We start from the raw sequence: 56938 nt of genomic DNA on the forward strand, positions 1-56938 counted from the left end.
AGACCGACACCCATCTTCAAACCGGCTGCCTTGGCTTCCTTCCGTAGGTAGGTCGGGAGATCGCTCCACGCAACACCAGTACACGAACGGATCACACCTTCATGTCCGGTGAGTGCCTGCTTGTGATCCATGGCACCAGCGACGATGTCTTCGGGGACAGCCACTGAGTAACACATGATCCGATACATGGACACATCGACAAAACCAAGTTCATCAGGCATAACCACCTTGGAATACTCCGGATCAGCCTCCTCAAAGGGACTGTAGAGGCCGAGGATGAACCCACGATCCTGGTCAGAGAATTCACGCTTTTTGTGCCCATGCCCTTGCGCATGGGCGACTCCACGCTGGTGGCGTCGATCAACTGGATCTTGCCGTTACGCTTGGGTTCTTTGTTCTTGTCCAGAATCCACACGCAGGTGGGATGCCGGTGTTCTAGAACATGTCCGTCGGTAGGGCGATGATCGCGTCTCGATGAGGTTTCCGTTGATCAGCCAGTTGCGGATCTGGTCGAGACCGGATTGTGGGGCGCCGGTAAATAGCGGTTAGCCGTTGGTGACCACACCGGCCCGGCCACCTTTGGCGGTGCCGTGTTCTTTTTCTTTGAGCTTGTGAACCACATGGCTCAGGAACAGCATCTGCCCATCAGACTCCGGGGGGAGGCCATGACTGAAACGAGAACCCTCGATCTTGGCTTCGCGTTCGAGGGCGTCCTCGGAGCATTTCCAGTCGGTACCGTAGGGTGGATTGGAAAGCACGTAGTCGTAGAGTTCACGCTCGTAGCGATCGTTGGCCAAGGTGTCACCGTCACGGATGGCGTCGGGAGATATACCCGAGACAATGAGATCGGATTTACCCAGCGCCAAGGATTCTGCCATCATCTCCTAACCGTAGACGGATACCTCGATGTTCGGGTTGAGTTCCTCCATCGCCCGCTTCGCCACCAGCAGCATACCGCCGGTGCCGCCTGCCGATCGCCCGAGCAGTCACGATGGATATAAGCCCCTGTAGATGCCAGTACCCTAGATCAGGGGTGAAAACCCCATTCTGGCGAGGAGTTTCCTAGCCTTCTTCGGGTGGAGTGACGAACGGCGGGGAGCAAGAGCCACCGGAATGAGCAGACCCTCCGTAGCGCCCGCCGAGCGGTGAACCAACGCGGTTTTCGCGCGCATCGTGGCTTTTCCCCGGATTACTCTGGCTGGGTGGGGCGTAACGTCGGCTGACTGAAGCCACTCAGAAGGGCCCGGCATTTAATCCTGATATCTGTCCGCTTTCCACCTACCTACGCAATGACTGGATAGCAAGCGAGTCCAAAGCACCGATCCGCTCAGGAGCGGAGAGCCAGTCATTGCGACGCGCTTGGATAGTCTCGATAACACTTCGATCGCTCGAAGACAAGTTGACTAAAACACCGTCTGTTCGATCGGAAGGCATGTCGCCAAGCGTCAAGAGAATGACCCGCCTCGTATTTCCCGTCGTCCGCTGCAAACTTTTGACCAGGAATGGGACATCATTCAACCGATCCGCCAAGTGAACGGCGAAGGATACGAGCCGGTGTTCCCCAGCGGCCAACCATTTTGTGAACCGTGACTCCATTTCGGTGGTCATGTGCGAAGGAAGTTGCGCTGCAGCATGAAGAGCCACAAGATCATTTTCAGATCCCACAAGATCCAAGAGGTGAGAAACCGGAATATCCCCTGCAGTACCAAGTCCCCATGCTGCGGCAGCTCGTACTTCATCGGAAGCAACCTCTACTGAATTAGCGATTTCGACAAGCGCCATCTGGGTTGCACTTGACCCGACCTCCGACAGTGCAAAGACTGCTTCCATTTGTTGGTCGGGTTTCGTCTTTGAAGATATGACCCAGCGTTTGAGGTGGTCTATAAACTTGGCGTCAAACCATGAAAGCGAGGCAAGAGCCTCAACCCGAACGCGCCAATCATTTGCGTTATCAAGGGCAACGGACAAGAGAGAGGCAGCAACTTGTTCATCGATGGTATGGAACCTGGACGCCTTGATCGCAGGAAAGCGAATGTCATCATGAGAATCGTTGATTTCACTCCGCCAGTCCCATGTTTCGCCGTTGCACTCCACTTCAGCCAAAGCAAAACTAGTAGCTACCGGGAATCCACTTTGGAATCTATCATCAACGTTGAGCGCGAAAAAGTCGACCCAATTCTTGCCGTGATTATAGGTCTGCGCCCGCCCAGAATTCGTCTTGATCCGGATCTTGCGGCCGATGCGCTCGGTCACCGTACCCCCCTCCTTTGGCACCCACATTGGCCAAGTCCGATCAAGCTCCATTCCTTGGGAGGCAGACTTTCGCTTCCCCTCCTTGGACGAAGAATAGGACGACTCTAAGGATTGCCTCGTAACGTAGACAGGTGACCCGACTGTCGGAGGGGCTGAGTTCAAGTCAACCTCAGCGAATGCGAAGACATCGTTCGGTCTCATCCCGCCGGCAAACCACTCGCGCCCGGGCACCGTGGAGTCTGAGAGCTTGACCTCGAGCTTCGTTTTTCCCTTTGACTCAAATCGTCGGCCGCAGCGAATGCAAAGAAGATCCGGAAGCCGCATTCGCTTGACCTTGACCTGCCAGATCTTGTTTGCCTTTGCGTAACGTTCGAGCTCTATGATGCAATGGCCACGCTGATCGAGATCGTGCGAAACATGGTCTGCCGCGTATACGCCCATGCTCAGAAATCGCGAGAAATCGGCGTCCTCTTTGAAGCCCATTAGACTATATCTCCTGTAACAGCGCACTTGGACTCAAACCTAGAGTCCCCGCAATTGCTGCGATATTCTTCAAGCTGACATTTCTGTGTCCTAGCTCAAGACTAGCGATGTAACTCCTGTTCAAACACGCAGCTTTCTCGAGCTCGTCCTGGGTAAAAGCCCCGTCTTGTGCGAGCCTGACGTACAGCGGGCCCAAAGCCTTCCAGGATCAGCGCATAGTCATCGTCGCTAGCTGTGTTAGACACAGGTACAGGCTATCAGCACATCTGGATGCTCGCATCTACTATGGGTAATATGGAGTGAATGGACGAAGAGCTCACTATCGGTCGCGGCGACGCTGTATACCTAGCGCATGCGTACCTCACGAAGGTCCCGGTCTCCGCCATCATCCCCTTCATCGAAAGGTACACTGAACAGGGCGACACTGTCCTTGACCCATTCGCCGGCTCCGGGATGACTGGGGTCGCTGCCATGACACTCAACAGGAATGCTGCGCTATCAGATGTTTCCGCACTTGGTCGGCATATTGGTTCCAACTATTGCTCGTTGGTTGATCCTAAAACGCTCTGCCAAGCACGAGAGCTCGTTATCGATCGAGCAAAGGCTCGGATCGGTGATATCTACGTGGTCGGCTCTGACATGGACCCTGTCATCGGGGGCACAGCGAAGTTGGTCAAGACTGTGTGGAGTTCGGTGTATCAATGTAGGCGTTGCGATAAACGCGTCAACTATTATCACGCCTTCAAAAATGCAAATTGGGTCAAGGCTGCAATGCAGTGCCCCTCTTGCGGTACTCAAATTAACGCACGCCTGGCTAAGATTGCGGAAGAGCCAGTCGTTGATTATCTTGAGAGTGCCCGGTGGAAGAGTCAACAAGAGTTCGCCCCAGTGGAGAAGCTGGACGTCTTAGACCCTCATGAATATGGACTTCAAGAGCCATCCCTAAGCATTCCTGAGGATCGCGAAATGGCAAAGGCGTCAGCACTGCGCCACAATGGCCGCCTGACCGTCAAATCGTTTTACAGCCCACGAAATTGGCTCGCGCTGTGCGCGCTGCATCATGAAATTTCGCAGATTGAAAACGATGCGGTGAGAAAGAAGCTCCTTTTCGCCTTCACCGCAATTTTGACCCGAGCGAGCAAGAGGTATCAATGGTCTCCTAAGCGACCACTGAATGCAGCCAACCAAAATTACTATGTGGCTCCAGTCTTCTATGAATGGAACGTCTTCGACCTATTTGTGCGAAAAGTGCAGGCGGCAATCAGATCGGATGCCTGGATTGTGGAGAACAATCGCGCCTACCTTGGCCTGCAGCAGATGGGCAAGGTGTCATACCAAAAGCAATCCGCAGTCAGCCTATCCATACCGGACAGCAGCGTGGACTACATCTTCACAGATCCTCCATTCGGGTCCAATTTGTTCTATTCGGACATGGCCTTGTTTCAAGAGGTTTGGCTCGATGAATTCACCGACGAAACTCAAGAGGCTGTTGTCGACCGTTCTTCTGGTGGAGCTCGAAGTGCAGAACGGTACGAACTGATGATCACCCAGGCTCTAACAGAATGCCGTCGTGTCTTGAAACGCAATGGTCGTATTTCTTTCGTATTTGGTAACTCTACTGGAACAATGTGGGCATTGATCCAACGTGCGATTAGTAATGCAGGGCTATCTATTGTTCCAAGCGAAATCGTTATACTCAATAAAGGGCAAAGATCCGTTAAGGGGCTCGCCTCGGGCTTCGAACATGTCGCAACATTGGATCTCATTCTCACTCTAGTTCCAGATGAGGACGACAGGCACGGGGTTATAGTCCCGTTTGCGGACGACATCGAGAACACGATCGATTCGATCTTGACAAATCTTTCTGGTCGGTCAGTCAATCACGTGTATCTGGAAGTGCTAAGAATAGGGATCCGCAACAGATGGGACCTGTCCAACATTGACCTGCGGTTCGTGGCAAAGAGGTTATCGGAGACTGGTTGGGGTGTCGACAGCGTGACAGGGGTACTGAAATCGCCCAGTGGTTTGTAGCATGACACCTACGTGGCAGTAGTCGGATGGGCTCCGCACGTACTCGTTCAAGCCTTATCGTCCCGATGATTGTTGTGAGCTACTCTTGCTTGAATTGCATCTTGGATATCGCAGTCCAATGCTTCGCAGATTCGCGCGAGCACTTGTGTCGTCACGCTCTGATCACGCCCATCTTGGCAATGATGGCACTAGAGAGGCCTGTTGCTTTGCATAAGTCTTGTTTTTGTCATGTCTTTATCGATGAGGGTCTTCCAAAGAGGCTTGCAACTGAGCACTGGTATCGCCATTCGGAATCTCCCTCTTCTGCAACGTCAATAATGTCTTTCAGATATCCGTAACGGCCCTTTCAGGGTCTTTGGTGAACTCAATGAGATTGCCCACGAGGTCACGGTCAACCCCGGGAACTTTGTCAGTGTTTTCCTGGATGATGATTTGCTGGTCCGCGGCTTTTCGCATCAGATAGGTGAAGAGTCCCTCGCGCATGGATCCTGCGGCTTCAACACCACCTTGGTCGATACCCTTCAGCGGGGAGTCAATGATCAGAACTCCCGGGTAGTGCGGTGAGCGCCGTTCTCGTAGATACCTGTGGAAAGCCAGCATGAGTACTGTGTTGAAGTAGGCGGAATAGCCCTTGCCTTGCTCATCTTTCTTTGGGTAACCGGCAACCTCGATGTCCACGGTGTCTTTATCGAAGAAGACTCTGTCCATTCCCATGAAGTGCGCCGTTTGCAGAATGTCGGTCATGATCTTGCGCATGCTGTAGAAGAAGTCCGGTTCGAACAGGTCGAGCGGTTTGAACCTCTCAGTGCCTCTACGGGAGCTTCGATCTCATCCAGGTCAGCTTCGAAGCGATCCCGCTGTTCCAACATCTGCGCGTGAAGAACTTGAGCCTCTTGGGCCGCATTCAAGTCTGAGAGCGTTTGCTCGAGCTGAAACCGAGCTGTCTCAATTTTGCCGCTTTAGCTGATCATGAAGAGACACGCTGTTGCTGCAAATCAGCGCGTCGACTTCGGAACTCACCAAGCGCCTGATGAAGCTGCTCTTGGTTTCCAAGCACACCTTGAGCCATCTGTGCGATGCGCTCGCGGGCTTGGCTGAGAGCCAGGGTGTCAACATCGTCATCAATATCGACGTCGTAGTGATTTCTATAGAAAGCGCAGGTGTGCTCCTCAGATTCTGCGATATACTGCTCTGCTGCCTGAATCTGGAACTCGAGTCGATCCAAGTCAGCTTGATGCTGAGTGACCAGTTTGCCACGCTGCGCGGCGAGAACTTTCAACTCGAGGAGTTGCTGATCTACCCCATTGAGATGCTGTGTGACCAAAGCATCCTCAGCCAGAATCCGTTCACGTGCTGACATGATCTCGTTGAACTCAGAGCGCAGTTTGGCTGCGAAGGCCTCGAGCGTATATCCCTGCTGTGCAGCCTGCTCAAGAATCGGTTGTGCTTGTTGAATACACACTTCAATATGATCGAGTTTGCTACAGATGAAGCGTTCGACTGCACGCCTACAGGCACTGCGTTGGGCGGAGGTTTCGTGATCCTCGAATTCGTCCAAATTCGTATCTTGGATAAGTACCAGCAAGGTGCTCAGCGCCGCCGCCTTTGTGAAATCGGAGAAACTCCGAGGCAGCAGCATCGATGGCTCCTCACGATAAATCTGGTGTTCGTTCACCAAGATGAGGTGGTCGAGTTAATTCCAGTTCAAAGGCTGTTTTTGGAATGCATTGTTCTTGATGAGTTGCCGTGACGGATCGATCCCGAGCAGCGTCATCATCACGTTGTTGATCGGGCGCTTTGAATCTCAGCTCAGATGGTAGGTGGCGCTCTCGATTCGAGGGTCGGTGGACTCAATCTCGATTTACATACCACGTTCAGAGTCCCGACGGAATGTGACTTCACCCTGCGGAGTCATGATCGTGACGTGAGCACGCGTGTACTTTGTCTTTCGAGTAAACGGAAGGCTCTCGTTGTCGCCGAACACCCATCTGATGGTTTTGAAGACCCTTATCTTGCCGGTATTGAAGGGCCCGAGGACAGTGTTCAACCCCGGCTGGAAATCGACGGTTAAGATTGTGCTGTCGTCTCGGGTGCCTGCGACTTGCTTGATCCAGAATTTGGGAGTCATTGCGCTGCCCCTTGTGTTGTGCGCTGGACAATCTCACTGGATAAGACGCTGCTCGATAAGCATCTTGACTGCGATCCGATACTCATCCGCAAACCCTCATCGAGCAGGGTTGGCTGATCGACTGCAGGCTTGGCGGCAGTGAACGATGTTGCCTTTTATTCGATAGTGCGTACCCCAACCGGACGATCTGTTTGAGTCCTGCTTCGACTCTTGCGCGGCGTGCTCCGTACTCAGCGAGTGTGAACTCGTTGTCGCCGTGAAGGTTCCGGTTCCTGTATCCAAAGAACTGCATGTACGTAGCAACCAGATCGGTCGCTGTGATCTCATCTAGGCTCGCTGGTAGGTTGATGATGGGAAGCGCCATGAGCAAACGTGCCGATGTCTCTGAGGAGCTGTTGAACAAGCGTGCGTTCATTCTTCCTCCACCCACATCATGCGGCCCTCGTTGATCAAGACGTGGCATATGCCCTTGCGATGCTTTTTGTATCAACGTCGGGAATTGGGTGATTACTGACGCCGTCAACTGTGTTCGGATAGATGCGGCGAGCGTGGCTCGCATGCGCTTAAAGCCATCCGGATGATCATCGCGGCAGGTGTCAATCACCCCGTCGTAAAGATCGTCCTTGAGGTGTTCGAAGACCTCCTGGTCTTCGAGAACGTCGCGAAGATTACGACTGAGTCCTTGCGTGTCCCAGAAGTAGCCGCACTGCTCTTGGTACTCGTGTTTATGACGCTCGGGAAGATCCACGACCTGTTAGAGACCGTGGAGTCCAGGGCACCTCCAAACTGCTCGAGTTGCTCAAGGACCCGCGTCTACGGTTCGGGACGGATGAATACGACCTCGTCACCGCCACGGCATCCTCGACAACGTCGGTAAACCAATCGTCAGTGAGGACGGCAACTTCCAACTGACCGAGGACACTGACCTCGCCGAATTCCTGCTACTGCGAGAACAGTTGCTGGACTCGGTCGCCGAGGTAGACGGCTCCACTTACGCCACCCACCTCACCGATATCGCACAGTTGCTGGCCGACTACGACGAACCACTAGCCGGTGAGCGGGCCGAGGCATACAACATGCTCTTCGACGCTGTTGAGGAAGCACAGCAGCAGACCACGCCAGAGGGCGTTGACACCCATGACTGAACCGCAGCCAGATGAGGAGGTGGTGATTCACCCGATCGAACCGGCCCAGGCAGACCTGGTGCCAATCACACCAGCCGACGACCTCCCAGACGACCTTGAGCTTGAGGAAGTCGGTCCCTCGAACGGCGGTCTGGGTCTGACTGATCCGATTCTGGAATTCCTCACCGACCCCAAACTGTAAACCAATCCATCTGGCTCACCCCGAAAGACCGTGCCCGACCAACTGGGTGCGGGCTTCGTCGTGTGCCCAACTCTTGGGAAAGGAGCAACCCTTATGTCAATCAAAACTATCTGGGCCACGATCCAAACCGGCCTCGGCCTGGCCGGACTCGAAGCCGCGATCGGCTGATTCCTGGGCGGACTCGACGGCCTGATCTACGCCCTGATCGCATTCGTCATCATCGACTACATCACCGGCGTCCTCGCCGCCATTGCTGAACACCGGGTGTCGTCGGCGAGCAGATTCAAAGGGATCAGCCGAAAGATCGTGATCCTCGCACTCATCGGCCTCACCCACCTGCTCGACATCCACGTCATCGGTCCCCGGCGTGCTACGCACGGCCACGGTCGTGTTCTACCTGTCCAACGAAGGCATCTCCCTACTGGAAAACGCCACCCGCCTCGGCCTTCCCGTAACCGCCCAGATCCGCCGGGCGCTGGATCTTATTACCCGTGACGTCGAGGGAAAACCCGACCTGGAACACCACCCCAACCACACCAGATGTAGAGAAGGAGAACCACTGATGGAGAACTGTAACACGCTTGAAGCCGACGAGAACCGGCTGATGAGCAAGCACTACGCCGCCCGGCTCGGCTCACGAAAGATCAATAAGGTCATCATCCACCACAACGCAGGCAACCTCACCATCAAGAGGATCTCTGGGAGATGCGGCAAACGAGGGCTGCTTCCGCCCACTACCAAGTCAATAGCAATGGCCGGATTGGTCAGCTCGTGTGAGACCGCGACGCTGCCTGGCATGCGGGCATCTGGGACGCCAAAACCACCTCCATTGGTATCGAGCAAGCAGATATTTCCTCCAAGCCCCGGTGCATCTCCGATAAGTGTCTGGAGGAAGGCGCGCACCTGGTCGCCACGATCTGCAAGTACTACAAGCACGGACGCCCGGTGTGGGGGAAGAACGTGTTCGGCCACAGTCACTTCTCGGCTACCGAATGCCCAGCCTCCCTGTCCGGCTCCCAACACGCCGTGTACACGGCCCGCGCCCAGTACTGGTACGACCAGATGACCGGCAGCAAGCCCGCACCGGCACCGAAGCCCGCGCCCAAGCCCGCCACACCCACCGGCAGCATTGACGCCCTGGCCAACGCGGTGATCCGTGACGAGTACGGCAACGGAGAGGAGCGCAAGCGCCGCCTAGATACTCAGTACGCCGCCATCCAAAAGCGCGTCAATGAGAAACTCGCAGGCAAAACCGCTGCAAAGCCTGCCGTGAACATCGACGCCCTCGCCGACGCCATCATCCGAGGCGACTACGGTACGGTGAAGAGCGTAAGCGCAGGCTCGGCTCCAACTACGCCGCAGTGCAGGCGCGCGTAAATCAGAAACTCGGCATCCGATAACCCAGGCGCATCTGGTGCTGACCCTTAGCCCCGCTGCTACCCAAGTTGTGGGTGGTGGCGAGCCCTTTTCTGCGTTTACGGGCCGGTTCACTATCACAGGTGTTCGAACAGGTCGATCACCGAGTGCACGCCACAGTTCGGGCAGATAAATGCCACGCGGATTCCTTAGGGATGCAGTCCGAGCCGCATTCTGAGCAGGTGCGATACGACTGGTCGCCAAGAAACCGTGGTACATTCGCGTCTTCGTTCGTCATGGTCACCTGCACCCGGATTGGCGGTTCAGAAAGCCGGTCTGGACTTTTCGCAAGGGAAGAGCGCAACAGCCATCCCATGACTCTTCACCGCATTGTGAATAGAGCATCAGAGTATCTGTCCCGACCGTTTCCTTGCATGATTTCTGGCCTCGGTTGCTGGGTGGAAGCGGGGAGACTTTGGCGTTTGTTGTCCGGTGACGGGCACTGTCAACGGCGTATGGGCGACCACGTTTCGCCCACTTGTGAGGAGCACCTTTGCGATGGCTCTGAACCAGACTGATCGCCGCCGTATCCAGACGATGCGCGCTGCCGGGGTTGCGTACTCCCTATCGCCGCGCACCTGGAGCTGAACGTCAACAGCGTCAAGACCTACTGTCTTCGACACAACATCACCGTCGATCCTGACGTTGAGCAGGTCAAGGCGCCCGTAGGGGTGTAGTGTTTGCACTGCTGCGGGCGGGATCGAAGTTTTGCTCAGCACCCTGTCGCCGGGCGTGGTGGTCCACCCACCGCACCGTTACCCAGGAGCTGGTGTGCGCGATCTGCCGCCAACAGGTCACGGTGGCTCGCACCGGCACAGCCAAGCGTAAGTACTGCTGCCATCCGTGCTTTATCCAGCACCGCTTCAAAACCCGTAGCGGCAAACGATGAGCCTGCCAGTCGAGCTGCAAGCCCATCACCAACTCGAGGATGCCAAAACCCTCCTCGAGCGCGGCATCCTCACCCCACGTGAAGCCATCACTGTGTGCGACCGTCTGGAACAGCCAGATGCGCCACTTGCCGGGCTGCAAAGAGCCTGTTTCGTTGACTATCTACAGGGTTTGAGTGATGTATGGACACAACCCGAAAACCCGTTCTGACTAGGAGAAACACCGTGAAGAGAATGGAGCAAATCACCCCACCACCGAACAGTACTTCTCAGGTTGTGAATATGGCAGCCTATGCCCGGATCAGTACAAAAACCGAGCGCACACCGCTGAGCCTGTCGGCCCAAGTCTCGCACTACCAGCAGCTCATCTGCGGCGCTCTCGGTTGGCGGTTCGCAGGGGTCTTCGCCGACTCCGGCATCTCTGGAACCACGACAAGCCGTCCCCAGTTCCAAGAACTCCTTGCACTGGTGCAGGCAGGCAAAATTGACCTGATCTTGACCAAGTCGATCTCCAGCTTCGCCCGCAACACCGTTGACCTGCTCGCAACCGTCCGCGAGCTCAAAGACCCCGGCGTGGAGGTGCGGTTCGAAAAGGAGAGGATCTCCTCAACCAGCGCCGACGGGGAACTGATGCGCGCATGCTGGGCCGAAGCCCGCCGCCTCGGGCTGGATAACCCGCGCCAGGCACCGACCCCACCCGAAGCGTTAGCCAAATACGGGGCCGTGGCCGCTGCCGAAGCCGAACGCCTGCGCGTGGAGCGAGGCGAACGCTAAATGCCCCGCACAGTCACCGTGATCCCCGCCACCCGTACTCTGCCACCGGCACCCCGCTCGGGCAAACCAGCGTACGCAGGGTTGCCGGGTATGCGCGCGTGTCCACCGACCACCACGACCAAGTAACCTCCCACGAAGCCCAGGTCGACTACTACACCCGCTACATCAGCGACCACGCGGGCTGGCAACTGGTCAAGGTCTACACCGACGAAGGCATCACCGGCATCTCAACCAAACACCGTGCAGGTTTCCAGCAGATGGTCGCTGACGTGCTCGACGGGCAGATCGACCTGATCATAATCAAGAGCGTCTCCCGGTTTGCACACAACACCGTCGACTCACTCACCACAGTGCAGGCACTCAAAGACAAAGGTGTGGAGGTCTACTTCGAAAAGGAAGGGATCTGGGCCTTCGACGCCAAAGGCGAACTGCTCATCACCATCATGAGTTCGCTGGCCCAGAAAGAAGCCCAATCCATCTCCGAGAACGTCACCTGGGGCCACCCTAAACGCTTCGCCGACGGCAAAGTCACCGTCCCGTACTCCCGGTTCCTTGGCTACGACAAAGGCGAGGACGGCAACCTCGTCATCAACTCTGAGCAAGCCAAGCTGGTGCGCCACATCTACAACATGTACTTAGGTGGCATGTCCATCGGCGCAATCCCCCACACCCTCACCAATGAACCGGACACGTTCACCGCCTCTAAGAACAAGACCTGGCACTACCAATCGGTGCGCTCGATCCTCACCAACGAGAAATGCAAAGGCGACGCTCTCCTGCAAAAGTCCTATGTTGCTGACTTCCTGACAAAGAAGCAGGCCATCAACCAAAGCGAGGTGTCCCAGTACTACGTCACCGCCAGCCACGAAGCAATCATCAGCCCCGCAGTGTGGGACATCGTTCAAGCAGAACTGGCCAAAGGTGCCGCGAATCAGCGAACCCAACACCGCACCAGACCCTTCTCATCCACCCTAATTTGTGGCCAGTGCGGGCACTTCTTCGGTTCAAAAACCGAGCATGCGGGCAGCAAATACGAAAAGGTCATCTAGCGGTGTGGTCACAAATACAGGGGCGAGACCAAGTGCGCCAACGGGCACATCGAAGACAAGCGACTCAAAAACATGTTCTTGGAGGCCATCCGTCTCCGCTTCCGCTCACTAGCCGATACCACCGTCAACCACGCCGTGCTCGACGCACTCGACATCAGCAATCTCGAAGTCGAAGTCGAAGCTATCGGACTGATCCCCCAGATCGACCAAGTAGCGAAGAAACTCGAATCACTGATCGACCGCAACGCACGCGTCGCCCAAGGCCAACAGGCATACGAGAAGACATTCATCGCCGCCCACCAACAGCATCCAACCCTCTTGGCTGAGCACGCTGCCGTGATCGCCGAGATCCAAAACAAACACAACAGGCTCGCCGTCTACCGCTACTACCAGCAGGAAACCGCCGAACTCGACGTCGACCAGATGATCTTCAGCCCCTACCTCTGCGTCACCCTGCTCGACAAAGGCACCGTCAGCACCGACGGCAAAGTGACCTTCCAATTCCGCAACGGGAGCACCCAAGCAATCACCATCAAGCCGTAGAGCACCCGGTAGGTTTGCGCAGTTCCCAAGCGCGCCATGATCCACACCGAGAGCGGGCAGTCAATTAGAGTTAGGGCATGAGCTTCATTGCGACAGCGTTACGCGTACTGGTTGCTTCACCATCTGACGTTCCTGATGTTCGTGACGCCGTTGAAAGTGCGATTCACTCGTGAAACAGCCGCCATGCCGCAACCAGGAATATCGTGTTGATCCCCTGGCGTTGGGAGAGTAACTCCGTACCTCTGCTCTGAAATCATCCACAGTCAATCATCAATGAATAAGGTGTAGACGGAGCCGATATCGTCGTCGCGCTATTCGGCAGTCGTCTCGGCTCGCCTACTCGCGAAGCAGTTTCAGGCACTGTTGAAGAGATCGAGCGAGCAGTAAACAGCGGAAAACCGGCGCATCTTTATTTCTCGACGGCGCCGCTACCGCACGATGTAGATGTCTGTCAACTTGAAGGACTTCGTCAATTTCGGCAGGAAATCAGCGAGCGAGGTCTGCTCGGGGAGTTTGATGATGCACGCCAGCTTGAAAGCCAAATCTGGGCTGCCATCGAGCTTGACCTAGCCAGCATGGATATTCCCACGGCGGCAAGGCAAGAAACTCCAGTTGATGTTAGGTTCCGAGTCGCCTCCAAAAGCGAGCGGCTGCAAACAGGCATCGACAAGTCCGGCAAGGTGAAGTATGAAACCAAGCGCTGGTACGAAGTCACCAATACTGGTGATCTCGCTGCTGAGTCGGTGACCTTCGAAGGCCAAGCCACATCGGACTTATGAGACTCCTTGTGGATGATCAGCCGATCACGCTTGAACCTGGGGTCATCTGGAAAGTGCCAGTCGTCTATTCTATGGGCACCGCAGGCACAAAGCTAACCGTTCACTGGGTCAAGGATAACGAGAATCAGTCGAAGACTTTCGACGTCCAATAATGCGTAGGGTTCTGCGAGTGCACCAGTCACGCCGCTAAAACGTGGTTCGCGCGCGTTTGTATCCGTCGGGACATGAAAGTTTCGTAGACCGTACGCGCAGGTGCCTGGCCGTAGAGGCCATCATCATCGCTCGCCAGCAGAACATCGACCATCATGCGGATGGCATCGCGTGGGGTATAGAATTCACCGGCGACCTGCCTGTTCTCGCTGAAGGAGCGGTACATGAGGTTCTCAAAGAGATTGCCCATGGCATTCTCGCCGAGCGCCTCATCGGAGAGATCAATGACCGCGAAGTGTTTGACCACACCCCATAGGACGTTGTTCTCCTCGGCTTAGTCAAGAACTCGGGGAACTTAAAGGTGGTCCAGACACTGCGGACATTATCTGAGAAGGAATCGAGGTAGGTGAGCATGCCTTGCTTGACATGATCATCACTACCGCCGATGACTGCCAGTGACAGCTCCGAGGTGTTGTAGAAGGACAGGCCATGGTCCGAGCGGATCAGAGCTGACCACATGCTTTCCGGAAATGTGGTGTGTTTGATCGTTCGGAGTACATCCGCTTTGGTTTGGGTCCAGCAGGCACTCGATCCGGCGCAGTACGGTGAAGGGGAGAATGTAATCACCGTAGTTCTGGCGGGGCACGACACCTCAGAGATAAGTGTCTGCCGTCTGCCAGACAGCCTGGTAGAGCGAGTTTGATGAAGCCATGATGATCCTGCTTCCTGTTCTTTTATCCTGGCGGAAATAGTTACTTGGATTAATCAAGCCGCATTCCCGGACAAAGTTGCGACGAACTCGAAAAAATGTGCGATGGCCGGAAACTCTGACGGCCTTCTTGGCACCACGCAGGTCGGATTCGCTCCGATGAAATCTCCATCACGGGGGACGAAGATTGGTGGCGTGCTGGCTTCGGACTAGCTCTCCCCGCACGCAGCCGGTGTTCTTAATTCTCTTGCAGTCATCGGCGTGCACTCTGGGTGTCCGATCACACACCAGAACCGGAACGATGCGCCGATTCCAAGTGACGTGGTGCGCGAGAAAACAAGCCGAGCTACGTACTTCGGCTTAATAGCTGTAGGGCCCGAGCAGTAACTCGGGCCCTACAGCAGTGAACCTCAATCCGACCTCGATTTAAAGGTGCGGTCCGCTCCCCTACCTACCTAATCGAGGCGGATAGGTAGCGCCGCCCGAGGCATCCGGGTTGCACCCGATGAGGGGAGGTCAGCACTCGTCCGGGAATACGGGAGCGATCAGAGCATCTTCCACTCTTCGAGGCCCTCGTACAGCGGGTAGGACTCGGCGAGCTTCGCGGTGCGGGCACGCAGCGCGTCGACATCGGCGTTCTTTCCGTTCGCCAGGGCGGTGCCGATGATGTCGGCAACCTCGGTGAACGCGGCGTCGTCGAAGCCACGGGTGGCGAGCGCGGGGGTGCCGATCCGCAGGCCGGAGGTGACCATCGGCGGGCGCGGGTCGAAGGGCACGGCGTTGCGGTTGACGGTGATGCCGACCTGGTGCAGCAGGTCCTCGGCTTCCTGGCCATTGAGTTCACTGTTGCGGAGGTCCGCGAGCACGAGGTGGACGTCGGTGCCGCCGGTGAGGACGTCGACGCCGGCCGCGGTGCAGTCGGAGCCGGTGAGGCGCTCAGCGAGGATACGGGCACCATCGAGGGTGCGCTGCTGGCGGGCTGCGAACTCCTCGGAGCCGGCGATCTTCATGGCGACGGCCTTCGCGGCGACAACGTGCATGAGCGGTCCGCCCTGCTGTCCGGGGAACACGGAGGAGTTGAGCTTCTTGGCCCACTCCTGCTTCGCCAGGATCATGCCGGAACGGGGGCCGCCCAGGGTCTTGTGGACGGTGGTGGACACGACATCGGCGTGCGGGACCGGGGAGGGGTGCACGCCACCGGCGACGAGACCGGCGAAGTGGGCCATGTCGACCCAGAGTTTCGCGCCGACCTCATCCGCGATGGACCGGAACGCGGCGAAGTCCTGGTGCCGCGGGTAGGCGGACCAGCCGGCGATGAGGACCTGCGGCTTCTCCTTGATGGCCTGCTCGCGGACGCGGTCCATGTCGATGCGGAACGTGTCCTCTTCAACGCCGTAGGCGGCGACCTCGTAGAGCTTGCCGGAGAAGTTGAGCTTCATGCCGTGGGTGAGATGCCCACCGTGGGCCAGCGAGAGGCCCATGATCTTGTCGCCTGGGTTGGCCAGGGCCATGAGGACCGCGGCGTTCGCCTGCGCACCGGAGTGCGGCTGGACGTTCGCGAATTCCGCCCCGAAAACCTCTTTGGCGCGATCGCGGGCGAGTTCCTCGACGACGTCGACGTGCTCGCAGCCGCCGTAGTACCGGCGTCCGGGGTAGCCTTCCGCATACTTGTTCGTCAGGACGGAGCCCTGCGCCTGCAGTACTCCGCGTGGGACGAAGTTCTCGGATGCGATCATCTCGAGGGTGTCCCGCTGACGCGCGAGTTCATCGCGGAGAACCTGTTCGACGGCGGGGTCGAGTTCAGCCAGCGGAAGCCATCGTGAATCGGTGGTCGGGGTGGAGCTGGATTCGGTCATGTGTGCCCGGTTTCCCTTCGTGTCAGCACCTCCCGGGACAAGACCACGCCCCGGGATATTCAAATGCCACGCCAGTCTATCCCGCACGGCGGGGAATGTGGACAGAGAGGTCTGCTCACGGGCACACCCGGCCCCCGTGTCGGGGTGTTCATCGGTGTTGTGCACAATGGATGCATGGCACGCCCACGGGAGATCAGCCCGTATCTGGATTTCGATCGGACCGAATGGCGGCATCTGCGTAAGTCTATGCCGCAGGTCTTGACGGCCGACGAAGTCATCCAGTTACGGGGTATCGGCGAAAATATCGACCTCGACGAGGTTGCGGAAGTATATCTGCCGCTGTCCCGTCTCATCCATCTGCGGGTGAAGGCACGGCAGAAACTGATCGGCACGACCTCGACGTTCGTGGATAAGCCCGCAGAACATGTCCCGTTCATCATCGGTGTCGCCGGTTCCGTTGCCGTGGGAAAGTCGACGACGGCGCGTCTGCTGCAGGTGCTGTTGCAGCGGTGGGAGTCCCATCCACGGGTGGATCTGGTGACCACCGACGGGTTTCTCTACCCCACTGCAGAACTGGAACGTCGCGGACTGACAACACGCAAGGGCTTCCCGGAAAGCTACGATCAGCGTGCGCTGATGCGTTTCGTCACCGATGTGAAATCGGGCAGCCCCGTGTGTCACGCGCCGGTGTACTCGCATGAACTCTATGACAGGGTACCGGGTGAGATGATCGAGGTCCGGCAGCCGGACATTCTCATTCTGGAGGGGCTAAATGTCCTGCAGACGGGGCCCACGCTAATGGTGAGCGACCTCTTCGACTTCTCCGTGTACGTGGACGCACACACGGATGACATCGAAGACTGGTTCATCCAGCGGTTCATGGCATTACGCGCGACGTCGTTCAGTAAGCCGGGATCACATTTCGCGCATTTCGCCAACCTCAATGACGAGGACTCACGGCAGGTCGCGCGGGAGATCTGGCAGTCGGTCAACCTGCCGAACCTGGTGGAGAATATTCTTCCCACCCGTGTACGGGCGTCATTGGTCCTGGTGAAGGGCCGCAACCACCTCGTGCAGCGAGTTCGGATGCGCAAGATCTAGGGGTCGGCTGCCGACGCCGTCTCCCACATCCGGGATGCAATGTCAGGCCCGGTGACGGTGAACCCACTGTTCCACAGGACCAAGCTCCGCATCATCGACACGGTCGATGTCACGCCCGTACTCGTGGACGATCTGCTCCTCATTCTCATTGCGGTTGGACTTGCGCCGCAGCATCTGGTTGAGCGACCACAGTGCACCCCGGTGGATCCGGCTGAGCTGCGAGTGGTTGAGCCGTCCAGGAAGGTAGAAACGGGTGACTTTGTCGGCGTTGTCACCGAGTACCTTCGCGGCGCCGTCCCGGGAACGGGCCCATGAGCTGACACTCATACCTACAACCACCAGTGCGGTGGGGCGACCGTCGAGATCCTTGTCCCGGAGCCATTTCGCTCCGCTGATCTGGCTGGCGTAGTTCGGGGAGAACACAACGAGTGGCCCGGTCCCCGGTATCTGGTCGATGGATGACGGGGCATCCGACAGAACTACCGGAGCGACCCCAAGGTGTTGGGCGAAGGTCCGGGCGTAGTGTTCGGTGGATCCGTAGACGGTGTCGAAGATGACGGTTGGTTCGGGCGTACTCATCGATGGGTCCTCACTGAGGGCAGGTTATTTTCCGAAGCGTCTACTCCGGAAAGCGTAGGAGCGGAGCGCCCGGAGGAAATCGATCCTGCGGAACGCGGGCCAATAGGTGTCGGTGAACCAGATCTCGGAATACGCGGCCTGCCACAACAGAAATCCGGAGAGACGTTGTTCGCCTGATGTTCGGATGACCAGATCGGGATCGGGTTGTCCTGAGGTGTAGAGGTGCTTGGAGATCGAGTCCACGCTGATCTCCCCGACGATCTGCGCCGGAGTAAGCCCTTCGTCGGATTTTTCGGCCACAAGATCCCGCACCGCGTCGACAATTTCCTGACGCCCGCCATACCCGACGGCAACGTTGACCGTGACCCCGGTGTGTTCACCGGTCTTCAGTGCCGCAGCGCGCAAGCGGTCTGCGAAACAATCGGGAAGCAGATCCAGGTGCCCGACGAGACGAACCCTGCAATTTGTTTCCGGATCAGCGAGCTCATCAACAACGTCACCTATGATGTCGAACAACAGTTGCAGTTCGTCTTCCGCACGCCCGAGGTTCTCGGTCGACAGTAGATAAACCGTGACGAGCTCGACGCCGGTCTCATCACACCAGCGAATCATCTCACCGATCTTCTTCGCCCCGACACGGTGCCCATGGCTCACATCGGCAAAACCCGCTTCACGAGCCCAGCGACGGTTCCCGTCACACATGACCGCAACATGCTTCGGCCGCCGACGGCCGCGAATCTCGCGGCGCAGCCGGTTCTCATAGACCGGATACAGCAGTTGAGGTAGAAGGTTCACACTGCCAATTCTAGTCACCCGCCGCCCCCGCCTGGGGCGGCGGGTGGAGCGTGGGAACTGTCACAGTACGCTCCAGCTCCCACCGGGGTTCCGTCAGAACCAGAAGCGCCTGCTCGGACTGAGTCCAGCTTTCTCCATTTCTACATTGATCGCCTCCTGATCAAAGGGATCAATGCCGTGTGCCTCAGCGAACTCCCTTCTGCGCGCCATCTGCCGAACCCTGCGACTCAACGCCCACCCTATGTAGAGGACTATGGCGCCGAGGAGCACCAGAACGAACAGCCCCACTGGAGACGCCTTACCGAACTCCGGCCCGAGCGGTCCCGACCGTTCAGCCTGCGCGAGAATGACACCCGCAACGCCATGGATGTCCATCTACTTCTCCTCTGTCCCGATACCCGCGAACAAATCCGTTTCCGGCAAGGTGGTCCGCACCCTGGTCCGCGCCAGCTCAAATTCTTCTGTCGGCCACAGTTTACGCTGCATGGCAACGGGAGCCGCGAAGAAAATACCCGCGGGATCAATCTGGGTCGCATGCGCACGAAGCGAATCATCCCGCCGGTCAAAGTAGGCGGCGCACTGTACCTGGGTAGTCACCCGAGCCATGATATCGGCACGATCGCCGTTCCAGCGTTCGAGCATAGGCCCGAAGGGGGTGGGCTTCCCCATGGCCATAAGTTCATCATGGAACATCTGCATCCGCTGCCTGATGAAACCGTGCGCGTAATAGAGCTTCAAAGGTGTGTACGGCTCACCGATTTCAGGATGGTAATCAGGATCACCGGCGGCATCCCACGCAAGCATCGATACTTCGTGGACCTTGAGGTGGTCGGGATGTGGGTAGCCGCCGTTCTCGTCATAGGTGATGATGACCTGGGGACGGAAGTCCCGGATGATCCGGACGAGCTTCTGCACAATCAGGTCATTGTCCACCAGCGCGAAACATCCTTCGGGCAACGGTGGCAGCGGATCCCCTTCGGGGAGACCGGAATCGACGTACCCGAGCCACTTGTGTCGGCACCCCAGTGCGCGGGCAGATGCGGCCATCTCATCTCTCCGGATCCTGTCCATGTTCTCCAGTACCCCGGGACGATTCATTGCCGGATTGAGGATCGAGCCACGTTCACCGCCGGTGCACGTGACCACCATCGTCTCGGCGCCTTCTGCGGCGTAGCGGGCGAGTGTGGCCGCACCCTTGCTCGCTTCGTCATCGGGATGTGCGTGGATGGCCAGCAGGCGGTGGTGGCTCACAGTGTCATCGTCCTTCTTTCGGGGCCGGTTACGGTACACCGGGCACGACTTCCGTGCAGCGGCGACGTTTTCCCGGAACCATCCTAGACAACCCCCAACCACCCTGCACCGGCGCCCCCACGCACGTCTATCATGGCGTTTGTACACCCTTATGTGGTGTATCCGGCGTCCGGTGTCCACCGCCGCCGGGATCCGGACAGACAGGAAACCGCCACCGTGGAGACCCCTCCCCACCGTCGACCACTTCCGACCGACCGCTACGCCGTCACCGCCGACGGCAGCCGCGGTAACCTCTCCGGCCGCATCATCGCGGTAGGCGCGATTCTCTTTCTCGTCGTGGCCGTGGTGGTCACGGTTCAGTACTTCCAGAAAACTGCCGCCGCCACGGTCAACGCGACGACATCGGGGTTTGAGCGAGCTGAGGATGAGTCGACGTTACGAGTGTTCGTTGACGTCACCCGGAAGAACACCGAAGCCGACAGTTACTGCATAATCCAGGCACTGGACTACGACAAGATCGAGGTAGGCCGTCGAGAGTTCATGATTCCGGCAGGAGGCGATGCGACGGAACGCTACACCGTCGACGTCCCGACGAGAGGTCTCCCCGTCGCAGGCAAGGTGTATGGCTGTCATGAGAAGGTACCCGCATATCTGACAGAGGCGGAACCTCGCTGAACCGGCCCCCGAACGCCACCCGTGTGTTAGAATCCATCGCGAAACAGCCCTGACGACACGCGTTTGTTCCGCGCTGTTCCCCGAGCATGTGTCCCGGTTACCGGATGCACATGCCAAGGCACCACAGTCACGCCCCGTGGGCCGTGCCCTGACGTTCAGCGTCCTCCGGGTACGGGCACTCGGGGCACTGTCAGTCGGGGAACACCCCGCGTCGGACGAGCGCACCGATGACCGCATCGGCGCAGGGACAGATCGGACGGTGCGCGACAGCCACCGGTCGACCTCGACGACGAACACTGGGAAGGCACCGACACCATGGCTGACATTCAGAAGCAGTACATCACCCCGGAAACGAAGAAGAAGCTCGAGACGGAGCTCAACGCGCTCATCGCGCACCGTCCGGTGGTCGCTGCGGAGATCAACGAGCGCCGCGAAGAGGGTGACCTCAAGGAGAACGCCGGTTACGACGCAGCTCGTGAGATGCAGGTGGAGGAAGAGGCCCGCATCCAGCAGATCTCCCAGATCCTGGCCAACTCCACAACCGAGCGGGCTGCCGTGGAAGAAGGTGTGGCCCATGTAGGTTCCGTCGTACATGTCTACTACGACGGCGACGAGTCCCAGAAAGAGACGTTCCTCATCGGAACCCGTGCAGCGGCCAGTGACAACAAGGATCTCGAGACTTACTCGGAGCAGGCCCCGCTGGGTGCCGCGGTTTTGGGTGCGCGTGAAGGTGAGACCCGTGAATACACGGCCCCGAATGGCCGAGTCATCAGTGTCACCATCGTCTCCGCTGAACCGTACAACTCCGAGAAGTACGCCACTCTGCGCTCCCAGAGCTAATCCAGCCCCACATGAAAGGCCCGGAAACGATCATGACCACCCGTACCCGTACCCTCGCAGCCGTCGCTGCAGCCACCCTGGCGCTTGCAGCCTGTTCTCCCCCCCATGAGGTTCCGACCGAAGACCGCGTCGTCACCGCAACCGAGCTGTCCTCTCCCGCAAGTATCGAGAAGGACTCGGCTACCCCTTCGTCCACCACAACAAAGCACGGTGACTCGAACACGTTGAGCAGTACGACGACGTCGACTTCCGACGCATCGACGTCAATAACCACATCGGATGCTGATGCAGATGATTCCCTTCCCGGAGTCATCAACTGTGTCAGTGCGCCCACCCAGCGCCCGACCACTCTGAATTTGGCTTGCTCCGGTAACGAGGACCGTCTCGTGGACATCGTCTGGCTCACATGGGGCACCGAAGAAGCGACCGGAACCGCAACCCGGATCACGAACACCTGTGACCCGACCTGTGTCGACGGCAAGAAGCGCACAACTCCGGACGTCGACGTGGTGTTGAACCTGCCGCGCAACACCCCACAGGGAATAGCATTCACCCAGATCATCGTCGACGGGGAAACTATAGCGCCGTAAGCGATATCTCTTCACGACAAGAACCCGGACACCGCGCAGACCCACGGTGTCCGGGTTCTCTTGTTAAGTCTTGTTCAGCGAGTTTTCTATCTCCCCGAATCTATCTCAGAACCGACAAATCCCGTCATCCTTCCGCGATTACAGCAGGGATAACGGGAAATTTGTCAGGTTTTCCGCAGTTTAAGAAGTCAGCCTGTCAGCGGTTGCTGAAGTAGCTCAACAGCCGAAGAATCTCGGTGTACAGCCACACCAAGGTAACCGCGAGTCCGAGGGCGACGCCCCACGCCATGTTCGCAGGTGCGCCCGCACGAACAAGCTTGTCCGCGGAGTCGAAGTCCACGAGGAAACTGAGAGCGGCGAGCACGATGCAAACCAGGGAGAAGATGATGGCGAGGGGTCCACCGTCACGCAGCACGTTGAAGGAGGTGAACATAGACATCAGGAAGTTACCCATGGCAAGCACCATCACACCGATCATGCAGCCGATCAGGATGCGCGTAAATTTCGGGGTGACCTTCACGGCGCCTGTCTTGTAGACGTACAACATACCGAGGAAGACGCCGACGGTACCGAGTACCGCCTGACCGATGAGCGCTCCGGCATTCGCTCCACCGACGAGAACACCGGAGAGCAGCAGGGAGATACCGCCAACAAACAACCCCTCAAAGGCGGCGTACGTCAAGGTGAGGGGTGCAGAACCGTACTTCTTACCGAACGTGCAGATCAGCACGGTGATCAGACCACCGATCATGCCAACAAAGGTGAGCCCGATCGCGAGGCCGGGATTGATCATCGTCCCTATGAAGAAGTTGACCACCGCGAGCACGATGATGATACCCAGGGTGATGCCCGTCTTGGTGACGATGTCATCCACGGTGATCGGGCGCTGTGCACCGGATGCGTCGCTCTGCTGGGCGAGGTACGGATCCTGGTAGCCGGCCTGCGGGTAGCCCGTCTGGTAGGGGTTCTGCTGAGGCTGGCGCGAGCCGCCCGTCAGTGAACTGAGAACAGGGTTACTACTACGCACGTCGTCCCTGGTCCTTTCTTGTGTTCGAGATTCGTCGTGAAGGTGTACATCCCTACAACGCCTGGACCCGCCACAAAGTTCCCGGACGTGCACAACTGGCCGATGAAACCCCGCAACAGGTTACCGACCTGTCACCGGGTTTCATCGTCAACAGATCACTGAGACGCGGAACGGACGGCAATCTCCGCAAACTGTTCGTTCTGGAAGTCCCGTGGCGATATACCGTGCATTCCCTTGAATGCCCGGGAAAAAGCGGCCGTAGAACGATATCCCACTGTCCGTGAGACATCTTTGGGGCGGAGACCTGCACGGAGAAGCTGCCGCGCTTCATCCATCTTCTGCGTGAAGGTGAACACGGACGGCGCCGAAGCGGTGTCACTCCGTGTGACCACTCCGAGAGCGCTCCGGTAGTAGTCAACGACATCCTCGAGGCGGGGCGCCTCGTCGAGATCGTCGGCGGCACTCATCGGCAGGGCGATCGATCCGGCGGCGATGTCGAGCCTGGTGTTGGTGCCCGCCGGGATCGTCGCACTATCTCCGTTTCCGAGGAAGCGGCAGTACCCGGGAGTGGTCAATGTCGCGGTACCACGATAGACCCAGAGAACGACATCTGATCCCGTCGAACGGTGCCAGGTACTCGATGAAGGAATCTGCGGCGGGGTGCCCGCCGGAGCCATCCCCACGGAACCGGGCGTGTAGGCAGACGGCGTACAACCAGTGTGCCTGCGGAACGCCCTGGTCAACGAAGAAGTCGCGGCAAACCCGACGAGATTAGCCGCGACGGCCACCGAGAAGTCCCTGGCGAGGAGTTCGGCGGCAGAGGAAACCCGGTACGCGGTACGCCATTCGGAGAATGTCAGACCCGTCGAGGCGAGGAACTGACGCTGGAGAGTCCTTGCGGAAACCCTGTACTGCTCCGCAAACTCTTCGAGAGATGTCTGGTCACCGGGATTGATACGCAGACGCTGGGCTACAGCGTTGGCTTCCTCGGCTTCTGGGGCAGGAGGTGGTGCGGCCGGGTCATCGAAGAGTCGCGAGATCTCCGGAGACAAGGTCCGTGTTCCACGAAGATAACCCAGCGAACGGGAGAACTCGTAGACCATGAAATCCCCCCAGTCCACGCCCAGGTGGACCCGACGCGAAGGCCCTGAAATACCCAGATTCGGAAAGACGATGGGAATGACCAGACCATCGCCGGACACCGTAGACGGACCTGCCGCATAGCAGAGCTCACCCGCAGGTAGTTCACATTCCCAGGCTCCGACGCTGATGGTCGCGGAACCCGAGTGACACCACAAAAGGGCCGGGTGGGGGTATGAGACAACCATGTCGTACCTCAATCATCTTTAGGCGACGCTAACCTAAATGATGTTAACGGCAAAGCGATATTAGAGCACGTTCTACACAGGTGACAATCACTGCCGTTAGTTGGCGATTGGGCCATATTCTGAGGTCACCCTATCCTTCTTTCGTATACCCCCACGCAATTATTTACCCCTATCATGGGGTACCGTGCGAAAAATCACAGTTGCAAGCACCCAGTAAAGCACTCAGACACAGAAATCACACTCCATCTCGAATCCCCCGGTCACGTCATGTGATAAAAGCTTCTGTCCGACTATGGCCCCCGGAGGATGCTGAGGCCCACCGCACATCCCCGATCACACGGCGCACCACCGAAAACACGAAAACACAGGGGGCCACAGTTGTTCACGTCCCCGATCTGATGAATCCTTGAGCAGGCCAGAACTGCCCTCTCCACCAAGCGGAGCAACAGTCCAAACCGGGCCAGACGATACGAACCATTCCACACGTCATCCCGATACTTTGGACACCTCGACCGCTTTTCGCTGGCGATCTAGGGTGTTTTCCCTGCTCATGGTGCCCCCAGTGGGACTCGAACCCACACTGCGCGGATTTTAAGTCCGCTGCCTCTGCCAATTGGGCTATAGGGGCGTACCGGCACAGTTTAGCGTATCCGTGCAATACACCGTGGATGGTGCTGCTACTCCAGTTCGTCGGCGAGCCCGGCGATGATTCCGTCGAGGATGTCCTTCTCGGAGATAACCATGTGGTCCGCTCCGGCGGACTCGCGGGCGAGATCCATGATCCCCTGGACAACCACGGAACCACCACCGAGAACATCCGCACGCCCGGGGTGAATGACCGGATTTGTGGCCCGTTGCTCCGAAGTCTCGGAGATGAGGTGGTCGGTGAGCACCTGGAGTGCCGCGAAGCGGAGGATGGAACCGTGAATGGCGCTGGCGTCATAGTGTTCCAGGCCTAGTGCGAGTGCTGAGAGCGTCGTGAAGGTCCCCGCGCAGCCGACGAAGGTACGGGCCTGGTCGACCGGAACGATGGCACGAACCTGCTCCAGGCGCTCGGCAACATACTCACGAGCGATCTCGACCTCGGTGTCGGTGGCCGGGTTTGAACGCATGATGCGTTCGGTGACCCGGACACAGCCCATCTGGGCGGAATGACTTCCGAGGATTCCCCCGTCTATGGTTCCGACGACAAATTCCGTGGATCCACCTCCGAGGTCGATGACGCAGAAAGGGCCAATCTCAGCCGGAAGGTCAGCCACCGCACCACGGAAACTGAGGGCGGCCTCTTCTTCTCCGGTAATAACCTCGGCGACCGCGCCGAACTTGATACGCCCGAGGAGTTGGCGGGTCATCCGGAAGAAGTCCTCCCGGTTATGGGCGTCACGGGTCGCAGAGGTGGCGACCATACGGACATCAGTGACACGTTCGATCTCCATGATCTCGACGTAGCGCTCGAGAGCTGCCCGGGTACGATCGAGCGCGGCCGGCGAAATCTCGCCGTTCGCGTCCACTCCTTCACCCAGCCGAACGATTTCCATCGCTCGGTGAATCTCCCGGGTCTGTCCACCGCCGACCTCACAGATGAGCAGTCGAATGGAGTTGGTGCCGCAGTCGATTGCGGCGAGCCGGGTCATTTCCGCACCTCCGCGTTGCTGAAGTCGAACTGTCCGATGTCGATACCGAGGTCAGAACAGCTCGGCCAGTCTTCCGGGATAGCTGTTCCCCTCAACCCGGCGTGTTCGGCGGCGAGTGCCACGGCCTCATCACCGAGACGGAAGTGCCCCGCACCTTCTGCGAGAGCATAGGCAATGAGGACGTGGAGGCACTTCACCCGCTCCGGCATTCCGCCACCGGAGAAGTCGGTACCGAGATCCTCAAGGGCGTTACGACGTTCAAGGTAGTGGCGGTGTGCGGCGGCATAGTCCGATGCGAGTTCGGTGTCTTCGACGAGGCGGGTAGTCATCCATTTCATGACGTGGGCAACCTCAAGCCGTGAAGCTTCGGCGGTGAGCCTGGGGTCCGTGAGATAGTACAACGTGGGGAAAGGCGTTCCGTCGGGCAGCCGCGGTGACGTCGTAACCACACCAGGCGCCCCGTCCGGGCACCTGTAGGCGATGTCGACCACACCACGCGGAGTACGACCGAGCTGCTCAGTAACGTGCGCGATATCTGCGTCGGTGACGGTCATTGGCTTGTTCTCCTTGTCATCCCGCACTGCGGGAAAGTACGGGGTCAGTCTGCTGGGGCGGGATCAGTCTGCGCATCCGGTTGCGGTTGCACGATGCTCGGTGGAATACCGTCCCCGGGTTCTTCGGTGGAGCCGGGATCTGATTCCGATCCCGGAAAGCTCACGCCGCTATCCCTATTCGCCACGGAGTTCCACAGTACGGTCCACCAGTCGGTACTGACCGGTGCCGCAGTGTCTCGCTCTCCAGAACCGGTTGTTGTACTCGCGGTGATCTCCGGATCGATGACACGGAAAGGAGTTTCGCCCCATTCTATGACCCCGAGCCGTTTCCGGGCCTGCTCACGGACGTAGGCATCAGAGCGATACTTGTCGATCTCCTCGATGAGCATCTCACGGCGTTCACTGCGTTCAACGATGGACGCATTAAGCCGGGAGATCTCCGCACGCTGCTGAAAATAGTTGCGCACCGGTACTGCGATCATGACCAGAACGAGAATGAGCACGCCAATCAGGATTCCGACCTGCAGTGCACTGAACCGCCCACCAGCCCCCTGCGCACGTGCAGACACCACCGTGTCGGGCCGCCGCCCGGATTTCGTACGGTTGGTCACGGGTACCCGGCCCCGCCGCTTGTGTGCTTTATTCACCATGGTGTGTTGATCGTACCGTGCCAGTGGGCGGACACGCGAGAACCGGCGCACAAACGGGCCCGGAGCCTCCCTTCAGGGGAGACCCGGACCCGGTGCGTCCTGATCCAGGAGGGGTGTTACTTACCGAAACGGGGGAAGGCCGCGCGTCCGGCGTAACGTGCCGCCGGGCCGAGCAGTTCCTCGATACGAAGCAACTGATTGTACTTGGCAACGCGCTCGGAGCGGGCCGGTGCTCCAGTCTTGATCTGGCCGCAGGACAGTGCCACAGCCAGATCTGCGATGGTGGTGTCCTCGGTCTCACCCGAACGGTGGCTCATCATGCAGCGGTAACCGTTACGGTGGGCCATCTCGACTGCGTCGAAGGTCTCGGTCAGGGTACCGATCTGGTTGACCTTGACCAGCAGCGCATTAGCGACGTCGTTATCGATGCCCTGCTTGAGACGCTCCGGGTTGGTGACGAAGAGGTCATCGCCGACAATCTGAACCTTATCGCCGATTTCGGCGGTCAGAGCCTTCCAACCCTCCCAGTCGTCCTCGTTCAGCGGATCCTCGATGGAGACGATCGGGTACTTGGCGACGAGATCGCCATAGACCTTGCTCATCTCCTCAGCGGTGCGCTCGCCACCCTCGAAGTGATACTTGCCGTCCTTGTAGAACTCGGAGGCCGCGACGTCAAGGGCAAGAGCAACGTCCTCGCCCGGGGTGAAGCCAGCCTTCTCGATGGCCTCGACGATGAGGTCAATGGCCTCTGCAGTGGAACCGACCGAGGGAGCGAAGCCGCCCTCATCACCCAGACCGGTGGACAGGCCCTTCTCCTTGATGACGCCCTTGAGGGTGTGGTAAACCTGCGCCCCCATGCGGAGTGCCTCACTGAAGCTGGTGGCACCGATCGGAGCGATCATGAACTCCTGGCAGTCGACACCGGAGTCGGCATGTGCGCCACCGTTGACGATATTCATCATCGGCACCGGGAGGAGATGAGCATTGGGGCCGCCGATGTAGCGGAAGAGCGGCAGGCCGGCGGAGTCGGCTGCGGCGTGGGCCACTGCCATCGAGACACCAAGGATGGCGTTCGCTCCGAGCTTGGACTTGTTCGGGGTACCGTCGGCGTCGATCATGACCTGATCGATCTCACGCTGGTCGTCAGCTTCCATGCCGGCGAGTTCGTCGACGATGGTCTCGTTGACGGCTTCAACAGCCTTGAGCACACCCTTACCCAGGTAACGGTCGCCGCCGTCACGCAGTTCATGTGCCTCATGTACGCCGGTGGAAGCGCCTGACGGAACAGCCGCCTTTCCTGCGGAACCGTCGGAGAGGACGACCTCACACTCGACGGTCGGGTTACCCCGGGAATCCAGAATCTCGCGGGCGAATACGTGCATGATCTCAGCCACAATGGCCTCCTATGCTTTTGGGTGTTCATACGGTTGTCGTTTTACGTGGCGCCGCACAAGGCCCTCAACCGGAACACACCACCCGGGCAATTCCCCAGGAAACCGGAAATAACCGGGCACTTTAGGGAGACATACCCCGGAGGAATCTGATGGTCGGCGACCATGCGGAACGCTCACCGTCAATTGTTCCATGAAATGTCCGGCCGTGCTGCCGAGACGTTCAACCGGGCAGAATGTCACACCGGTGGTTGGCGTAACGCATAGGCGGCCGCGGCATCCCTTACCTTGATCAGGTAATCGTTGGAGTTGTTGTAGGAACGCACCGCCTGCGACCACCCCTCCGGAGTTCCGAGATTTCTGTCATGGGCACAAAGCAGCCCCGCCGAGGAGAGAGCCGCATCATCGATCTGCTGGGGATCAGCCACGCCGTCCCCACTCGCATCACGCCCGTAGATCCGCCACGAGGACGGGATAAACTGCATCGGCCCGACTGCCCGGTCCACTTCCGTGTCCCCGTCCAATGCACCACCGTCGGTGTCCGCAATCCTGGCCAGCCCGGGACCACCGTCAAGCGGAACACCGATGATCGGTGGATTGACCACACCGTCCTCACCGATTCTCGCGGCCCCGAAGAGCTTCCCGGAATAGGTTCCGTGACGGGTTTCGACATAACCGATTCCCGCGAGGGTGTTCCAGGAGAGATTGCAGTTCGGCCAACTGTCCTGGGCAATGAGCACCGCATTTCCGTAGGCCTGCACCGCAGCCACGGGGATGCCTGTGTCCGCGGCGAGAGGTTCAGCCCAGAAACCGAGCTTGAGCGAGGTTCGTCCGGGGGCGTTGACGTCGATCCGGGGAACAGCCTCTCCCGTCGCGGGCGGAACATTATCGGGGACAGGCTGCAGTTGACGGATCGGGCTGGGGCCGTTGAGGAAAGACAGGACCCAACCGACGAAGGCGACGACCATCACCACGGCCAGAACCGAGGTGAGGCCGGCGACGAAGGGGCGGCGGACTCCAGAACTCATAGCGGCGCATTCTACCCACCAAGGGGTCACGACACCCCAATCCGTCGTTACCCGTGCACCCGCCACCACCAAAAAACACTTTCCGTCACTTCAGTTCCACCACGTGCCAGAGTTCCCCCGGGTGCCGGGGCCTGACAGCGCAGACTGATGAAATCCGTTCTTCTCGCGGCGATGAGCAGCTCGGATCTCTCCCGCCAGCTTCCCGCACAGAGTTCAGCGGTCACCCCGGCCCGCTACCCGGACGATGAGATCGCAGCACCACGGCGGGAGCTGGATCAGTCTTTCGGATAGGGTGGCAGCAAACCACAGAATTGCCTCAAGAGGAGCACCATGTTTAACAAACGCTTGATCACCGCTACCACAACGATCGCACTTGCCGCTGCGGGGTTCGCTGCACCTGCATCCGCCTACCAGACCGAGTTCAACGGATTCCTCCTCGGAGACACCAAGGCATCGGCGATTTCCTGCGGAGATGTCGAGAGCGTTCTCACCGACGCCGGTCTCCTGAAGAAGAAAATGACCGAGAAAGGACTGCGCAAAGCGATCGACGATGACAACACAGCACTTATCCAGCAGCTTTACGGCAGCCCGGATGCAACGGAGCCAGTAACCACGGAGCAGGCAAAGGAACTAGCTGAACGCGCCGCGAAGTGTGACCTGGTGGAAAAAGAAAGCGACGCCACCATCGGTGATGGCTTCGGTAGCTCCGAGATCACCAAGATCATCGCTGCACTGGTAAAACTCCTGGATGCCCTCAATCCCGGTAAATTCCACCTGGACAAGATCGTCGGTCTCACCACGGGAGAAAAAGCCGTTCCCGCACCAGCCTTCCCTCCGGCACTGAGCTCCTGACCCGTTTCCCAGCGCACTCCGCTGAAGAAAACCGGCGAAAAACTGTCACCCGCCCCGGTTCTTCGCGGCCTGCCAGATCCGTTCCTGTTCCTCCGCGGACACCATTGAGGTGGTTCCGTCAAAAAGATAGGGCGCCCTGCTGCGGAGTTTCGCGGTGAACGCATCAGCGACATCGGTGAAATCGAAATCTCCCCTGCACGCCGCAATCTCCGCGTGGAAGAGCACCTGCAGCAGCACATCCGCCAGTTCACCGAGAAGGGGTACCACGGCTTCGGGATAGCCCGCCGCGTGCGCCTGTACGGCTTCCGCGAATTCTTCGGTCTCCTCCCGTAAATAGGGCAGGAGACTGACGTGGTCCTGGTTTCTCTCCCACTCCCCGATCTCAAGGGCACGGGACATCGCGATCCGGGCTGCGCCGATACCGGATGCACCGGGTCCACCAACCCGTTCACCCGCCTCGACGCGGCGGCGCACCTCCGCTGACGCTGGGTCAGTGTCCACCCACAGAGTCGCACTCCGCACCCCTGACTGCCGTACCCCCAGAGCGCCGAAGAGCTCCCGCACCGTCGCTGGAACAACCTCACCAAAGGCGACGGAATCACCGGCCATTCGGGCAGCGGTGATTGTTTCAGCGGGAATCAATGTCGGAGACCCGGGATCAAGGATGAGAACCGTCATGCCGACATGGTAACGGCGATGTTCACCCCCGGATCGAGATGATCCCTGGATTTCTGGCTCCCGCTGTATCTCGACCTGCGGTGACATCCACGGCAGGGATATCGAACATCCCACTGAGGAAGTCCGCACACCACTGGATGAGAGCCACATCACGAAGCTGCGGGTCCGTGATCTTCCGGCCTGCCTTAGGGAAACTCAACTGGATGGCTTGCGCCGCCGCCCGGTAATTTGACGCCGGATAAAGCCGCTTCAACCGGACCTGCTTCGAATCGGGAAGTTCAACCGGGTGCACCTTGATCCGGGTACCCTGAACACCGATATCGGTGATCCCCGCGGCACGACACTGGTGACGCAGTCGTGCAACCGACAGGAGACGTTCCACTTCCAGTGGAACAGGCCCGTAGCGGTCCTCCATCTCTTCCACAACGAGCTTCAGATCCTGCTCCGACTGGGACTGCGCGAGTTTCCGGTAGACCTCGAGGCGCAGCCGCTCGGAATTGATGTAGTTCTCGGGGATGTGTGCGTCGACGGGGAGATCGACCCGGATCTCCTTCGGCGTCTTGTCCGTCGCATCCAGTGGTTTACCGTCAGCGATGGCGCGGTACATCTCGACAGCTTCGCCGACGAGCCGGATGTAGAGGTCGAATCCGACGCCCGCGATGTGTCCGGACTGTTCTGCACCCAGCACATTACCGGCACCACGCATCTCCAGGTCTTTCATCGCTACAGCCATGCCGGCTCCTAGATCGTTGTTTTGCGCGATCGTCGCCAGCCGATCATAGGAGGTCTCCGTGAGCATCTGTCCTTTCGGATAGAGAAAATACGCGTAACCGCGTTCCCTGGAGCGCCCTACCCGGCCACGCAACTGGTGCAACTGACTCAACCCCATGTGGTGGGCGTTCTCCACGATGAGGGTGTTGGCGTTGGCGATGTCCAGGCCCGTTTCGACGATGGTGGTGCACACGAGCACGTCATATTCACGGTCCCAGAATCCCTGGACCGTCTGTTCGAGCTGTTCCTCCCCCATCTGTCCGTGAGCGACGACAACCCTCGCTTCGGGGATCAGTTCGCGGAGCTGCGCTGCTCTCCTCTCGATGGTCTTGACCTTGTTGTGCACGTAGAATACCTGCCCGTCGCGTAGCAGTTCCCGCCGGATCGCCGCAGCGATCTGCTTGTCTTCCTGTGCACCGACGTAGGTGAGGACCGGATGCCGGTCCTCGGGTGGCGTGAGGATCGTCGACATCTCCCGGATGCCTGCCATCGACATCTCGAGGGTTCTCGGGATCGGTGTCGCAGACATGGTGAGCACATCGACGTGAGTACGCAGTGCCTTGATGTGCTCCTTATGCTCGACACCGAAGCGCTGTTCCTCGTCCACGATGACAAGTCCGAGATTCTTCCAGTTCACACCGGTCTGAAGCAGTCGGTGGGTACCGATGACAATATCGACGGCGCCGTCAGCCAACCCCGCGAGGATCCGCTTCGAATCTGCCGTCGAGGTGAATCGGGAGAGACTCTCGATACTGACGGGGAACCCGTCGATGCGCTCGGTGAAGGTGGACAAATGCTGCTGTGCGAGCAACGTCGTGGGAACGAGGACCGCGACCTGACGCCCATCCTGGACCGCTTTGAACGCGGCACGTACCGCAACCTCGGTCTTGCCGTAGCCGACATCGCCGACAACGACCCGGTCCATGGGCACGGGTTTCTCCATGTCCTCCTTCACGGCGTCGATCGCGAGCATCTGATCCTCGGTCTCGACGTAGGGGAAGTTCTCCTCCATCTCCCGCTGCCATGGAGTGTCCGGGGCAAACGGATGCCCGGGGGAACCCTGTCGTTTCGCATACAGTTCGATGAGTTCACCGGCGATCTCCCGGACTGCGGACCGGGCTTTCTTCTTGGTGTTCTTCCAGTCCGATCCCCCCATCTTCGATAGTGCGGGTTTCTCGCCTCCGACATAGCGGGAGAGCAGGTCGAGGGCGTCCATCGGGACGTAGAGTTGGTCGCCGGGGCCGCCACGTCTCGACGGTGCATACTCGATGACGAGGTATTCCCGGCGCGATGTGCCGTCGCCGGTGGTGATCGTCCGTTCAGTCATCTCCACGAATCGGCCGATACCGTGCGACTCGTGCACGACGAGATCCCCGGGCTTCAGGGCAAGCGGATCAACTTTGTTACGACGCTTCGCGGGCCGCCGCTTGGCTCCCGCGATGTCCCCGACCCGGTTGCCAGTCAGATCTGTCTCGGTGATGACGACCAGGGGCAGCGCCGCCGCATCCTTCAGCTTCCGGACCTTCGGGAACACCAGCCCCGCGTGGCTCAGCGCCCGGTAGAGGGTGACCTCACCCGGGCTCGGTTCCCAGCCCGGCGTCGCTGCGCGAACGGGAATTCCCTTCTCCCGGAAACGCTCCGTCATACGTTTGACCGGACCGGCACCCGGTGCGATGAACGCTGCGCGCCCACCGGCTCGGGTGTGTTCCAGGAGCAGAGCCATCATGGCGTCGATCTCTTTCAGATCACCACGCGGGGTCGGTCCCGCAACAAATTCGAGTGGTAGTGTCTCCGATTCCGCGGCGTCACCGAGCATCCCGGATGGTCCAAACGTCCACCACGGGGACCCCACGTTCCGTGCGGACACCACGAGGGACTCCCACGACCGGTATGATCCCGCAGATAGATCCAGGCCCTCGGCCGCGACGGGACCGGATGCCCCCATCGCGGCAGCTTCCCAGCCGGCGGCGAGGAACTCGGCATCTGTGGTGACCAGATCCTCGATTCGGGTGCGGATCTTCTCAGGGGCACAGGCAAGGATGTGTGTGCCCTCTGGCATGAGTTCCGGAAGACTGACCAGCGGGGTGTCTGTGAGCACCGGGATCAGGGCCTCCATGCCGTCTGCCGGTTCACCTTCCCCCAACGTGGTCAGTAGCTCCACCAGGGTGGCGTTGCCAGGATGACTGACCGCGAGTTTCCGTGCCCGTCCGGCAACCGTGGCGTCGACGAGCAGTTCACGACAGGGGTAGATCTCCACCGCACCGACCTCGAGTTCGGAGATGGTGCGTTGATCCGCGACGGAGAACTGGCGAACCTCGGTGATCTCGTCCCCCCAGAATTCCACGCGCACCGGGTAGCTCAGGGTAGTGGGGAAGATGTCGATGATGCCGCCCCGGGTCGCAAACTCACCTCGCCGCGCGACCATGTCGACATGCTTGTACGCCCGGCTGACCAGTTCACGGACCAGGGAACCGAAATCATAATCCCGCCCCTCTTCGAGAACCACCGGTTTACGCCCGGGAGAGGTCTGGAGTACGGGCTGGCAGAAGCCTCGTGCAGCGGTTACCACGACACGCAGCCGCCCCGCTGACAGGTCATGGAGAACCTTCGCCCGACACCCAACGGTATCGACGCCTGGGCTCAGACGCTCGTGCGGAAGTGTCTCCCAGGCCGGGAACCATGCCACCTTCTCCCCAAGCATTGCCCCGAGTTCTGCAGTGAGGTCCTCCGCCTCCCTGCCCGTCGCGGTTACTACCAGCAGCGGGGTGTGCTGTGCGAGTGTGCCGATCATCCACGACCGGACCTGATCGATTCCCGTCACGTGTAGGCGCGGATCATCAACGTGGGCGACGAGCCCTTTCAGCTTCGGATCGGTGGCGGCGACCTTGAGCAGACCGGCGAGCGCGGGTGCCGACGCGGACGTTTTCTCGGGCAAGATGGCTCCTGAAGAGTGGTGTTCCGGGGCTCTGGCCCCAATACTGATGGTGTGGTGGGCGATCCGGGTGATTACCCGGGGACGCCGCCCCCGATGTCCTCGTTGTCCACGGGACTCGCACCGTCCACCGGATCCGGCATGGAACGCAGTCTCGGTGTTCCTTCCATCCCCGCCAAACCGTTCCAGCAAAGATTGACGATGTGGGCGGCAACCTCCTCCTTGGTCGGTTCTCGGACGTCCAGCCACCATTGGGCGGTCGTCGAGACCATACCCACCAGAGCCTGACCGTACAACACCGCATAATCCGGATTCAGTCCCGACCGAGTGAAGGCGTTGGCGAGGATGTGCGCAACCTGGCCGACCGCATCATTGAGCATCGTGGAGTAGCTCCGCTCCACTCCGGGGGTCAGGTCGCGTACGAGGATCTGAAAACCGTCGGTGTGCTCCTCCACATAACTGAACAGGGCGAGCACCACCCGCTCGATCCTTTCCCGCGACCGGCCGGTGGACAATGCGCCGGTGATCAGGGCTTCCAACCGCAGCATCTCTCTATCCACTACAACCGCGTAGAGTCCCTCCTTTCCCCCGAAGTGTTCATACACCACCGGCTTGGACACCGCGGCACGTGCAGCGATCTCCTCCACGCTGGTCGCTTCGAAGCCCCGCTCGGCGAAAACCTCCCGGCCGACGCTGATCAACTGTTCGCGTCTCTGTTTGCCGGTCATGCGCTGTCTCACCATGTAGATGATCCTACCGCCCCTCCCGAGTCGAAAGACCGCCCTCCCATACGGTAGAGTTCCAACTGCTGCGGATCTTTTCCGGGCGTTTCCCCGTGGTGTAATTGGCAACACTCTGGTTTTTGGTACCAGCTTTCCAGGTTCGAGTCCTGGCGGGGAAGCTTTTTTGACTGATGAATCCCGCTCGGGAGACAGCGCAGGAAACGGGGCTGCGGGCCTCGGCGAAACATCCGCCACACGAAGTGACCGGATGAGCCCCCGCTGGTCCGGTAGCGTGGGGTGGAGAGACAGCTTCCTCCTCATGATCGGAGACAAATGACCGAGACCCCCAATGATGGTGTCGCAGTCATCATCCTCGCCGCCGGAGCCGGCACCAGGATGAAGTCCGCAACGCCGAAGATGCTTCACCGAGTCGCTGGACGCACCATGCTCGCCCACGCCCTACATGCGGCGGCGGGCCTGCGACCGGCCGACATCATCACGGTCGTCGGACATCAACGGGACAAAGTGATTCCAGCGGTGTCGGAGGAGGTGCCCGCACTCCAAGCAAGATTCGGCACCACATCCGTCGGCATCGCGCACCAGGAAGAACAGAACGGCACGGGACACGCCGTCGCCTGCGGGCTCGAAGAGCTCTCCTCCAGTTTCACCGGCACCGTCGTCGTCACCACATCCGATGTGCCGATGATCAATTCAGTGACCCTGCGCGCACTCGTCGATGAGCACAACACCAAACCTAGGGCCGCAGTCACCGTCCTCACCGCCACCGTCGACGATCCGACGGGGTACGGCAGAATCGTGCGTACCCCGGATGGTGAGGTCACCCGGATCGTCGAGCAGAAGGACGCCACCGAAGACGAGCTTGAGATCACCGAGATCAACTCCGGCGTCTACGCATTCGACGCGGAGCTGCTGCGCACCGCTGTGACCCAGCTAGACACCGACAATGCGCAGGGGGAATTCTATCTCACCGATGTCATCGGTATCGCGCGGGACAATGACCGATCCGTTCGGGGACACCGTCTCGATGATCCGTCGATCATCGCCGGTGTCAATGACCGGGTGCAGCTCGCAGCCATCAGTGCCGAATTCAACCGTCGCCTTTGTGAGGAGGCGATGCGCGACGGCGCGACCATCGTCGATCCAGCCTCTACTTTCATTGACGTAGATGTTCAGATCGGCCGCGACGTCACCATCGAACCGGGCACACAGCTACGCGGTAAGACGGTCATCGGGGATAACTGCACCATAGGACCGGACACGACTCTCACCGACATGATCGTGGGCGAGGGGGCGTCCGTCATCCGCACCCACGGATCGGATTCCATCATCGGGCCACGCGCCGCCGTCGGCCCGTTCACCTACATTCGCCCCGGGACACACCTCGGTGAAGAGGGCAAGCTCGGAGGTTTCGTCGAAACCAAGAAGGCAACCATCGGGCGTGGTTCCAAAGTTCCGCACCTCACCTATGTGGGGGACGCGACGATAGGCGAGGAATCGAACATCGGTGCCTCCAGCGTCTTCGTCAACTACGACGGCGTGAACAAACACCACACCACCATCGGCAGTCACGTCCGCACCGGCAGTGACACGATGTTCATAGCCCCCGTGACCGTCGGTGACGGGGCATACTCCGGGGCAGGTACAGTAATCAAGGATGACGTCCCACCCGGGGCATTGGCCGTCTCCGGCGGGCGGCAACGCAACATCGAAGGTTGGGTGCAGCGCCGTCGGCCCGGTACTCCGGCCGCGGACGCCGCCGCACGCGCAGCAGCGCAGCCCAGGGTCAACAATCAGGAAGGCGAAGCAGAATAGACATGTCTGCCCAGTGGATCGACAACCAGAAGAACCTCATGCTGTTCAGCGGCCGGGGCAACCCGGCGCTCGGTGAGGCGGTGGCCCGGGAGCTGGGAGTCAAGCTCACCCCAACCACAGCGCGCGACTTCGCCAACGGAGAAATTTTCGTTCGCTTCGAAGAGTCTGTCCGAGGCTGTGACGCCTTCGTTTTGCAGTCACACACCCAACCGCTGAACAAGTGGCTGATGGAACAACTCATCATGATCGACGCGCTCAAGCGTGGCTCCGCGAAGCGCATCACCGCGATCCTGCCGTTCTACCCCTACGCCCGCCAGGACAAGAAGCACCGCGGTCGCGAGCCAATCTCCGCCCGGCTCGTAGCGGACATGCTCAAAACCGCCGGGGCGGACCGCATCGTTTCCGTGGACCTGCACACGGACCAGATCCAGGGTTTCTTCGATGGCCCCGTCGACCACATGCACGCCATGCCAATCCTCACCGAGCACATCAAGAAGAACTACAGCCTGGAGAACATCTGTGTCGTGTCCCCCGATGCCGGCCGAGTGAAGGTCGCCGAGAAATGGGCGAACACACTGGGCGGTGCGCCGATGGCGTTCGTCCACAAGACCCGCAGCGTCGATGTTGCCAACCAGGTCACCGCGAACCGTGTCGTCGGTGATGTCGCAGGCCGCACCTGTGTGCTGCTGGACGACATGATCGATACCGGCGGCACCATATCCGGTGCCGTCGGGGTCCTGCGTGAGGCCGGTGCCGGCGACGTCATCATCGCCACCACGCACGGTGTGTTCTCCGGTCCCGCCCGCGAACGGCTGTCCCGCTGTGGTGCCCGCGAAGTCATTGCGACTGACACACTTCCCCAGAACACGGATGGCTGGGACAACCTCACGGTTCTATCCATCGCCCCACTGCTGGCGAAGACGATCCACGAGATCTTCGAGAACGGATCAGTGACCACCCTCTTCGAGGGCCAGGCCTGATACCGCGAACGCGAACAGCCCCGCGCTGCGGCACATTGTGCCCGGTTCCGGGGGCGTGGTACTGTCATGAACGTCTCGGCGAGGGCTGATCCCCAGGATCGGCCGTTATCGACGCGATGTGACGCATGAAGCGCCCCCTCCGCATGCGGAGGACGGACAGCCTGCGATGACTCGACGAGAACCCGGGTCCCGCAGGCTTTTGTTGTGTCTACCCGGGACCAGACCTCACTGTCCAACCAACGCACCAGGAGAACATCATGGCCATCAACAAGGCTACCCCGCTCGAAGCTGCACCCCGTACCGAGTTCGGCAAGGGTGCAGCGCGTCGCGCCCGCCGCGACGGTCTGATCCCCGTCGTGATCTACAGCAAGACCCTCGATGAGCCCCTGCACGTCACCGTCGACCGCCTTGACTTCACCGCGATCATCCGTAACCACGGCGTCAACGCCGTCGTCGATGTCGACATCGAGGGCGAAAAGCAGCTCGCTATCGTCAAGCACCTCGACCAGAATGTCCTGACCTTCAACATCGACCACGTCGATCTCCTCGCAATTTCCCGCGGAGAGAAGATCGAGGTCGAAGTTCCGGTTGTCCACACCGGTGAGCCCGCTCCAGGAGCCATGGTTATCCAGGACGCCGATGTCCTCGCTGTCGAGGCACCTGTGCTCTCCATTCCGGAAGAGTTCGAGATCGACATCGAGGGGCTGGAGATCGGTACTCAGATCACTGCCGCCGACGTCAAGCTGGACGAGGGCATCACCTTGGTCTCCGATCCCGAGATGCTCATCATCAACATCGTTGAACCCGAGGAAGAAGAACTGCCGGAGCCCGGTGAAGAAGGCGAAGGCGATGCTGAAGGCGAGTCCGTCGAAGCCACCGAAGAGGGCCCGACTAACGACAGCGAGTAATTCCTCGCGCTGTGGGTGGTATCCCCCGCCCAAGGAAGACACCCGTTCCGGACCCGGCCCGCTCATGTGGTGCGGGATCCGGAACGGGTGTCTTCGATTATGGGATTCTCCGTTCGGTCAGTGCCAGGGCAGTGTGCGACAATATTCGGCGTGAATTCACCTGACGCCGCTTCACAGAACACCGCGCCCTCCCCCACCGGGCCACTGCTTGTTGTCGGGTTGGGAAACCCCGGGCCAAAGTACGCGGCCACCCGGCACAATATCGGATTTATGGTTGTTGATGAGCTTGCAGAGCGGGTGACGCCCTCTCCCGCAAACTTCAGCGTGCACAAGCGCTCGAACGCCGAGATCGCTCAGATTCGCATCGGGGAGCGATCGGTGATCCTGGCGAAACCGCGCAGCTTCATGAATCTGTCGGGAGGTCCTGTCAAGGCTCTCGCCTCATACTTCGGGGTGTGCCCGGCCAATATCGTCATCATCCACGATGAACTGGACCTCGATCCCGGCGTCGTCCGGCTCAAACTCGGCGGTGGGGAGAACGGTCACAATGGTCTGAAGTCCACCAGTAAGTCATTGGGGACCAGGGACTATGTCCGGGTCCGTATGGGCATCGGGCGTCCCCCGGGGCGCATGGATCCAGCAGACTATGTTCTGCGGCCGATTCCACAGTCCGAGTGTGCGGCTCTTGCGATCCAGTGCGCGGACGCAGCCGACGCGGTGGAACTCATCGCAATCCGTGGCCTGGGGATCGCACAAAACGAGATCCACTCACGCTGATTCCCACGCGGGGCCGAGTGGATTACTGAGGCTCCCGACTCCCGCCACCATTCCCTTGGATCGTCGCACGAGAATCAACTTCAACGTCCTCGACCTCCGGCAGCGTGGTCAGCTCCAGGATAAGGGTGTCCATCGCATCCCGTGACAGTGATTCAGTGGACCGGACCACCATCACCAGCTCTCCGACTCCGGACTGGGTGATCTCAGTTTCACCGATTCCTGCTCTCCTCGCCGCCGCAGCGATGAGAGCTCTGCGGGCGTCCTGATCAAGGGTGTCGGCGGACTCCGGGGAGAAGTAGACGATCACGCCGTCAGCGCTGGCGGGAGCTGGATCATTCTGGGTCGGTGCATCCGTCGGGGACATCTCCGCCTGCTTGCCTGTCGTCGGGATCGCAATTTCCGGGGACTGACCTGAACTGCAGCCGGCGCTGAGCGTCAACACAATTATCGCCGCTGCGACAGTGCCGAGACGATGGGCTGTGGCGGGGCACGGGAACATGGTTGTTACCTCCAGAAGTTACCTAGCCCGTAACGGTCGAGCCAGAGGATCATCCGTAACCATTCTTCATACGTCATTGGACGGCGGTTGTCCCGGTCCGGAGTCGGGGCGGGTTCCGGGGCGGTGGCTTCCACTTCCTCGGGTTCAACCGGTTCAACCGGTTCAACCGGTTCCTCAACCTCACCGATGACGGCCTCAGCATCAATTAGCCCGGCTCCACAGCCGAGGGGGCAGGAGCGCGGCATGGGACGGGCAGTGTCCTTGATACGCTCCTTGATCTCAGCGGGGGTGAGCTCGGGCTCGGATTTACGCAGTAGCGCGGCGACACCTGAAACCAGCGGAGTGGCCATCGAGGTCCCCTCGTAGAACGCGTAGTTGGGACGCCCCGGGGACCGTTTTCCGTTGTTCAGGGTGGATAGCACACCGGCACCGTTGGACATGTCTCCACCCGGTGCGGTGATGTCGATGGTCTCACCGTAGTTGGAGTAGACCGCCAGCGCCCCCTGATCACCCGACGCGGCAACGGTGATGACGTTGTCGCAGTTCGCAGGCTGCACCCGGCTGGCGTTGATCGCATCGTTTCCGGCAGCGACAACGACGGTGGCACCGTTATCGACTGCGGTGTTGATCGCACGCTGGTACGTACGTGAGCAGCGGCCCGCTCCACCGAGGGAGAGATTGATGACGTCAGCGGGGTTGGTGTTGGCCGGAACCCCCTTGACCTCTCCTCCAGACGCCCAAATGATGGCATCAGCGATATCTGAGGTGACACCACCGCATTTGCCTAGGGCACGGACTGGGAGCAACTGTACCCCGGGGGCTGTCCCCGCGATACCGATACCGTTGTTGGTCGCGGCTCCGATCGTTCCGGCGACGTGGGTGCCGTGCCATGATGAGTCCGCTCCCTGGGGATTGCCGCATTCGCCCCGGTTGAACCAGTCCCCGTTGTCGTAGGGGTCTGCGTCGCGTCCGTCTCCGTCTCGGGATACGGATGGAGAGGAAATGAAGTCGTATCCGTCGATGACCTGATCGTCCAGATCAGGGTGCGGAAGAATGCCCGAGTCCACGACCGCGACGACAATGTCTTCCGCATCGGGAGCGTTCTTCCAGGCACCGTCAATGCGGGCACCATTGGTGCCGTGGATCGGCCACTGGCGGTCATAGTATCTGTCGTTCGGGGTGGAGAAGATTGTCATCCGTGCGTCAGGTTCGACATATTCGACCTTGTCACTGGAGCGAATCGTCTCCATGAAGTCTTCGGCCTCCGCTTCAGTGAGCTTTCGCTCGGTGGAGACCACGACGGCGCCGGTGGCGGTCTCTGCGACCTCAGATGCCCCCGTGTCGACTACTGCCTGTGTATGTCCGAATGCGCCCACCCGGGCGGTGTCGGCGATCACCTCGTCGATGTCAGTGCGTTCTCCGTCGTGGAATCCGACGATGAAGCGGTCGAAACCTTCTGCATCGGGTTCCGCTTCGATGTGCGGGGCCAATCGAGACCCTGATCGCACACTGTTGATGGACGTATCCAGACCTGCGTCTTCCGCTCCCGCAGGAGCCACGGTGACGAGGCAGGCTGAGGCGACCACTGCAGTAGTTGCCAGTGCTGTACGCGATACCCGCCTGAGGGGTGAGCTGCCGGAAGCGCGGCGTTCCACGCTTCCGGGGATCTGAAGAACACTCATACGGTGGACCTTTCTGTCAGTTCGTGGCGAGGAGTCCCACGCCACGAAGGTGTACTGGGAATACCAAACGTACTCGGAGCACCCCCACCCCAAAAGGGGCTAAACCATAGATCCCCACATCTTTTTGACCACCCCCACTGCTGCACCCGAAAGTAACCCCCAGGTCTCCGCGCCACACAGATACTATCTTAAAGTTTCCTAATTTTATTTACGCGCGGACGGTGACTACACCTGCACCGATGGTGATGCTTCAACAAAAAAGAACCGAACACCGGACACCCGTTCTCAGGATTCCCACTGTGACAGCCACCCCTCAAAGACACCGACACCACCCCCGACGATCGCATCCGATCCCCGAAAAATCACCGCTGAGATTCCGGAGAGCAATCGCTGATGAAACAGCGCAACCCCCGTTCAGCACCACTTCCCCACCCCACGACACAAAACACCGCATCATGGCACGCCAAGCCTGCCAACAACCACCGGGAAGTCCAATCAGCGGACCCGAGCCTTGGCCCAGGCTTTCTCCAACGCCAAATCATCCAGGTCGAAGGCACACGTCTTCTCCAGGCGTTTGAGCACGACAGGACACAGCTTGCACCGCCGCCGGGAGCGGCAACATTTCTTCTTTCCGCCCTTGGCGGCCTTCCGCCGCATCTTCGCCATGTCCACATTTCCGAGCGTATAACCACCGGAGCCCTCTGACACCTCAAGCACCGGCTTCCGACAGAAGATCACCCCCATAAAAAGTCATGACCTACCCCAAGGCAGGCCACGACCAACGACAGCCTAGAGTTCGTCGATCTCCCGACGGCGTGGCAGAACGATCGGGCGGGCTTGGGCAATCTCCTCCACGATCCGGATGACCTGACTGGAGTATCCAAATTCGTTGTCGTACCAGACATAGAGAACCAGGTGATTTTCCTGCGCGATGGTAGCCAGACCATCAACGATGCCCGCCTGGGTCGTTCCGACAAAGTCCGTGGAGACGACTTCCGGGGACTTGATGTACCCGATCTGCTGGCGAAGCACCGATTTCAGGGAGACATCACGGAGATAGGCGTTCACCTCATCGACGGTCGTTTCCTTGTCCAGGGTCAGGTTGAGTACCGCCATAGACACATCCGGGGTGGGGACGCGGATCGCATTGCCGGTGAGCTTTCCCCCGAGTTCCGGCAATGCCTTAGCCACCGCTTTCGCGGCCCCGGTTTCCGTGAGCACCATATTCAGCGTCGCGGCCCGGCCACGTCGTTCACCCTTGTGAAAGTTGTCGATGAGGTTCTGGTCGTTGGTGAACGAGTGGACCGTCTCCACGTGGCCGAAACGCACTCCGTAGCGATCGTTGATGACTTTGAGCACAGGCGTGATCGCGTTGGTGGTGCAGCTCGCCGCAGACAGAATCCGGTCAGAATCCTCGATGTCGAAGTGATTGATCCCGTAGACGATATTTTTCAGCTCCCCCTTCCCCGGGGCGGTCAACAGAACACGGGACACCCCCTTCGACTTCAGGTGCTGTTCCAGCCCCGCACGGTCCCGCCAACGCCCGGTATTGTCCACGACGACAGCATCGTCAATGCCGTACTCGGTGTAGTCGATGCTCGCAGGATCTGAGGAGTAAATCACCTGGATCGGCGTACCATTCGCCCAGATGACGTTCTTTTCCCGGTCAATGCTGATGGTGCCATCGAACTGACCGTGAACGGAGTCACGCCGAAGCAGAGAGGCCCGCTTTTCAAGGTCGATGTCACCGTTCCTCCGGACGACCACTGCACGGAGTCGTACACCGAGACCACGGCCCTCACGGGCGATGAGAATGCGAGCCAGGAGACGTCCGATGCGGCCGAACCCGTAGAGTACGACATCGGTCTCGGGGGTCGCTTCTGCGGTGCCGATGACCTCAGCGAGCTCCTTCTCGAGGAATCCCCTGAGATCGTCGGACCTTTCCTCCCGAAAGCGGGTGGCCAGACGTCCGATGTCGATGGACGCTGTTCCAAGGTCCATCTCAACGAGCTCCCGCACGATGGGCAGGGTCGCGGAGAGCGACATCTCCCGCTCCGTGATCCGGCGTGCGAAGCGGTGCGACTTCACGATGTCGATGGCGGTGACGTTCTCCAAGAGCCGCCCGTAGATCGAAGTAACCACATTGCGCTCCCGGTGCAATTTCCCGAGGAGCGGAACCATCTCTTCCGCCAGTGCGAGACGCTCATGGAAATTACGGTGCGTAGCAATCGAATCCGTCATGGAAATGAAGTGTCCTCTTTCGGGTCGGACCTGAACCGGATAACCGGAAAGTTGATTGTTCAGGGGGTGAAAAACCTTCGGCCAAGCAAGATAACAACACCGTGCAGACCAAAGTTGTGGATCTACCTCCTACCCTAATGCCCCCGAGAAGATAGTCACCAGCCAACCATCCCCGGGAACATGGCAACCTCACACAAAAGCCCCTCACCCACCCCTGAATACACCCACCCCCACCACACCCCATGAATGACTCCGAAGCGCCAGACGAGGAGAACACACTGTGACCAAGGCAATCATCTAGCAATAATCCGAGTTCACAGGCCTGGAATTCATGAAAAAGGACACCCACAACATCCCCCCCGGCCGTCCGTACATGCACCCCGGGAGCAAATTAAGGAAAGATAACCAAGGTTAGACTTCCCTTCCATACAGAGTGGGCATCACCTCCGGCTAGACCCCCGATGACCACCCCCTCACGTTTTCAAGGATGTGTTCCCTGGTGAGTAATTCACTACGTCGCTTCACGCGCCTGAGCCTGGCTGCGACTGTCTCCATATCGCTCATGATCCCTCTGTCCACGGCGGCGTACGCCGGCGTGGATTCGACACTCGGTATCACCGCCCGGGACGACGTCGACTCGACCTCGACAGCAGACACCTTCGCCCTGTCCTGGGCCATCCGGGATTCCTTCGACAACTATGTCAGCGGTGCCACCAACATCATCGACGGTGCACGGCAGGACGGTGAGACCTTCCTGTGGCCCTACCGTTCCACCACAACCACCCCAGAGGGAGCCGTCAGCATTCAGTACGGCGGAACCGTCAACTACATGCTCCACTGCAGTGGCGACACTCCCGTGCGCGGAGAATGCCAACTGGATGTCACCATCGCCGATCCCCGAGTCGTCATCGACCCAAATACCGGCAAGGGAACGCTGTACGCTCTGGTCAACTACGTCCGCTACAGTGACGGCTCATGGTCTGAAGAGAAGGAGGTCCCCTTCGGGAAGTTGGACGTCTCATCCGGCCGCTACAACACTGCCAACGGCGTGACCACCTGGAAGAACATCGGCGCCGAGCTCACTAAGGCGGGACACGACGTTTTCTCCAACTTCTACGACAACAACCCCTACCTGAACTCATTGACGTTCAGTTACCCCGGCGAATCCGGATTGTCAGGTTCTTCCGGTGATTCCGATGCGGACGGCTGGTACCAGCTCGCCGACGCACGGATCATCGACACAGAGCCTCGTATGCAGATGGGAGGGGCCGTCCGGCTGCACGAGATGTCGAACGGCGATCTTCTCTACATCAATCGCCCTTACGAGGGAAGCACTGTGGCGGTCGTACCGCGTTCGCTCCAGGGGGCTGTCGCGCTACCCCGGCTGAACATGCTCAACAGCGCCGAATCCTCATTCGATCCCACGACTGACACCCTGACATGGATCGAACCTCCGACCTCCGAGGGCGACTTCACCGTGAAGTCCGCACACGTGACCCGCGAGGGTTTTGATGGAGAAAAGATCCTGTTCACGGCGAACGGGGTCCCGACCGCCCTGACACGCTCCTTCGACGGCAGTCGGACTGCCCTGATCTACCTGGAGAATCCGCCGACCGGCGCCCCCTGGAACTATCTGCGTGGCGCCACGTTCGTGGAGATCACCCCGGACGGGGAATCGGCGAGCACCCCACTCCCGGCGACCTCGGACCTCTATCCCGATGTCCTGATCGATGAGGATCACCTGTCGAACGAAACTTTCGGAAATCCCTACGGTTTCAGCGACAATGACGGTCTCCGTGCTCTCTCCGACGGAACGTACATCTACGTCAACGACTACAACCTCACCGTCACAGGCGGGGAGCGTCGTCCTGCGCTCCCCGTACACATCACCCCAGCCGCCGATAAGAAGGCAACACTGATCGAGGCGTTCGCACCAGCGAACCCCCTTGCCGCCCACGGCTACCACGGAGTCGCTACCAACGGCTCACGTATAGCGATTTACAGTGACCGCCAGAACAATAACACCTACGCGTTCCTCGACTACACCGACGGCGAGTTCACACTGCTGTATTGGGCGGACCACCCCTACGAGGCACCCGGGCCGTACAGTGCCATCTCATCGGTCGTCTTCGACGATGACAGCAACGCCATCATCGCCACCGGTCTGAACAAACTCTTCCTCGTCGACCCGAACAACGGCGAAGTCATCAAGGAATCCACACTGGCCGGAAAGACGAAGGGAACGAACAGCCACTATCCGGAGCTGATGGTGCGCAGCGGCGATGAACTGTTCATCGCCGACCGCCGCGAGGTCGACTACGTCGACTACGCCGGCGTCCAGCGCCTGACGCTCCCCGATGGAGCGGGCCAGCGCGACGAAAGCATCCAGCCGGTCCGCATGGGCAAGTCGTCTGCAACGCCGACCGCTGACACCGTCGAGCTCACCTACCCGGCAACCACGGTGAAGGCCGGCGAAGAAGTGACCCTCACTCCGGCGGTCACCGGAGAAACGCCCACGAAGGTCACGTACTCACTGAAGCAGTCCGTAGCAGGGATGTCAGTGCACCCCTCGACGGGAATCGTCACCTACGCCGCCCCGGCGAACGCACCCGCAGGTACAGTCACTGCACAGGTCGTCGCGACGTACTCCGACGCCTCCATCGACACCGCACCTGTGACCATCACCGTCACCGCCGCAGAAAAGACCCCCGAAAGCAGCTCCGTGGGATCCGTGTTCACCACACGATTCACCCACATCCTGGCACTGTTCGCCGCACTCGCGGGCGGTATCGGGTGGCTCATCCACACTGGCGTCTTTGCGCCTCTTCAGCACATGCTCGCGAACGGTTTGTTCCACTTCAACCGCTAGCACACCAACCAATGCTGCGTTGCTGACAACAGGTCGGGTCGCCATGTGGCCCGACCTGTCACGCTCATGCGATACCTGCCAACCTGCGCAGAATGTCTGCCGCCGGACCGGAACAAATGTATGAGACGCCTGTACCCACCCACGCCGCCACAAGGTCGTGGTCTCCATGTCGCGCAGCGGCGGAGCGCACCGGGCCCATCACTGCATTGACGTACGGATACACGGCAGGGGCATCAACCTGCTCCGTCATGAATCTGGTACGCACACCCCGGGCAGGTCGTCCCGAGTAGGCCCGCGTCACAGCCGTGTCGAGGTTCCTCCCCTCACATCTGACGAGATGTCCCGGTGAGCCTGCGAGGTTCCGGCCTCATCCGCCAGGAGGAAAGCACTCCCACACGACGCTGCACAGACCCCCGGCCACCGTAACGCTGCGGCGATCTCGGCCGACGTCCCCAATCCCCCGGCGACGATGAGGGGGAGATCCACCGCAGCGCTGATCTCCAGAGAAAGAATCTCCAACGGAATCCCGGAGGGGTTCTCCCCCACGGTCTGAGTCGCCCGGTGTCCCCCGGCACCGGGTCCTTGGACCACGATGGCGTCAACGCCGACGGACGCCGCCAGGAGCGCAGCAGAAGTATCAGCGACCGTCGCCCACACCTCGATTCCGTGATCGTGGAGCCGTGTGACCTCTGAGTCATTCCAGACCCCGAACGTACACGAGACAACGGTCGGCCCGTACCCTCCGATCCGTGCCGCACAGATCGCGTCCAACTTGGCGGAGAAGGCATCAGTCGGGTCCACGCTGTCGAGCTGCTTGATGAGATCTGACGGCGCGATCTCGTACCTTTCGAGAGAAGGCGCCAACCGTTCCACATAAGCGCGCACGGCATCGAGTTCCGACGGTAACGCGGTTGGCTGCGGATAAAACAGGTTTACCCCGTACACCGTACCGCGCACATCACGCATCTGACCGTCAAGCTGCGCCGCACTAAGATAACCGCCAGCAAGAAATCCGAGGGACCCAACGGCAGACGCGGCGTCGACAAGCGCAGGGGTCGACGGGCCACCCGCCATAGGTGCGACAAGGACCGGTAGCGGGAGAGTACGGATGATACTCATTGCGCCGAGAATAACGGAGGCCGGAGCATGGCGTACCCTGACGGGAGTCAACAATTCCACCCCGTCCGGCCGTTTGTCTGAAAGTTGCACCGAAACATGAGCGAGAACACCCCCCACAACGATCCGGCGACCGAGGCAACCCGCCGCCGCACCTTTGCGGTAATCGCCCACCCAGACGCCGGTAAATCCACCCTGACAGAAGCCCTGGCACTGCACGCGCACGTCATCAGCGAGGCCGGTGCCGTCCACGGCAAGGCTGGACGGAAAGCCACCGTCTCGGACTGGATGGAGATGGAGAAGGACCGGGGCATTTCCATCGCATCCTCGGCGTTGCAGTTCGAATACGCTCCCGCCGGTCACGAAGGCGAGCCGTACATGATCAACCTCGTCGACACACCCGGACACTCCGACTTCTCCGAGGACACCTATCGGGTGCTTACTGCCGTCGACGCCGCCGTCATGCTCATCGACGGCGCCAAGGGCCTCGAACCGCAGACGTTGAAGCTGTTCCGCGTGTGCAAGGCCCGCGGCCTGCCGATCGTCACGGTGGTCAACAAATGGGACCGGCCGGGTAAGTCGCCGCTGGAACTGATGGACGAGATCGTCTCCGAGATTGGGCTTCAGCCCACTCCCCTGTTCTGGCCCGTCGGTGAGGCCGGCGACTTCCGAGGACTCGCCCGGCTGGACACCGACGGAGAGATCGAGGAGTACATCCACTTCATTCGCACCGCTGGTGGTTCCACCATCGCCCCAGAGCAGCATTTCACCCCGGACGAGGCCGCCGAGAAGGAAGATACCGCCTGGGAGACCGCCGTCGAAGAGGTCGAGCTGATGACCGCAGACGGTGCGGTCCATGAGCAGGACATGTTCCTCGACTGCACCACTTCACCCGTGATCTTCGCCTCCGCGATGCTCAACTTCGGCGTCCACCAGATCCTCGACGCACTCTGCGAGCTGGCACCAGGCCCCGCCCCCAGGCACACCGATCCGAAGGTGCTGGAGGCCGCATCCGCCGCGATCGACGAGTCCCGGGCACCGGGCGACGAGTTCTCCGGTGTGGTGTTCAAGGTGCAGGCAGGCATGGACCGAAACCACCGCGACTCCCTGGCCTTCATGCGGGTCGTCTCGGGCGAATTCTCCCGTGGTATGCAGGTCACCCACGCGCAGAGCGGCCGCAGCTTCTCCACCAAGTACGCGCTCACCGTCTTCGGCCGGACCCGTTCCACTGTCGAGGCCGCCTACCCGGGCGACATCGTCGGTCTGGTCAATGCCGGATCGCTCGCCCCTGGCGACACCATCTATGCGGGCCGAAAGGTCCAGTTCCCACCAATGCCGCAGTTCGCTCCCGAGCACTTCCGTACACTGCGGGCGAAGTCGCTCGGCAAGTACAAGCAGTTCCGCAAGGCACTCGAACAGCTCGACTCAGAGGGGGTCGTGCAGGTGCTCAAGAACGATGCTCGTGGTGACGCCGCACCGGTCATGGCGGCCGTCGGACCGATGCAGTTCGAGGTGATGCAGGCCCGGATGCTCGCCGAATACAACGTGGAAACCGTCACCGACGCCGTGCCCTACACGGTAGCCCGGCGCACCGATGCAGAAACCGTGCCCGCCCTGGCGAAACAGCGTGGCGTCGAGGTCTTCACCCGCACCGACGGCGAACTGATCGCCCTGTTCGGAGACAAGTGGCGGCTCCAGTTCATCGAGAAGGAACACCCCGAGTTCACGCTCGAAGCGCTCGTTGCGGATTGACCCTCCGTAGGGTCGTAGACTGGAAGCATGACCGGAATCCGTGAGGCGAAGAAGGCCGCCACCCGGGCGGCACTCGCCCGGTGCAGCGCCGAACTCGCCTACGAGCGCGGTGTGGAGGGGATGACTGTCGCGGCCATCACCGAGGCTGCGGGTGTCTCACAGCGGACGTTCCACAACTACTTCGATTCCCGTGATCACGCACTTCTCTCGTTCATCGAGTCCAGTATGGAGCAAGTGGGGGTCAGATTGGCGGCCCTCGCGGTGGACAGTGATCCGCTCACCGCGGTAGAGCAACTCATCACCGAGGAAGTGGCCTCCAGTGTGGCCGGGGTCGATTCGTTCTTCGCCCTCGACAGGCTGATCCGGGCGCTGTTGTCAACGGGCCCTCCGGAGCACGGTGAACACCAGCTTGCCGTGCTCCGGGACGCGGTGGACCGGATTCTCACCGATTACCTCGGCCTAACCGAATTCGAGGACATTGTGGCGGTTCAAGCGACCCTCCACTCCGGATTTGTCGCCTTGGTCTACCACGAGGTCGAGACACGGCACGGACGCGAGGTCGATGATCCGCTCACTCTCCTTCGGCGGGCCTTCGCCGTCGTTCGTGGCAGCGTTGACAGCGGGCACTAGCCGGAGGTCATCTGACGCTGGGGACGTTGAGTTCCTCCGTCACGAGCGCGACCACCGTTGCCCCCTCGATCCCCTGGCAGCGTGCACGGGCGATCAGAACCGCCAGTTCCTCAGCCAACTGTTTCTCCGCGCCGGGGACAGGTGTGTCCGGGCACAGAACGACGCTACCGAAGCGATGACTCGTCGCGATGATTCCCTCCTCCTGGAGCAGATCATAGGCTTTCTTCACCGTCGCGGGATTGATGTCCAGAGCAGCGGCGACCGCCCTCACAGAATCCAGGTGTTCCCCGGGAACGGTCTCACCCCTGGCGATAGACCGGACGATACCGTCATGGAGCTGCATGAAAATCGGGACTCTGGAGAGCGGGTCGAGACGGATATCCATCTGGGTGAGGTCCTCCACTGATACGGAAACAACTGCACGGGTCAGGGTAATACACCAGTGAATATCGAGGCACTCCGGGACAAGCCGTTAGAGTGGAACCACCCCTTGTCGAAGGAGCACGGACACCATGTCTCATCCCACGCCCCGGTCACTCGCGGAGATCGTCACCGACGGTGCCATCGCCCGAGCCGATGCTGATGCCGCGTTCGCAGCGTTCCTGGGGAGGTGCGAGGGAGTCGAGTTCAACCGTGACGGTGAACGAATGCAGGTGCGGTTCCACCGCCAGAGCCGGAGCGACGTAGACGCCTCGGGAGCCGTCGTCGCGGAGATCCATGCCGGGGAATGGACCTGGTGCAGTGACGTCGCAACCGACGCCGCAGCCCGGTTCGGTATCTCGGAATTGACTGGCACACAACCTGCCGGTGATTCTCTCTTCGCCGCAGCCCGCACGATCCACGGTTGCAGGCCCGGCTTCCTCGCACCGATGCCCGGAGGAGAAACCGCGGTCGTGTGCCTCGATCCACCGCTGCCCCTCGGGGACACCCGCACCGCACTGATCACCGCGGCCGCCACACCGGGAATCCTCGATGATCTCCCGCGCGCATTGTCTGGATTTGCCGCGATTCGGGGTCTGGATGTCCGGGTCGAGAGTGGGATATGGTCCTTCTCCGACGGTACCTCGGTGCGGGTGCGCAACGGGCGGCTGCACGACATCATCGGTGGCTTGGACATCGATCAGATTCGGTCAGATGCAGTCCTAACCTCCTCTGAATCACAGATGTACCTGGATGCTGTTCTACCCGGCGCGGTGTCCACCGCAGACCCCCTGCGGGGCCTCATCACCCTACGTACACCGGACGGCACCGAGACGAGTGTCAAGGGGGTCGTTCTGGCAACCATCACCAACGACACCTGGACCTGGGGGTGGGCGGACCCCTACATCAGCTCCGCACCGGGTACTGCCCCATGCCATCTAATCCGGGAGTTCGGCCGCAGGCAAGGCATCCCCGTATTCATCTCGCCCACGGTCCCACTGCCCCTCGCCCGGGACCTAGATCTCGTCTCTGCGTCGAAGCCTGTACTCGGTCGGTGGTACCACACCACCGTGAACCTCAACCCGGAGACCTGGGCGATCATGATCTTCGCTGATGATTCCCTCGTGCTTCCTCCTTCGACGATCCATACGGTGTCCGCTGTCATTGACACCATCATCGATGATCGGATGCCCGATCGGATCAGTGCCCAACGAGCGGTAGAGGCTTACTCGCGGTTCCGTGGCCTGGGCCATGAAATTCAGACAGGTCCCCCGCCCTCACTGCTGTTGAACACGGTTGACGGCACAGTGAACGTGCATTTCTCAACCGATGACCGGGTGGTGCGCATCGGCATCGACTGAGCCGCTAGGCTGTTGTTTGTTCTCAGGGCGGGGTGAAAGTCCCCACCGGCGGTGACACCTTCACGGTGCAGCCCGCGAGCGCCACCACACGGATCTTTCCGGGTAGTGGGTCAGCAGATCCGGCGTGATTCCGGAGCCGACGGTCATAGTCCGGATGAGAGAGAACCTGCACGTCCGGTGTACCCGGACGTCGGTGACCCGTTTCCACGGTGATCCCGGCGTGCACCGCACCGGAGCGGTCTTTCAGCCCCGAGGATCCATGTCCACACCCCTCTTTTACACCAGGGAGAACCATGAATCCTTTCACCAATCTACTCGACGCCACGATCTCCATTGGCGGCGTCCCCATCCTCTGGCGCGAGATCATCGGCAACGCCTTCGGTCTCGCCAGCGCGTACGGCGGGATGAAACGCGTCGTCTGGGCATGGCCCATTGGCATCGTCGGTAACCTGCTCCTGTTCACCGTGTTCCTTGGCGGGGTGTTCAACACCCCTCAGGCGCTGGACCTCTACGGTCAAGCCGGTCGCCAGGTAATGTTCCTCGTCGTCTCCGTCTACGGCTGGTACCAGTGGTCCCAGGCGCGGAAGCGGGGCCTACGGGAATCTGCGGAAACCGACCCATCCAGGTCCATCGTCACCGAGCCCCACGAGGACACGGCAGCGGTCCAACCCCGCTGGGCCACAGGGCGGGAGCGCCTCGGGATGGTCGTCGCCGGCGTCGTCGGCACCATCGGTTTCGCGATGGTCTTCTCGGCGCTTGGATCCTGGGGGCCGTGGGCCGATGCCTGGATCTTCACCGGTTCCGTGCTCGCGACTTACGGGATGGCCCGAGGGTGGACCGAGTTCTGGCTCATCTGGATCGGCGTCGACATCGTCGGTGTCCCCCTGCTCCTCGCCGCCGGCTACTACCCCTCCGCAGTCTTGTACATCGTGTATGGGGTATTCGTGATCTGGGGATTCACCGTCTGGATGACGGTGCACAAGCAGTCGGAGATAGCCGCTGCCCCGGACCTGAGTCCCGCAACCGCCTGACCAGTACCCGGTCAATGGAGAATGTCCGAAAACCGCAGGTGCGCGGACACTCCGCACGGTCAGGGCAGTCTTCTCATTCCTGGCTACGTGTCAGGATCGTCCGGTAGAAGTCGACATCGACATCCCGCGTGTCGGACGGGTCGAAGGTTGGATTCCTGTCTTTATCCACCAATACAGCGCGGACTCCCTCTGCGAAATCGTGTTTCCTCCGGAGCACGCTCCCCACCGCATACTCGTTCTCGAGGGCGTGCGCGATGTCCCGTACCGTGCGGTTAGCCGCGTAGAGTTCGGCCGCCGCAACGACGGAAGTGGGGCTGGATTTAGCCATCAGTTCCCGGACCCGGGCCACGAAACCGGCATTGTGGTGGGAGTTCAGCGCTCGGTCGATGTCCGCCCAGGATTCATGTCCGAAGGTAGCCCGGATGTCGGGGAGCAGGCCCTCAAGTTCCCCGGCATCCACGGAGTCGACAGAGCGTGAGTACTGTTCGAGCGCATCATCGAGGGACTCGGCGATGACAGTGTCGATAAACCGGTCAACATCCTCCGATGCGATGAGATCCGTGGCGAGACCGGACCAGAGCATGTCTGCGGGTGTCAGACGCCATCCAGTGATCCCGAGGAATGTGGCGAGCTCCGGTATCGCCTCCCCAATCTCCCCGACCATGCGCTGCATCATCCAGGTTGTGCCGACATCGGGAATGAACCCGATGGCCATCTCCGGCATCGCGGCAAACGCCCTCTCGGTGATCACCCGGTGGGAACCGTGTACTGATACTCCGAGACCACCGCCCATAGCAACGCCGTCGATGACCGCGACAACGGTCTTCGGGAACTCATCGAGTTGCCGGTTCATCTCGTACTCGGCACGGAAGAACCGATCACCCGAGTCGAAGTCCCCCGTCAGCGCTTCCTCACGGCACGTACGGACGTCTCCCCCCGCACAGAAACCACGGTCGGAGGAAGAACAGATGACGACGCGGTGCACGGAATCATCGTTACGCCACGTCTCCAGGGCGTCCGAGATGATGTCCACCATCTCATGATTGAGGGAGTTCAGGGCCTTCGGCCGATTCAGTTCGAGCACACCGGTGGTGTGTCGGACGAAAGCGTTGACGAGGTTCTGTGTGGGACGCTCTTTCATGCCTGAAGTGTCCCACACCACCCCACCACTCCGCCACGGTTTCGGATCGAGATCGCGAAACAAATGCCCGGGAATCAGCCACACAAGGGGGTATTACGCCTTCTTACGCCCCGCCTTCTTGTTCCCCGTTTTGCCCTTCCGTCCGGTTTTCTTTCCCGACGTCCTGGAACCAACCCCGGCATTCCCTTTCTCCGTGAGTTCCAACTCCGCGGCCACATCGGGAACATAGCGGAAATCGCTCCGTGGCGGACGCTCATAATCGTTCGTGGACTGGGGACGCTTCGGGATCTCGGGAAGTTCACGGTCGATTTTCTCGTAGGGGATCGTCGACAGCAGGTGGCTGATGACGTTGATCCGAGACCGTTTCTTGTCCTCGCTCTCCACCGTGTACCAGGGAGCAGACGGGATGTCGGTATGGATGAACATCTCATCTTTCGCCCGGGAGTAGTCCTCCCATCGAGTGATCGACTGCAGATCCATCGGCGAGAGCTTCCAGCGGCGCAGCGGGTCCTCGCGGCGGGAGGTGAAGCGCTTCACCTGCTCCTCATCCGAGACACTGAACCAATACTTCCGCAACATGATCCCGTCCTCGACGAGCAGTCGCTCGAAAATGGGCGCCTGATGGAGGAACCGGCGATACTCCTGCGAAGTGCAGAACCCCATCACCCGCTCCACTCCCGCGCGGTTATACCAGGACCGGTCAAAGATCACGATTTCACCAGCGGTGGGCAACCGCTCGACGTACCTCTGGAAATACCACTGCCCCTGCTCCCGGGAGCTCGGTGCAGGGAGCGCCTCAATGCGGCAGGTACGGGGATTGAGATACTGGGTGATCCGCTTGATCGCGGAACCCTTTCCGGCGGCGTCGCGTCCCTCCATGATGACGACGACCCTGGCCCCGGTCTCCACCACCCACTGCTGCATATCGACGAGCTCCGCCTGAAGCCTCTTCAGCTCCGATTCGTAGTGCTTCTTGGACAGCTTCGGCGGTTTCTTGGATTCCTTTTTACCCATGTTGACCAGCCTACCCTCGACAGGTAGGCACGGTCAGAGGTTCGATGACCCACGGGTCAAACCCATGGCACAATCATCAGTCGACGCTGAACTCAGCCATCCGATCCCACTCGGTCTTCCCTTCAATGAGGGTGTTGATGATCCTCGGGGTCTCCGCGAGAATGGTCGGGAACAGTTCACATGCCTGTTTGAAGTGCTCAGAATTCACGTGCGCCTCAGCCGCGTCATCCTTAAACCCCTCCACGAGAACGTACTCGTTCGAGTCGTCGGTGGAACGGAACCAGTCGAAGAAGAGGCAACCGTCTTCAGCACGGGTCGCTTCAGTGAACGGTGCAACCTTTTCCCGGAACGACTCGGCGTGCTCAGGCTTAACGTTGAAACGGACGTTGATCAGAATCATGGCGTCGATTCTAGCGCAGCGTCATTGTCACATCAGTGTAGTTTCCGGAGTTCTCCGGGAAACCGTTCCCACGAACTCGTATTAATCTGAAACCTGCGGACAAAGGCTCTCGCTGGAGTGAGGTCGTTCATCAAGCAGGGTGGCACGAACTGGCAGATCTAGTCGTGCGCGCGTGCTTTCGAGCGCCTGACAGAGGTCCTCACGTCCGCCCAATACAGGGAGATAGACAACAAAGTACTCGGGCACCTCATCGTCACCCCCCAGAGACCCGCACGTGGTGGAAGAGGTGTAGGTCGCCCCAAGCATGCGGCTTGTCGCCATTCCGGCATCCTCGACAGTGGCATAGTCCCCGAGAAGCAGAACCCCCGATCCGTCGCAGTCAGGCGTCGAGTATGAGATTCGGCGTTCCTCCGACGATGGGAATACCTTCTCAGAGTCCGTTGCCGACACCCGCTGTTCGATCGATCTCCCCTCATGCACATCTGAGTTCATCATGTCGGTT

57 protein-coding genes, 2 tRNA genes, 4 pseudogenes and 1 riboswitch (2 of these 64 only partly in view) are annotated in these 56938 nt (G+C 60.0%); of the genes and pseudogenes, 25 read left to right on the plus strand and 38 right to left on the minus strand.

The features are described 5' to 3' along the window. The 5 genes from QWU44_RS08240 to QWU44_RS08260 form a co-directional block, all read right to left on the minus strand. Positions 1 to 221, minus strand: the 5' portion of a protein-coding gene (locus QWU44_RS08240) for a hypothetical protein (protein WP_370915199.1). 334 nt of this gene lie to the left of the window's left edge; only the first 221 of its 555 coding nucleotides appear in the window; it begins with the start codon at positions 219 to 221; its stop codon lies beyond the left edge, outside the window. Between the two features lie 324 nt (positions 222 to 545). Continuing rightward, positions 546 to 881, minus strand: a complete 336-nt coding sequence (locus tag QWU44_RS08245) for a class I SAM-dependent DNA methyltransferase (protein ID WP_370915200.1) — start codon at positions 879 to 881, stop codon at positions 546 to 548. A 141-nt stretch (positions 882 to 1022) separates the two neighbouring features. Beyond that, complete coding sequence (locus QWU44_RS08250) at positions 1023 to 1172, minus strand: hypothetical protein (protein ID WP_370915201.1); 150 nt, start codon at positions 1170 to 1172, stop codon at positions 1023 to 1025. A gap of 106 nt (positions 1173 to 1278) precedes the next feature. Next, entirely contained in the window at positions 1279 to 2253 is a 975-nt protein-coding gene (locus QWU44_RS08255; RefSeq protein ID WP_370915202.1) for a HEAT repeat domain-containing protein, read from the minus strand. A 487-nt stretch (positions 2254 to 2740) separates the two neighbouring features. After that, the gene (locus QWU44_RS08260) at positions 2741 to 2932 is read right to left on the minus strand and encodes a helix-turn-helix domain-containing protein (protein WP_370915203.1); all 192 of its coding nucleotides are present in this window, start codon (positions 2930 to 2932) and stop codon (positions 2741 to 2743) included. 107 nt (positions 2933 to 3039) lie between these two features. Between QWU44_RS08260 and QWU44_RS08265 the strand changes: the two genes are divergently transcribed. After that, positions 3040 to 4767, plus strand: a complete 1728-nt coding sequence (locus QWU44_RS08265) for a DNA methyltransferase (RefSeq protein WP_370915204.1) — start codon at positions 3040 to 3042, stop codon at positions 4765 to 4767. A 47-nt stretch (positions 4768 to 4814) separates the two neighbouring features. On the opposite strand, the gene QWU44_RS08270 is transcribed toward QWU44_RS08265, so the two are convergent. From QWU44_RS08270 to QWU44_RS08285, 4 genes are all read right to left on the minus strand, one after another. After that, on the minus strand, positions 4815 to 4922 hold the full coding sequence (locus tag QWU44_RS08270) for a helix-turn-helix domain-containing protein (RefSeq protein WP_370915205.1): 108 nt from the start codon (positions 4920 to 4922) through the stop codon (positions 4815 to 4817). Positions 4923 to 5091: 169 nt separating this feature from the next. Further along, the gene (locus tag QWU44_RS08275) at positions 5092 to 5523 is read right to left on the minus strand and encodes a hypothetical protein (RefSeq protein WP_370915206.1); all 432 of its coding nucleotides are present in this window, start codon (positions 5521 to 5523) and stop codon (positions 5092 to 5094) included. A 211-nt stretch (positions 5524 to 5734) separates the two neighbouring features. After that, positions 5735 to 6406 (minus strand): hypothetical protein, encoded by a 672-nt coding sequence (locus QWU44_RS08280; RefSeq protein WP_370915207.1) that lies wholly within the window; start codon positions 6404 to 6406, stop codon positions 5735 to 5737. Positions 6407 to 6977: 571 nt separating this feature from the next. Beyond that, a complete protein-coding gene (locus QWU44_RS08285; protein WP_370915208.1) occupies positions 6978 to 7643 on the minus strand; it encodes an ABC-three component system protein in 666 nt (221 codons plus the stop codon). A 208-nt stretch (positions 7644 to 7851) separates the two neighbouring features. Here QWU44_RS08285 and QWU44_RS08290 point away from each other — a divergent pair, with 208 nt between their 5' ends. The 3 genes and pseudogenes from QWU44_RS08290 to QWU44_RS08300 all read left to right on the plus strand — a co-directional run. Further along, positions 7852 to 8040: a hypothetical protein gene (locus QWU44_RS08290; RefSeq protein WP_370915209.1), complete on the plus strand. Its 189-nt coding sequence runs from the start codon at positions 7852 to 7854 to the stop codon at positions 8038 to 8040. Beyond that, a complete protein-coding gene (locus tag QWU44_RS08295) occupies positions 8033 to 8221 on the plus strand; it encodes a hypothetical protein (protein ID WP_370915210.1) in 189 nt (62 codons plus the stop codon). Before QWU44_RS08290 ends, QWU44_RS08295 begins: the two co-directional genes overlap by 8 nt. Positions 8222 to 8314: 93 nt before the next feature. Beyond that, a pseudogene (locus QWU44_RS08300) lies at positions 8315 to 8759 on the plus strand (holin family protein); the annotation flags it as partial. A 77-nt stretch (positions 8760 to 8836) separates the two neighbouring features. On the opposite strand, the gene QWU44_RS08305 reads toward QWU44_RS08300, so the two are convergent. Further along, positions 8837 to 9157: a hypothetical protein gene (locus QWU44_RS08305; protein WP_370915372.1), complete on the minus strand. Its 321-nt coding sequence runs from the start codon at positions 9155 to 9157 to the stop codon at positions 8837 to 8839. Here QWU44_RS08305 and QWU44_RS08310 point away from each other — a divergent pair. The 5 genes and pseudogenes from QWU44_RS08310 to QWU44_RS08330 form a co-directional block, all read left to right on the plus strand. Continuing rightward, positions 9056 to 9412, plus strand: a pseudogene (locus QWU44_RS08310) (N-acetylmuramoyl-L-alanine amidase); the annotation flags it as partial. The gene QWU44_RS08305 and the pseudogene QWU44_RS08310 overlap by 102 nt on opposite strands. 158 nt (positions 9413 to 9570) lie before the next feature. After that, positions 9571 to 9621: pseudogene (locus QWU44_RS08315) on the plus strand (hypothetical protein); the annotation flags it as partial. 1086 nt (positions 9622 to 10707) lie between these two features. Then, positions 10708 to 11298, plus strand: a complete 591-nt coding sequence (locus tag QWU44_RS08320) for a recombinase family protein (protein ID WP_370915211.1) — start codon at positions 10708 to 10710, stop codon at positions 11296 to 11298. Next, positions 11299 to 12890 (plus strand): annotated as a pseudogene (locus tag QWU44_RS08325) (recombinase family protein). 575 nt (positions 12891 to 13465) lie between these two features. After that, entirely contained in the window at positions 13466 to 13669 is a 204-nt protein-coding gene (locus tag QWU44_RS08330) for a hypothetical protein (protein ID WP_370915212.1), read from the plus strand. Between the two features lie 178 nt (positions 13670 to 13847). On the opposite strand, the gene QWU44_RS08335 is transcribed toward QWU44_RS08330, so the two are convergent. Both QWU44_RS08335 and glyA read right to left on the minus strand, forming a co-directional pair. Further along, positions 13848 to 14126, minus strand: coding sequence for an N-6 DNA methylase (locus tag QWU44_RS08335; RefSeq protein ID WP_370915213.1), 279 nt, complete (start codon positions 14124 to 14126; stop codon positions 13848 to 13850). Positions 14127 to 15073: 947 nt separating this feature from the next. Beyond that, positions 15074 to 16384, minus strand: a complete 1311-nt coding sequence (gene glyA, locus QWU44_RS08340; RefSeq protein WP_370915214.1) for a serine hydroxymethyltransferase — start codon at positions 16382 to 16384, stop codon at positions 15074 to 15076. A gap of 174 nt (positions 16385 to 16558) precedes the next feature. Between glyA and coaA the strand changes: the two genes are divergently transcribed. Next, positions 16559 to 17485 carry a type I pantothenate kinase gene (gene coaA, locus QWU44_RS08345; protein WP_370915215.1) on the plus strand — a complete coding sequence of 309 codons (927 nt, stop codon included), beginning with the start codon at positions 16559 to 16561 and terminating at the stop codon, positions 17483 to 17485. A gap of 42 nt (positions 17486 to 17527) precedes the next feature. On the opposite strand, the gene QWU44_RS08350 is transcribed toward coaA, so the two are convergent. From QWU44_RS08350 to mca, 4 genes are all read right to left on the minus strand, one after another. Further along, positions 17528 to 18064, minus strand: coding sequence for a flavodoxin domain-containing protein (locus QWU44_RS08350; protein ID WP_370915216.1), 537 nt, complete (start codon positions 18062 to 18064; stop codon positions 17528 to 17530). Between the two features lie 24 nt (positions 18065 to 18088). Further along, on the minus strand, positions 18089 to 18859 hold the full coding sequence (locus QWU44_RS08355; protein ID WP_370915217.1) for an isoprenyl transferase: 771 nt from the start codon (positions 18857 to 18859) through the stop codon (positions 18089 to 18091). Between the two features lie 93 nt (positions 18860 to 18952). After that, a complete protein-coding gene (locus tag QWU44_RS08360; RefSeq protein ID WP_370915218.1) occupies positions 18953 to 19234 on the minus strand; it encodes a hypothetical protein in 282 nt (93 codons plus the stop codon). After that, positions 19235 to 20110, minus strand: a complete 876-nt coding sequence (gene mca / locus QWU44_RS08365) for a mycothiol conjugate amidase Mca (protein WP_370915219.1) — start codon at positions 20108 to 20110, stop codon at positions 19235 to 19237. It lies immediately after the preceding gene. Between the two features lie 216 nt (positions 20111 to 20326). Here mca and QWU44_RS08370 point away from each other — a divergent pair, with 216 nt between their 5' ends. The 3 genes from QWU44_RS08370 (at position 20327) to QWU44_RS08380 (ending at position 22215) form a co-directional block, all read left to right on the plus strand. Continuing rightward, positions 20327 to 20785: a DUF4307 domain-containing protein gene (locus QWU44_RS08370; RefSeq protein WP_370915220.1), complete on the plus strand. Its 459-nt coding sequence runs from the start codon at positions 20327 to 20329 to the stop codon at positions 20783 to 20785. Positions 20786 to 21100: 315 nt separating this feature from the next. After that, positions 21101 to 21625, plus strand: a complete 525-nt coding sequence (greA, locus tag QWU44_RS08375; protein ID WP_370915221.1) for a transcription elongation factor GreA — start codon at positions 21101 to 21103, stop codon at positions 21623 to 21625. 32 nt (positions 21626 to 21657) lie between these two features. Beyond that, positions 21658 to 22215 carry a hypothetical protein gene (locus QWU44_RS08380; protein ID WP_370915222.1) on the plus strand — a complete coding sequence of 186 codons (558 nt, stop codon included), beginning with the start codon at positions 21658 to 21660 and terminating at the stop codon, positions 22213 to 22215. Positions 22216 to 22411: 196 nt separating this feature from the next. Here QWU44_RS08380 and QWU44_RS08385 read toward each other — a convergent pair whose 3' ends face one another. From QWU44_RS08385 to QWU44_RS08420, 8 genes are all read right to left on the minus strand, one after another. Beyond that, positions 22412 to 23242 (minus strand): Bax inhibitor-1/YccA family protein, encoded by an 831-nt coding sequence (locus QWU44_RS08385; protein ID WP_370915223.1) that lies wholly within the window; start codon positions 23240 to 23242, stop codon positions 22412 to 22414. Positions 23243 to 23397: 155 nt separating this feature from the next. Continuing rightward, entirely contained in the window at positions 23398 to 24570 is a 1173-nt protein-coding gene (locus tag QWU44_RS08390) for a helix-turn-helix domain-containing protein (RefSeq protein WP_370915224.1), read from the minus strand. Between the two features lie 551 nt (positions 24571 to 25121). Further along, positions 25122 to 25198 (minus strand) — tRNA-Leu (locus QWU44_RS08395). A gap of 49 nt (positions 25199 to 25247) precedes the next feature. Continuing rightward, positions 25248 to 26204, minus strand: coding sequence for an exopolyphosphatase (locus QWU44_RS08400; protein ID WP_370915225.1), 957 nt, complete (start codon positions 26202 to 26204; stop codon positions 25248 to 25250). Next, on the minus strand, positions 26201 to 26758 hold the full coding sequence (locus QWU44_RS08405; RefSeq protein ID WP_370915226.1) for a DUF501 domain-containing protein: 558 nt from the start codon (positions 26756 to 26758) through the stop codon (positions 26201 to 26203). The genes QWU44_RS08400 and QWU44_RS08405 overlap by 4 nt, the downstream gene beginning before the upstream one ends. A 44-nt stretch (positions 26759 to 26802) precedes the next feature. Next, complete coding sequence (locus QWU44_RS08410) at positions 26803 to 27408, minus strand: septum formation initiator family protein (protein WP_370915227.1); 606 nt, start codon at positions 27406 to 27408, stop codon at positions 26803 to 26805. Between the two features lie 116 nt (positions 27409 to 27524). Beyond that, positions 27525 to 28802, minus strand: coding sequence for a phosphopyruvate hydratase (gene eno / locus QWU44_RS08415; protein ID WP_370915228.1), 1278 nt, complete (start codon positions 28800 to 28802; stop codon positions 27525 to 27527). Positions 28803 to 29038: 236 nt separating this feature from the next. Then, positions 29039 to 29827 carry a lytic transglycosylase domain-containing protein gene (locus QWU44_RS08420; protein WP_370915229.1) on the minus strand — a complete coding sequence of 263 codons (789 nt, stop codon included), beginning with the start codon at positions 29825 to 29827 and terminating at the stop codon, positions 29039 to 29041. A 147-nt stretch (positions 29828 to 29974) separates the two neighbouring features. Here QWU44_RS08420 and QWU44_RS08425 point away from each other — a divergent pair, with 147 nt between their 5' ends. Beyond that, the gene (locus QWU44_RS08425; protein WP_370915230.1) at positions 29975 to 30118 is read left to right on the plus strand and encodes a hypothetical protein; all 144 of its coding nucleotides are present in this window, start codon (positions 29975 to 29977) and stop codon (positions 30116 to 30118) included. A gap of 39 nt (positions 30119 to 30157) precedes the next feature. Further along, entirely contained in the window at positions 30158 to 30679 is a 522-nt protein-coding gene (locus QWU44_RS08430) for a hypothetical protein (protein WP_370915231.1), read from the plus strand. 45 nt (positions 30680 to 30724) lie between these two features. Here QWU44_RS08430 and QWU44_RS08435 read toward each other — a convergent pair whose 3' ends face one another. The 3 genes from QWU44_RS08435 to QWU44_RS08445 all read right to left on the minus strand — a co-directional run bounded on the left by QWU44_RS08435 (position 30725) and on the right by QWU44_RS08445 (position 35803). After that, on the minus strand, positions 30725 to 31357 hold the full coding sequence (locus tag QWU44_RS08435; RefSeq protein WP_370915232.1) for a MazG nucleotide pyrophosphohydrolase domain-containing protein: 633 nt from the start codon (positions 31355 to 31357) through the stop codon (positions 30725 to 30727). Positions 31358 to 31379: 22 nt separating this feature from the next. After that, on the minus strand, positions 31380 to 35063 hold the full coding sequence (gene mfd / locus QWU44_RS08440; protein WP_370915233.1) for a transcription-repair coupling factor: 3684 nt from the start codon (positions 35061 to 35063) through the stop codon (positions 31380 to 31382). 71 nt (positions 35064 to 35134) lie between these two features. Then, a complete protein-coding gene (locus QWU44_RS08445; RefSeq protein WP_370915234.1) occupies positions 35135 to 35803 on the minus strand; it encodes a TetR family transcriptional regulator in 669 nt (222 codons plus the stop codon). Positions 35804 to 35889: 86 nt separating this feature from the next. Between QWU44_RS08445 and QWU44_RS08450 the strand changes: the two genes are divergently transcribed. From QWU44_RS08450 to pth, 5 genes are all read left to right on the plus strand, one after another. After that, a tRNA-Gln gene (locus QWU44_RS08450) sits at positions 35890 to 35961 on the plus strand. Positions 35962 to 36115: 154 nt separating this feature from the next. After that, positions 36116 to 37615: a bifunctional UDP-N-acetylglucosamine diphosphorylase/glucosamine-1-phosphate N-acetyltransferase GlmU gene (glmU, locus tag QWU44_RS08455; RefSeq protein ID WP_370915235.1), complete on the plus strand. Its 1500-nt coding sequence runs from the start codon at positions 36116 to 36118 to the stop codon at positions 37613 to 37615. A 2-nt stretch (positions 37616 to 37617) separates the two neighbouring features. Next, positions 37618 to 38595 carry a ribose-phosphate diphosphokinase gene (locus tag QWU44_RS08460; protein WP_200251108.1) on the plus strand — a complete coding sequence of 326 codons (978 nt, stop codon included), beginning with the start codon at positions 37618 to 37620 and terminating at the stop codon, positions 38593 to 38595. Between the two features lie 257 nt (positions 38596 to 38852). Then, positions 38853 to 39503 carry a 50S ribosomal protein L25/general stress protein Ctc gene (locus QWU44_RS08465; RefSeq protein WP_370915236.1) on the plus strand — a complete coding sequence of 217 codons (651 nt, stop codon included), beginning with the start codon at positions 38853 to 38855 and terminating at the stop codon, positions 39501 to 39503. Between the two features lie 150 nt (positions 39504 to 39653). Next, complete coding sequence (gene pth, locus QWU44_RS08470; protein ID WP_370915237.1) at positions 39654 to 40280, plus strand: aminoacyl-tRNA hydrolase; 627 nt, start codon at positions 39654 to 39656, stop codon at positions 40278 to 40280. Between the two features lie 22 nt (positions 40281 to 40302). Here the strand turns inward: pth and QWU44_RS08475 are convergent, their stop codons facing one another. The 4 genes from QWU44_RS08475 to QWU44_RS08490 all read right to left on the minus strand — a co-directional run bounded on the left by QWU44_RS08475 (position 40303) and on the right by QWU44_RS08490 (position 44702). Further along, positions 40303 to 40779, minus strand: a complete 477-nt coding sequence (locus QWU44_RS08475) for a hypothetical protein (RefSeq protein ID WP_370915238.1) — start codon at positions 40777 to 40779, stop codon at positions 40303 to 40305. A gap of 5 nt (positions 40780 to 40784) precedes the next feature. After that, positions 40785 to 42461: a S8 family peptidase gene (locus QWU44_RS08480; protein ID WP_370915239.1), complete on the minus strand. Its 1677-nt coding sequence runs from the start codon at positions 42459 to 42461 to the stop codon at positions 40785 to 40787. A 495-nt stretch (positions 42462 to 42956) separates the two neighbouring features. Next, a complete protein-coding gene (locus QWU44_RS08485; protein ID WP_370915373.1) occupies positions 42957 to 43133 on the minus strand; it encodes a hypothetical protein in 177 nt (58 codons plus the stop codon). A gap of 117 nt (positions 43134 to 43250) precedes the next feature. After that, the gene (locus tag QWU44_RS08490) at positions 43251 to 44702 is read right to left on the minus strand and encodes a glyceraldehyde-3-phosphate dehydrogenase (RefSeq protein WP_370915240.1); all 1452 of its coding nucleotides are present in this window, start codon (positions 44700 to 44702) and stop codon (positions 43251 to 43253) included. Positions 44703 to 45201: 499 nt separating this feature from the next. On the opposite strand from QWU44_RS08490, the gene QWU44_RS08495 reads away from it, so the two are divergent. After that, a complete protein-coding gene (locus tag QWU44_RS08495; RefSeq protein ID WP_370915241.1) occupies positions 45202 to 47571 on the plus strand; it encodes an HtaA domain-containing protein in 2370 nt (789 codons plus the stop codon). Between the two features lie 64 nt (positions 47572 to 47635). On the opposite strand, the gene QWU44_RS08500 is transcribed toward QWU44_RS08495, so the two are convergent. Both QWU44_RS08500 and QWU44_RS08505 read right to left on the minus strand, forming a co-directional pair. Further along, positions 47636 to 47836: a hypothetical protein gene (locus QWU44_RS08500; RefSeq protein ID WP_370915242.1), complete on the minus strand. Its 201-nt coding sequence runs from the start codon at positions 47834 to 47836 to the stop codon at positions 47636 to 47638. 32 nt (positions 47837 to 47868) lie between these two features. Beyond that, on the minus strand, positions 47869 to 48690 hold the full coding sequence (locus QWU44_RS08505; RefSeq protein WP_370915243.1) for a nitronate monooxygenase: 822 nt from the start codon (positions 48688 to 48690) through the stop codon (positions 47869 to 47871). A gap of 96 nt (positions 48691 to 48786) precedes the next feature. Here QWU44_RS08505 and QWU44_RS08510 point away from each other — a divergent pair, with 96 nt between their 5' ends. Beyond that, complete coding sequence (locus QWU44_RS08510) at positions 48787 to 50439, plus strand: peptide chain release factor 3 (protein WP_370915244.1); 1653 nt, start codon at positions 48787 to 48789, stop codon at positions 50437 to 50439. Positions 50440 to 50466: 27 nt separating this feature from the next. Continuing rightward, positions 50467 to 51069 carry a TetR/AcrR family transcriptional regulator gene (locus QWU44_RS08515; protein ID WP_370915245.1) on the plus strand — a complete coding sequence of 201 codons (603 nt, stop codon included), beginning with the start codon at positions 50467 to 50469 and terminating at the stop codon, positions 51067 to 51069. Between the two features lie 7 nt (positions 51070 to 51076). Here the strand turns inward: QWU44_RS08515 and QWU44_RS08520 are convergent, their stop codons facing one another. Beyond that, the gene (locus tag QWU44_RS08520) at positions 51077 to 51454 is read right to left on the minus strand and encodes a GntR family transcriptional regulator (RefSeq protein WP_370915246.1); all 378 of its coding nucleotides are present in this window, start codon (positions 51452 to 51454) and stop codon (positions 51077 to 51079) included. 127 nt (positions 51455 to 51581) lie between these two features. On the opposite strand from QWU44_RS08520, the gene QWU44_RS08525 reads away from it, so the two are divergent. Then, positions 51582 to 52850 (plus strand): DUF6882 domain-containing protein, encoded by a 1269-nt coding sequence (locus QWU44_RS08525; RefSeq protein WP_370915247.1) that lies wholly within the window; start codon positions 51582 to 51584, stop codon positions 52848 to 52850. 14 nt (positions 52851 to 52864) lie between these two features. Further along, positions 52865 to 53020, plus strand: a riboswitch (FMN riboswitch). A 123-nt stretch (positions 53021 to 53143) separates the two neighbouring features. Continuing rightward, positions 53144 to 53881 carry a nicotinamide riboside transporter PnuC gene (locus QWU44_RS08530; RefSeq protein ID WP_370915248.1) on the plus strand — a complete coding sequence of 246 codons (738 nt, stop codon included), beginning with the start codon at positions 53144 to 53146 and terminating at the stop codon, positions 53879 to 53881. A gap of 73 nt (positions 53882 to 53954) precedes the next feature. On the opposite strand, the gene QWU44_RS08535 is transcribed toward QWU44_RS08530, so the two are convergent. From QWU44_RS08535 to QWU44_RS08550, 4 genes are all read right to left on the minus strand, one after another. Beyond that, a complete protein-coding gene (locus QWU44_RS08535) occupies positions 53955 to 55022 on the minus strand; it encodes an enoyl-CoA hydratase/isomerase family protein (RefSeq protein ID WP_370915249.1) in 1068 nt (355 codons plus the stop codon). A 93-nt stretch (positions 55023 to 55115) separates the two neighbouring features. After that, positions 55116 to 56036, minus strand: a complete 921-nt coding sequence (gene ppk2, locus QWU44_RS08540; RefSeq protein WP_370915250.1) for a polyphosphate kinase 2 — start codon at positions 56034 to 56036, stop codon at positions 55116 to 55118. 76 nt (positions 56037 to 56112) lie between these two features. After that, positions 56113 to 56436 (minus strand): putative quinol monooxygenase, encoded by a 324-nt coding sequence (locus QWU44_RS08545; RefSeq protein WP_370915251.1) that lies wholly within the window; start codon positions 56434 to 56436, stop codon positions 56113 to 56115. 81 nt (positions 56437 to 56517) lie between these two features. Further along, positions 56518 to 56938 carry the 3' portion of a hypothetical protein gene (locus QWU44_RS08550; RefSeq protein WP_370915252.1) on the minus strand. It continues 131 nt past the right edge of the window, so only the last 421 of its 552 coding nucleotides appear in the window; its start codon lies off the right edge, out of view; the stop codon is at positions 56518 to 56520.

This window comes from Corynebacterium sp. CCM 9203 (assembly GCF_041357675.1).
In the GTDB taxonomy this organism is placed as follows: Bacteria; Actinomycetota; Actinomycetes; order Mycobacteriales; family Mycobacteriaceae; genus Corynebacterium.

Excerpts from the sequence above, each read along its gene's own strand:
- QWU44_RS08245 (WP_370915200.1), bottom strand. The coding sequence starts at position 881 with ATGATGGCAGAATCCTTGGCGCTGGGTAAATCCGATCTCATTGTCTCG.
- QWU44_RS08250 (WP_370915201.1), bottom strand. The coding sequence starts at position 1,172 with ATGCGCGCGAAAACCGCGTTGGTTCACCGCTCGGCGGGCGCTACGGAG.
- QWU44_RS08265 (WP_370915204.1), top strand. The coding sequence starts at position 3,040 with ATGGACGAAGAGCTCACTATCGGTCGCGGCGACGCTGTATACCTAGCG.
- QWU44_RS08275 (WP_370915206.1), bottom strand. The coding sequence starts at position 5,523 with ATGCGCAAGATCATGACCGACATTCTGCAAACGGCGCACTTCATGGGA.
- QWU44_RS08280 (WP_370915207.1), bottom strand. The coding sequence starts at position 6,406 with ATGCTGCTGCCTCGGAGTTTCTCCGATTTCACAAAGGCGGCGGCGCTG.
- QWU44_RS08295 (WP_370915210.1), top strand. The coding sequence starts at position 8,033 with ATGACTGAACCGCAGCCAGATGAGGAGGTGGTGATTCACCCGATCGAA.
- QWU44_RS08320 (WP_370915211.1), top strand. The coding sequence starts at position 10,708 with ATGGACACAACCCGAAAACCCGTTCTGACTAGGAGAAACACCGTGAAG.
- QWU44_RS08330 (WP_370915212.1), top strand. The coding sequence starts at position 13,466 with ATGGATATTCCCACGGCGGCAAGGCAAGAAACTCCAGTTGATGTTAGG.
- glyA (WP_370915214.1), bottom strand. The coding sequence starts at position 16,384 with ATGACCGAATCCAGCTCCACCCCGACCACCGATTCACGATGGCTTCCG.
- coaA (WP_370915215.1), top strand. The coding sequence starts at position 16,559 with ATGGCACGCCCACGGGAGATCAGCCCGTATCTGGATTTCGATCGGACC.
- QWU44_RS08350 (WP_370915216.1), bottom strand. The coding sequence starts at position 18,064 with ATGAGTACGCCCGAACCAACCGTCATCTTCGACACCGTCTACGGATCC.
- QWU44_RS08360 (WP_370915218.1), bottom strand. The coding sequence starts at position 19,234 with ATGGACATCCATGGCGTTGCGGGTGTCATTCTCGCGCAGGCTGAACGG.
- greA (WP_370915221.1), top strand. The coding sequence starts at position 21,101 with ATGGCTGACATTCAGAAGCAGTACATCACCCCGGAAACGAAGAAGAAG.
- QWU44_RS08380 (WP_370915222.1), top strand. The coding sequence starts at position 21,658 with ATGACCACCCGTACCCGTACCCTCGCAGCCGTCGCTGCAGCCACCCTG.
- QWU44_RS08390 (WP_370915224.1), bottom strand. The coding sequence starts at position 24,570 with ATGGTTGTCTCATACCCCCACCCGGCCCTTTTGTGGTGTCACTCGGGT.
- QWU44_RS08400 (WP_370915225.1), bottom strand. The coding sequence starts at position 26,204 with ATGACCCGGCTCGCCGCAATCGACTGCGGCACCAACTCCATTCGACTG.
- QWU44_RS08405 (WP_370915226.1), bottom strand. The coding sequence starts at position 26,758 with ATGACCGTCACCGACGCAGATATCGCGCACGTTACTGAGCAGCTCGGT.
- QWU44_RS08410 (WP_370915227.1), bottom strand. The coding sequence starts at position 27,408 with ATGGTGAATAAAGCACACAAGCGGCGGGGCCGGGTACCCGTGACCAAC.
- QWU44_RS08420 (WP_370915229.1), bottom strand. The coding sequence starts at position 29,827 with ATGAGTTCTGGAGTCCGCCGCCCCTTCGTCGCCGGCCTCACCTCGGTT.
- QWU44_RS08425 (WP_370915230.1), top strand. The coding sequence starts at position 29,975 with ATGAAATCCGTTCTTCTCGCGGCGATGAGCAGCTCGGATCTCTCCCGC.
- QWU44_RS08430 (WP_370915231.1), top strand. The coding sequence starts at position 30,158 with ATGTTTAACAAACGCTTGATCACCGCTACCACAACGATCGCACTTGCC.
- QWU44_RS08435 (WP_370915232.1), bottom strand. The coding sequence starts at position 31,357 with ATGACGGTTCTCATCCTTGATCCCGGGTCTCCGACATTGATTCCCGCT.
- QWU44_RS08445 (WP_370915234.1), bottom strand. The coding sequence starts at position 35,803 with ATGGTGAGACAGCGCATGACCGGCAAACAGAGACGCGAACAGTTGATC.
- glmU (WP_370915235.1), top strand. The coding sequence starts at position 36,116 with ATGACCGAGACCCCCAATGATGGTGTCGCAGTCATCATCCTCGCCGCC.
- QWU44_RS08460 (WP_200251108.1), top strand. The coding sequence starts at position 37,618 with ATGTCTGCCCAGTGGATCGACAACCAGAAGAACCTCATGCTGTTCAGC.
- QWU44_RS08465 (WP_370915236.1), top strand. The coding sequence starts at position 38,853 with ATGGCCATCAACAAGGCTACCCCGCTCGAAGCTGCACCCCGTACCGAG.
- QWU44_RS08475 (WP_370915238.1), bottom strand. The coding sequence starts at position 40,779 with ATGTTCCCGTGCCCCGCCACAGCCCATCGTCTCGGCACTGTCGCAGCG.
- QWU44_RS08480 (WP_370915239.1), bottom strand. The coding sequence starts at position 42,461 with ATGAGTGTTCTTCAGATCCCCGGAAGCGTGGAACGCCGCGCTTCCGGC.
- QWU44_RS08490 (WP_370915240.1), bottom strand. The coding sequence starts at position 44,702 with ATGACGGATTCGATTGCTACGCACCGTAATTTCCATGAGCGTCTCGCA.
- QWU44_RS08505 (WP_370915243.1), bottom strand. The coding sequence starts at position 48,690 with ATGAGTATCATCCGTACTCTCCCGCTACCGGTCCTTGTCGCACCTATG.
- QWU44_RS08510 (WP_370915244.1), top strand. The coding sequence starts at position 48,787 with ATGAGCGAGAACACCCCCCACAACGATCCGGCGACCGAGGCAACCCGC.
- QWU44_RS08515 (WP_370915245.1), top strand. The coding sequence starts at position 50,467 with ATGACCGGAATCCGTGAGGCGAAGAAGGCCGCCACCCGGGCGGCACTC.
- QWU44_RS08520 (WP_370915246.1), bottom strand. The coding sequence starts at position 51,454 with ATGGATATCCGTCTCGACCCGCTCTCCAGAGTCCCGATTTTCATGCAG.
- QWU44_RS08525 (WP_370915247.1), top strand. The coding sequence starts at position 51,582 with ATGTCTCATCCCACGCCCCGGTCACTCGCGGAGATCGTCACCGACGGT.
- QWU44_RS08530 (WP_370915248.1), top strand. The coding sequence starts at position 53,144 with ATGAATCCTTTCACCAATCTACTCGACGCCACGATCTCCATTGGCGGC.
- QWU44_RS08535 (WP_370915249.1), bottom strand. The coding sequence starts at position 55,022 with ATGAAAGAGCGTCCCACACAGAACCTCGTCAACGCTTTCGTCCGACAC.
- ppk2 (WP_370915250.1), bottom strand. The coding sequence starts at position 56,036 with ATGGGTAAAAAGGAATCCAAGAAACCGCCGAAGCTGTCCAAGAAGCAC.
- QWU44_RS08545 (WP_370915251.1), bottom strand. The coding sequence starts at position 56,436 with ATGATTCTGATCAACGTCCGTTTCAACGTTAAGCCTGAGCACGCCGAG.